The 57,290-nt window shown below is 68.7% G+C and carries 50 protein-coding genes, 1 tRNA gene and 7 pseudogenes (1 of these 58 cut by a window edge); 21 read left to right on the forward strand and 37 right to left on the reverse strand.

All coding sequences use genetic code 11. The annotated features are described in order from the left end of the window. Positions 1-22: 22 nt before the first annotated feature. From AB8O64_RS36170 to AB8O64_RS36190, 5 genes and pseudogenes are all read right to left on the reverse strand, one after another. Positions 23-778, reverse strand: a complete 756-nt coding sequence (locus tag AB8O64_RS36170; protein ID WP_370424205.1) for a reverse transcriptase domain-containing protein — start codon at positions 776-778, stop codon at positions 23-25. Between the two features lie 146 nt (positions 779-924). Then, complete coding sequence (locus tag AB8O64_RS36175; protein WP_370424206.1) at positions 925-1,170, reverse strand: integrase core domain-containing protein; 246 nt, start codon at positions 1,168-1,170, stop codon at positions 925-927. A 4-nt stretch (positions 1,171-1,174) separates the two neighbouring features. Continuing rightward, a pseudogene (locus AB8O64_RS36180) lies at positions 1,175-1,360 on the reverse strand (transposase); the annotation flags it as partial. A 52-nt stretch (positions 1,361-1,412) separates the two neighbouring features. Next, the gene (locus AB8O64_RS36185) at positions 1,413-2,999 is read right to left on the reverse strand and encodes an ISL3 family transposase (RefSeq protein WP_370423762.1); all 1,587 of its coding nucleotides are present in this window, start codon (positions 2,997-2,999) and stop codon (positions 1,413-1,415) included. Positions 3,000-3,118: 119 nt separating this feature from the next. Next, a pseudogene (locus tag AB8O64_RS36190) lies at positions 3,119-4,282 on the reverse strand (IS30 family transposase); the annotation flags it as partial. A 173-nt stretch (positions 4,283-4,455) separates the two neighbouring features. Between AB8O64_RS36190 and AB8O64_RS36195 the strand changes: the two are divergent. Together AB8O64_RS36195 and AB8O64_RS36200 are read left to right on the forward strand one after the other, a co-directional pair. Further along, a pseudogene (locus tag AB8O64_RS36195) lies at positions 4,456-5,805 on the forward strand (IS30 family transposase); the annotation flags it as partial. Positions 5,806-5,871: 66 nt separating this feature from the next. After that, the gene (locus tag AB8O64_RS36200; protein WP_370424383.1) at positions 5,872-6,114 is read left to right on the forward strand and encodes an integrase core domain-containing protein; all 243 of its coding nucleotides are present in this window, start codon (positions 5,872-5,874) and stop codon (positions 6,112-6,114) included. Positions 6,115-6,288: 174 nt separating this feature from the next. Here AB8O64_RS36200 and AB8O64_RS36205 read toward each other — a convergent pair. From AB8O64_RS36205 to AB8O64_RS36240, 8 genes and pseudogenes are all read right to left on the reverse strand, one after another. Continuing rightward, positions 6,289-6,534: pseudogene (locus AB8O64_RS36205) on the reverse strand (transposase); the annotation flags it as partial. Positions 6,535-7,408: 874 nt separating this feature from the next. Beyond that, on the reverse strand, positions 7,409-8,086 hold the full coding sequence (locus AB8O64_RS36210; protein ID WP_370424385.1) for a DciA family protein: 678 nt from the start codon (positions 8,084-8,086) through the stop codon (positions 7,409-7,411). Between the two features lie 5 nt (positions 8,087-8,091). Then, on the reverse strand, positions 8,092-9,159 hold the full coding sequence (locus AB8O64_RS36215) for a winged helix-turn-helix domain-containing protein (RefSeq protein ID WP_370424207.1): 1,068 nt from the start codon (positions 9,157-9,159) through the stop codon (positions 8,092-8,094). A gap of 644 nt (positions 9,160-9,803) precedes the next feature. After that, the gene (locus AB8O64_RS36220; protein ID WP_370424209.1) at positions 9,804-10,268 is read right to left on the reverse strand and encodes a hypothetical protein; all 465 of its coding nucleotides are present in this window, start codon (positions 10,266-10,268) and stop codon (positions 9,804-9,806) included. A gap of 311 nt (positions 10,269-10,579) precedes the next feature. Next, positions 10,580-11,353, reverse strand: coding sequence for a hypothetical protein (locus AB8O64_RS36225; protein ID WP_370424210.1), 774 nt, complete (start codon positions 11,351-11,353; stop codon positions 10,580-10,582). Beyond that, the gene (locus AB8O64_RS36230; RefSeq protein WP_370424212.1) at positions 11,346-12,236 is read right to left on the reverse strand and encodes a ParA family protein; all 891 of its coding nucleotides are present in this window, start codon (positions 12,234-12,236) and stop codon (positions 11,346-11,348) included. The genes AB8O64_RS36225 and AB8O64_RS36230 overlap by 8 nt, the downstream gene beginning before the upstream one ends. Before the next feature lie 1,352 nt (positions 12,237-13,588). Beyond that, positions 13,589-14,332, reverse strand: a complete 744-nt coding sequence (locus tag AB8O64_RS36235; protein ID WP_370424213.1) for a hypothetical protein — start codon at positions 14,330-14,332, stop codon at positions 13,589-13,591. Between the two features lie 210 nt (positions 14,333-14,542). Next, on the reverse strand, positions 14,543-15,481 hold the full coding sequence (locus AB8O64_RS36240) for a hypothetical protein (protein WP_370424215.1): 939 nt from the start codon (positions 15,479-15,481) through the stop codon (positions 14,543-14,545). Positions 15,482-16,552: 1,071 nt separating this feature from the next. Here AB8O64_RS36240 and AB8O64_RS36245 point away from each other — a divergent pair. Next, positions 16,553-17,167: a hypothetical protein gene (locus AB8O64_RS36245; RefSeq protein WP_370424217.1), complete on the forward strand. Its 615-nt coding sequence runs from the start codon at positions 16,553-16,555 to the stop codon at positions 17,165-17,167. Positions 17,168-17,287: 120 nt separating this feature from the next. Here the strand turns inward: AB8O64_RS36245 and AB8O64_RS36250 are convergent. From AB8O64_RS36250 to AB8O64_RS36260, 3 genes and pseudogenes are all read right to left on the reverse strand, one after another. After that, a pseudogene (locus tag AB8O64_RS36250) lies at positions 17,288-18,161 on the reverse strand (transposase); the annotation flags it as partial. Between the two features lie 299 nt (positions 18,162-18,460). After that, positions 18,461-19,174, reverse strand: coding sequence for a TNT domain-containing protein (locus AB8O64_RS36255; RefSeq protein ID WP_370424219.1), 714 nt, complete (start codon positions 19,172-19,174; stop codon positions 18,461-18,463). 107 nt (positions 19,175-19,281) lie between these two features. After that, on the reverse strand, positions 19,282-19,785 hold the full coding sequence (locus AB8O64_RS36260; protein WP_370424221.1) for a transposase: 504 nt from the start codon (positions 19,783-19,785) through the stop codon (positions 19,282-19,284). 23 nt (positions 19,786-19,808) lie between these two features. Here AB8O64_RS36260 and AB8O64_RS36265 point away from each other — a divergent pair, with 23 nt between their 5' ends. From AB8O64_RS36265 to AB8O64_RS36285, 5 genes are all read left to right on the forward strand, one after another. Then, a complete protein-coding gene (locus tag AB8O64_RS36265) occupies positions 19,809-20,297 on the forward strand; it encodes a glycosyltransferase (RefSeq protein ID WP_370424222.1) in 489 nt (162 codons plus the stop codon). Positions 20,298-20,445: 148 nt separating this feature from the next. After that, entirely contained in the window at positions 20,446-21,423 is a 978-nt protein-coding gene (gene rfbB, locus AB8O64_RS36270; RefSeq protein WP_370424223.1) for a dTDP-glucose 4,6-dehydratase, read from the forward strand. Continuing rightward, entirely contained in the window at positions 21,420-22,424 is a 1,005-nt protein-coding gene (locus AB8O64_RS36275) for an NAD-dependent epimerase/dehydratase family protein (protein ID WP_370424224.1), read from the forward strand. The genes rfbB and AB8O64_RS36275 overlap by 4 nt, the downstream gene beginning before the upstream one ends. Beyond that, positions 22,421-23,731: a lipopolysaccharide biosynthesis protein RfbH gene (rfbH, locus tag AB8O64_RS36280; RefSeq protein ID WP_370424226.1), complete on the forward strand. Its 1,311-nt coding sequence runs from the start codon at positions 22,421-22,423 to the stop codon at positions 23,729-23,731. The genes AB8O64_RS36275 and rfbH overlap by 4 nt, the downstream gene beginning before the upstream one ends. 49 nt (positions 23,732-23,780) lie before the next feature. Beyond that, positions 23,781-24,770, forward strand: coding sequence for a Gfo/Idh/MocA family protein (locus AB8O64_RS36285; RefSeq protein WP_370424227.1), 990 nt, complete (start codon positions 23,781-23,783; stop codon positions 24,768-24,770). Between the two features lie 117 nt (positions 24,771-24,887). On the opposite strand, the gene AB8O64_RS36290 is transcribed toward AB8O64_RS36285, so the two are convergent. The 3 genes and pseudogenes from AB8O64_RS36290 to AB8O64_RS36300 form a co-directional block, all read right to left on the reverse strand. After that, the gene (locus AB8O64_RS36290; RefSeq protein ID WP_190094808.1) at positions 24,888-25,292 is read right to left on the reverse strand and encodes a transglycosylase SLT domain-containing protein; all 405 of its coding nucleotides are present in this window, start codon (positions 25,290-25,292) and stop codon (positions 24,888-24,890) included. 632 nt (positions 25,293-25,924) lie between these two features. Continuing rightward, positions 25,925-26,146, reverse strand: a complete 222-nt coding sequence (locus tag AB8O64_RS36295; protein WP_370424228.1) for a helix-turn-helix domain-containing protein — start codon at positions 26,144-26,146, stop codon at positions 25,925-25,927. Further along, a pseudogene (locus AB8O64_RS36300) lies at positions 26,146-26,537 on the reverse strand (DUF2975 domain-containing protein); the annotation flags it as partial. The gene AB8O64_RS36295 and the pseudogene AB8O64_RS36300, both read right to left, overlap by 1 nt. A 37-nt stretch (positions 26,538-26,574) precedes the next feature. On the opposite strand from AB8O64_RS36300, the gene AB8O64_RS36305 reads away from it, so the two are divergent. After that, a protein-coding gene (locus tag AB8O64_RS36305; RefSeq protein ID WP_370424058.1) for an IS5 family transposase occupies positions 26,575-27,371 on the forward strand; the annotation gives its coding sequence in 2 pieces (ribosomal slippage) (positions 26,575-26,920 and positions 26,920-27,371; 798 coding nt in all). Positions 27,372-27,502: 131 nt separating this feature from the next. Here AB8O64_RS36305 and AB8O64_RS36310 read toward each other — a convergent pair. Beyond that, positions 27,503-28,189, reverse strand: a complete 687-nt coding sequence (locus tag AB8O64_RS36310; protein ID WP_370424229.1) for a DUF6882 domain-containing protein — start codon at positions 28,187-28,189, stop codon at positions 27,503-27,505. Between the two features lie 317 nt (positions 28,190-28,506). On the opposite strand from AB8O64_RS36310, the gene AB8O64_RS36315 reads away from it, so the two are divergent. Then, entirely contained in the window at positions 28,507-28,737 is a 231-nt protein-coding gene (locus AB8O64_RS36315; RefSeq protein WP_370424230.1) for an e9imm peptide, read from the forward strand. Positions 28,738-28,842: 105 nt separating this feature from the next. Here the strand turns inward: AB8O64_RS36315 and AB8O64_RS36320 are convergent, their stop codons facing one another. From AB8O64_RS36320 to AB8O64_RS36360, 9 genes are all read right to left on the reverse strand, one after another. Further along, positions 28,843-30,243, reverse strand: coding sequence for a hypothetical protein (locus tag AB8O64_RS36320; RefSeq protein ID WP_370424231.1), 1,401 nt, complete (start codon positions 30,241-30,243; stop codon positions 28,843-28,845). Positions 30,244-30,598: 355 nt separating this feature from the next. After that, on the reverse strand, positions 30,599-32,914 hold the full coding sequence (locus tag AB8O64_RS36325) for a hypothetical protein (RefSeq protein ID WP_370424232.1): 2,316 nt from the start codon (positions 32,912-32,914) through the stop codon (positions 30,599-30,601). Between the two features lie 2 nt (positions 32,915-32,916). Continuing rightward, a tRNA-Gln gene (locus AB8O64_RS36330) sits at positions 32,917-32,988 on the reverse strand. A gap of 284 nt (positions 32,989-33,272) precedes the next feature. Beyond that, positions 33,273-33,566, reverse strand: a complete 294-nt coding sequence (locus AB8O64_RS36335; RefSeq protein ID WP_370424233.1) for a hypothetical protein — start codon at positions 33,564-33,566, stop codon at positions 33,273-33,275. A gap of 101 nt (positions 33,567-33,667) precedes the next feature. Further along, complete coding sequence (locus AB8O64_RS36340) at positions 33,668-34,828, reverse strand: hypothetical protein (RefSeq protein ID WP_370424234.1); 1,161 nt, start codon at positions 34,826-34,828, stop codon at positions 33,668-33,670. Between the two features lie 1,777 nt (positions 34,829-36,605). Further along, a complete protein-coding gene (locus AB8O64_RS36345) occupies positions 36,606-37,055 on the reverse strand; it encodes a hypothetical protein (protein WP_370424235.1) in 450 nt (149 codons plus the stop codon). A 393-nt stretch (positions 37,056-37,448) separates the two neighbouring features. Further along, complete coding sequence (locus tag AB8O64_RS36350; RefSeq protein ID WP_370424236.1) at positions 37,449-37,922, reverse strand: hypothetical protein; 474 nt, start codon at positions 37,920-37,922, stop codon at positions 37,449-37,451. A gap of 524 nt (positions 37,923-38,446) precedes the next feature. Beyond that, positions 38,447-39,307 carry a ParA family protein gene (locus AB8O64_RS36355; RefSeq protein ID WP_370424237.1) on the reverse strand — a complete coding sequence of 287 codons (861 nt, stop codon included), beginning with the start codon at positions 39,305-39,307 and terminating at the stop codon, positions 38,447-38,449. A gap of 1,838 nt (positions 39,308-41,145) precedes the next feature. Beyond that, on the reverse strand, positions 41,146-41,373 hold the full coding sequence (locus AB8O64_RS36360; protein ID WP_370424238.1) for a hypothetical protein: 228 nt from the start codon (positions 41,371-41,373) through the stop codon (positions 41,146-41,148). A 668-nt stretch (positions 41,374-42,041) separates the two neighbouring features. Between AB8O64_RS36360 and AB8O64_RS36365 the strand changes: the two genes are divergently transcribed. The 5 genes from AB8O64_RS36365 (at position 42,042) to AB8O64_RS36385 (ending at position 44,730) form a co-directional block, all read left to right on the forward strand. Further along, entirely contained in the window at positions 42,042-42,590 is a 549-nt protein-coding gene (locus AB8O64_RS36365; RefSeq protein ID WP_370424239.1) for a replication/maintenance protein RepL, read from the forward strand. Then, positions 42,584-42,979 carry a hypothetical protein gene (locus AB8O64_RS36370; protein WP_370424240.1) on the forward strand — a complete coding sequence of 132 codons (396 nt, stop codon included), beginning with the start codon at positions 42,584-42,586 and terminating at the stop codon, positions 42,977-42,979. Before AB8O64_RS36365 ends, AB8O64_RS36370 begins: the two co-directional genes overlap by 7 nt. A gap of 246 nt (positions 42,980-43,225) precedes the next feature. Beyond that, positions 43,226-43,708 (forward strand): hypothetical protein, encoded by a 483-nt coding sequence (locus tag AB8O64_RS36375; protein WP_370424241.1) that lies wholly within the window; start codon positions 43,226-43,228, stop codon positions 43,706-43,708. A gap of 30 nt (positions 43,709-43,738) precedes the next feature. After that, positions 43,739-44,086 carry a hypothetical protein gene (locus AB8O64_RS36380; RefSeq protein ID WP_370424242.1) on the forward strand — a complete coding sequence of 116 codons (348 nt, stop codon included), beginning with the start codon at positions 43,739-43,741 and terminating at the stop codon, positions 44,084-44,086. 257 nt (positions 44,087-44,343) lie between these two features. After that, on the forward strand, positions 44,344-44,730 hold the full coding sequence (locus tag AB8O64_RS36385; RefSeq protein WP_370424243.1) for a hypothetical protein: 387 nt from the start codon (positions 44,344-44,346) through the stop codon (positions 44,728-44,730). Between the two features lie 222 nt (positions 44,731-44,952). Here the strand turns inward: AB8O64_RS36385 and AB8O64_RS36390 are convergent, their stop codons facing one another. The 4 genes from AB8O64_RS36390 to AB8O64_RS36405 all read right to left on the reverse strand — a co-directional run bounded on the left by AB8O64_RS36390 (position 44,953) and on the right by AB8O64_RS36405 (position 46,625). After that, positions 44,953-45,210, reverse strand: coding sequence for a hypothetical protein (locus AB8O64_RS36390; protein ID WP_370424244.1), 258 nt, complete (start codon positions 45,208-45,210; stop codon positions 44,953-44,955). Next, positions 45,200-45,430, reverse strand: a complete 231-nt coding sequence (locus tag AB8O64_RS36395) for a hypothetical protein (protein ID WP_182854134.1) — start codon at positions 45,428-45,430, stop codon at positions 45,200-45,202. Before AB8O64_RS36395 ends, AB8O64_RS36390 begins: the two co-directional genes overlap by 11 nt. A gap of 91 nt (positions 45,431-45,521) precedes the next feature. Beyond that, a complete protein-coding gene (locus AB8O64_RS36400) occupies positions 45,522-45,863 on the reverse strand; it encodes a hypothetical protein (protein WP_370424246.1) in 342 nt (113 codons plus the stop codon). A 171-nt stretch (positions 45,864-46,034) separates the two neighbouring features. Next, on the reverse strand, positions 46,035-46,625 hold the full coding sequence (locus AB8O64_RS36405) for an HTH domain-containing protein (RefSeq protein WP_370424247.1): 591 nt from the start codon (positions 46,623-46,625) through the stop codon (positions 46,035-46,037). Between the two features lie 139 nt (positions 46,626-46,764). On the opposite strand from AB8O64_RS36405, the pseudogene AB8O64_RS36410 reads away from it, so the two are divergent. Both AB8O64_RS36410 and AB8O64_RS36415 read left to right on the forward strand, forming a co-directional pair. After that, a pseudogene (locus tag AB8O64_RS36410) lies at positions 46,765-46,914 on the forward strand (DUF6300 family protein); the annotation flags it as partial. A 39-nt stretch (positions 46,915-46,953) separates the two neighbouring features. After that, positions 46,954-47,298, forward strand: coding sequence for a DUF6233 domain-containing protein (locus tag AB8O64_RS36415; RefSeq protein WP_370424393.1), 345 nt, complete (start codon positions 46,954-46,956; stop codon positions 47,296-47,298). A gap of 231 nt (positions 47,299-47,529) precedes the next feature. Here the strand turns inward: AB8O64_RS36415 and AB8O64_RS36420 are convergent, their stop codons facing one another. Beyond that, entirely contained in the window at positions 47,530-48,438 is a 909-nt protein-coding gene (locus tag AB8O64_RS36420; protein WP_370424248.1) for a hypothetical protein, read from the reverse strand. 183 nt (positions 48,439-48,621) lie between these two features. On the opposite strand from AB8O64_RS36420, the gene AB8O64_RS36425 reads away from it, so the two are divergent. Next, positions 48,622-49,131 (forward strand): hypothetical protein, encoded by a 510-nt coding sequence (locus AB8O64_RS36425; RefSeq protein ID WP_370424249.1) that lies wholly within the window; start codon positions 48,622-48,624, stop codon positions 49,129-49,131. A gap of 100 nt (positions 49,132-49,231) precedes the next feature. Here AB8O64_RS36425 and AB8O64_RS36430 read toward each other — a convergent pair whose 3' ends face one another. Both AB8O64_RS36430 and AB8O64_RS36435 read right to left on the reverse strand, forming a co-directional pair. Beyond that, positions 49,232-49,789: an XRE family transcriptional regulator gene (locus AB8O64_RS36430; RefSeq protein ID WP_370424250.1), complete on the reverse strand. Its 558-nt coding sequence runs from the start codon at positions 49,787-49,789 to the stop codon at positions 49,232-49,234. Between the two features lie 3 nt (positions 49,790-49,792). Continuing rightward, complete coding sequence (locus AB8O64_RS36435; protein ID WP_370424251.1) at positions 49,793-52,009, reverse strand: helix-turn-helix transcriptional regulator; 2,217 nt, start codon at positions 52,007-52,009, stop codon at positions 49,793-49,795. A 198-nt stretch (positions 52,010-52,207) separates the two neighbouring features. On the opposite strand from AB8O64_RS36435, the gene AB8O64_RS36440 reads away from it, so the two are divergent. Together AB8O64_RS36440 and AB8O64_RS36445 are read left to right on the forward strand one after the other, a co-directional pair. Further along, on the forward strand, positions 52,208-52,609 hold the full coding sequence (locus AB8O64_RS36440) for a DUF4357 domain-containing protein (protein ID WP_370424252.1): 402 nt from the start codon (positions 52,208-52,210) through the stop codon (positions 52,607-52,609). Positions 52,610-52,713: 104 nt separating this feature from the next. Continuing rightward, positions 52,714-54,537, forward strand: a complete 1,824-nt coding sequence (locus tag AB8O64_RS36445) for a zeta toxin family protein (RefSeq protein ID WP_370424253.1) — start codon at positions 52,714-52,716, stop codon at positions 54,535-54,537. Here the strand turns inward: AB8O64_RS36445 and AB8O64_RS36450 are convergent. Next, on the reverse strand, positions 54,495-54,785 hold the full coding sequence (locus AB8O64_RS36450; RefSeq protein ID WP_370424254.1) for a hypothetical protein: 291 nt from the start codon (positions 54,783-54,785) through the stop codon (positions 54,495-54,497). The two genes, AB8O64_RS36445 and AB8O64_RS36450, sit on opposite strands and share 43 nt — an antisense overlap. A 162-nt stretch (positions 54,786-54,947) precedes the next feature. Here AB8O64_RS36450 and AB8O64_RS36455 point away from each other — a divergent pair, with 162 nt between their 5' ends. After that, positions 54,948-57,290, forward strand: the 5' portion of a protein-coding gene (locus AB8O64_RS36455; RefSeq protein ID WP_370424256.1) for an ATP/GTP-binding protein. It continues 339 nt past the right edge of the window; 2,343 of the gene's 2,682 nt are visible here — the first part of the coding sequence; its start codon is at positions 54,948-54,950; its stop codon lies off the right edge, out of view.

The following is a 57,290-nucleotide window of genomic DNA, read 5'->3' on the forward strand; positions in this document are numbered from 1 at the left end:
ACGGCTCTTGTCGTTCTGATCATCAGATCTCTGCGGCCGCCGTGGTGAGGCGCCAGCGCACGAACATGCGGGGGTATCGCTGGGCGATCTCCTGCATCTTCGAGTACGCCTTCTTCTGGGCCGCGAGCCGCTTGTACTTGTTGCGGATCCATCGCACCAAGTAGGTGTTGACTCGCGCCAAGAAGCGGTCCAACTCCCAAGGCCGGAATCGGCCGTAGTAGTTGATCCAGCCCCCGATCACAGGATTCATCCTGCGGGCGAGCTCGCTGAAGGTCAGCTCGGCCCGTCGGTGCAGTCGCCAGGACCGCACCTCCCGGCCGATCCTTGTCAGGGCCTCCCTGCTGATCCCCGGCTCGAACGACAGGAACAGCTTCCCGTGCCGATCCCGGTTCTTCCGGGCGCGAAACGTGTACCCAAGAAAGGTGAAGGCCGTGCACTCGAAGGAGCGCCGGCGGTTGCCGTCCTTGCAGTAGACGATCCGGGTCTTGTCCGGGTGCAGCCGCAGCCCGACCTCGACCATCCTGTCCGTAAGCGCGGCCAGCACCTGGCGGGCCTCTCGCTCAGTGACGCAGTGCAGTACCGCGTCATCCGCGTAGCGCTCGAACGAGACGGACGGGAACTCCCGTTCCATCCACATGTCGAACGCGTAGTGCAGGAAGAGGTTCGCCAAAACGGGAGAGACCGGCGCCCCTTGGGGCGTTCCGCGCTCCCGCTCCATCTGGGAGCCGTCGGGCATGACGAGCGGGGCGGCAAGCCACCTCCGCACATACAAGTTCACCCAGACAGCGTCGGTGTGCGCGGCCACCGCCTTGACATGAACCGCTCCGGGTTCGTTAGAGATCTCAGATGGTGGTTGTGACCTGGGGTTTCATGGTCGTGATGTAGTAGTTGTTCTCGTACTCGACGGGCGGGACGTGGCCTATCTCACCGTGGAGGCGTCGGTGGCAGGTCCACCCACTCGGCCGTGGCCAGCTCGACCTGGGAAAGTGTCTTCCAGGGCCGCTGCGGCTTGATCAACTCGGTTTTGTAGAGCCCGACGGTCGATTCCATCAGTGCGTTGTCCAGAGCGTCCCTGACCGAGCCGATGCTCGCCGCGAGACCGGCGGCGTCCAGATGCTCAGCGAGCCGGAAGCTCGTATATTGACCAGGTTCAACCAGTGGATGCAACACCGGCTTATGTCATCGATAGTAGATGGTCGTTGAGGGCTTCGGCGGGTGTCTTCCAGCCGAGGCTCTTCCGGGGCCGACTGTTGAGCGTGACAGCGACCGCCTCGAGATCCTCAGCCGCCCATCGAGAAACGTCAGTTCCCTTCGGGAAGTACTGGCGCAGCAGGCCGTTCGTGTTCTCGTTTGTGCCTCGCGTGTCGGCGTACAAGTGGACGTGGCTCTGGCAAGATTTTCGTAGCCGGAGATCATGTCGGTGACCCGGTCGGCCGGTCTGCGTATTGTCGGCGGAGGTGGGCGATCAGGACGACGCGCTGGCGGAGGAGTGGAACGCCGGCGCGGCCAGCCATGAGACGTGTCTGCAGCTTGACATCGGTGATGCGGCCTTCGTTCACTCCGGAGTTGTAGGGGGTGGCGATGCCCTGAGCGACGGCATGCCGGTCTTCGCGCAGGGCTCCCGCGAGGCCGGCGAGAGGGGGCAGTCCGCTCTTCGCGAGGTCGTCGAGCCAGCCCGGCAGGAGTAGGGCGTCGCGGTTTTCGAGCATGCCGGCGAACCGCCGGACCAAGTCGTGGGCGGTTCTGAGCTCAGGGCAGTGATCGAGGAGCCGGGGCAGGCGGTCGTTGATGTGCGGGCTGCGGCGGGCCGGGTGGGTGGTGATCCAGCGGGCTGCTTCGCGTGGGGAAGGCGGTCGCTCGCGAGGCGCGTCCAGGGGCAGGCCCCGTCGTAGGGGTGCGACGGCCATTTTCACCCGCTGATAGTGGCCGAGGTAGCCCTTGGCCTGGAGTTCCTCGTGCAGGATCTTCGCGCTGTGCTGTCCCTCGTCCCAGCGTTGTTGCAGGTAGTCGAGGTAGGGGTCCAGGCTGGAGGGCTTGCGGGGCGGGCGGCGCATCACTTCCTGCCAGGTTCGGGCTCGCGCGTACTTGCGCACGGTGCGGCGGTCCAGGCCGAGCTCCCGGGCCACGGAACTGTGGCTGCGGCCGGTGCGCGTCAGAGCGTGCACGGCCTCGAACAACCTGCGGGCATGGCGCCCGGCCCGGGTGTCCGCCGCGGCGTCCTCGGCAGTCTCCTCGATCGGGGCTGAATCGATCTCGCTGACTGGGGGAAGTGCTGCGGGCAGGCAGCAGCGGTGCGTGGAGGCGATGTCCTGGACCCGGCGGGAGAGGCCCTGCCAGAGATGGAAACGGTCGCTGACCTGCACCGCGTCGGGGGCACCAGTGGTGATGCCCTGCCGGTAGGTGAGCGAGCCGTCGCGGCAAGCCACCTCGACACCGGGGTGCTCGCGGAGCCAGCGGCCGAGCCGTTCAGCGTCGCGTCCCTCCCAGAGCGTGAGCGGGAGCCGGGTGGTGGCGTCGACCAGGAGGGTGCCGTAGGTGTCGCCGTAGAGCGCGAAGTCGTCCACGCCCAGCACCCGGGGTGTCTCCAGTGGCGGAAGCGGCACCCGCATCAGCTGAGCAAGAACCGTGCACCGCGAGAGCGTGACGTTCAGGATGCGCAGCATCCGGGCGCCGCCCCGGCCGGCCAGGATCACACCGACGGCCTCCACAAGGCGCTGCAACTGCGGTGTGCGGCGCTGGTAACGCACGGTCAGCCCTGGGACCTGCTCGGCGAAGGTCACTTTCGGGCAAGTCGGGTTTTCGCAGTACAGGCGGCGTACGGACAAGTCGATGCGCAGAGGCCGGCCTCCGAGAGCGATGTCGGCGAGGCGCCGTACATAGCGGCTGTGGACCCACGTGCTTGGCTCGCCGCATCCGGTACATCCCGCTGATACACCGGATCTCGTGCGGGCGCGGACCACAACGACAGCATCGGAGACATCGACCGAGACCACCAGCACATTGGTCAACTGCGGTAACAGGCTCGCCAGTTCAACAGAGCACAGGCATAGGCTGCCCGGGATTCGGACCGGCCGACCGGGTCACCGACATGATCTCCGGCTACGAAAATCTTGCCAGAGCCACTCACAGAAGTACGTCGACATCGCGGCCAGGGGCTGTGCGGGGCGGCGAAGTAGACCGGGATGCCGACAGCTCCTTGCCGCGGTCCCAGGTCAGCGACCGCCATAGTTGCTCAGGCAGGGCGCCGACCGTCGCCGCCAGCGCGTTCTTCATCGTCACCGCCCCGTAGCCGGCCAGCGGCGGCCCATTCTTGGTCCGGGGAACCGTGCCGTAGCCGTCCTGGCGGGGCAGGTGGACGAGCACCGTGAACCGGGTGGTGCGCTCGACCAGCGTGCCGATCGCCGATCGCTCCAGTCCGATCAGAAGATCGCCCTCCCAGTGTCCCGGGACGGCCCGGCCGTCAGCTTCAGCCGGCCGTTGGCTGATCAGCACCTGGGGCGTGACGTGGTCCCACGACTTCTGCTTGGACCGGGCCCGGGGCACCCGCAGGGCCCTGCCGGTACGCAGGCAGGCGACGAGCTCGCGCTTGAGCGCTCCCCGGCCTTCGATGAACAGGGCCTGGTAGATCGCCTCGTGGCTGATCCGCATGGACTCATCATCGGGGAAGTCGACCTTCAGCCGGTTCGCGATCTGCTCCGGACTCCACGCCATGGCCCACCGGCGGTCATCGCGGTGCGGCTTGTTCCTTCCCCCTTCCACTGCGGCCCCTGCGGCCCCAGCATCGTCCCGTCGGGGCGGCTGACCTGGCCGGAAAGCCTTTCCTGCACGTAGTCCCGCAGTCGGTCGTTGGCCGCCAGTTTCGCGGTCTTCGCACGCCGGGCCACCAGATCGGCCTTCCACTGGGCGACCGAGGCCCGGTAGTCCAGTCGGGCGCCACGGGTCGAGGCATTGCGCCGCAGTTCCCGGGACACCGTCGATGGATTGCGGCCGAGACGTCGCGCGGTCTCCCGGACCCGATGCCCTGCGCTTTCAGGATCGCGATCTCTTCACGCTCGTGGAAGGACAGGTACCGGCCGGACTGCGGGGCAAGATCCATTGGTGGCATGCGGCCACCGTGACGGAACCACCTTCCCCCCGCCGCTTGGGATACGCCGACCGCAGCTGCCGCCTCCTGCGGGAGCAGTCCCTTCGCGATCTCCCGCCAGAACTGACGTTCTGCTTCCCGCCGTAGCGTCGGCGCACCTGGCGACTTCATCGGCGACCGCCCGGTCAACGCCGCCATCCACCCTGCTGGCCTGCCCATCAACACCTCCGAGGACGAGGTGTTGCAACGACCGGTTGAATCCGCCTTCTCTGGGCGGATTCAACTGATCGTCGCAACACCTCTGTGAGCTGGAGGTTTGCGGATGGGTGTGGGGGAATCGGCAGCGGGCGGCGCGGGAGTATCGCGGGCAGATGCCTTCGCCGGGCCGACCGGGCGTGGCTTGGCGTGAGGACCGGGTCGGGTTCTGGCAGGCGATCGCGCGAGGGCTGAGCTCCGTGGACGCGGCGGCCGTTATCGGGGTGTCTCCGGCCGTGGGGTCACGGTGGTTTCGTCATGCTGGCGGGGTGAATCCGTGCCTTGCCCCGACTGTCTCGGGCCGATACCTGTCCTTCGCCGAGCGGGAGGAGATCGCTCTGCTGCGGGCCCGGGACCTCGGCGTGCGTGCGATCGCGCGGCATCTGGGGCGTTCGCCCTCGACGATCTCGCGGGAGCTGCGGCGCAACGCCTCGACCCGGACCTACAGCCTGGAATACCGGGCCTCGCTGGCGCAGTGGCACGCTGAGCGGCGTGCGCGGCGGCCGAAGACCGCGAAGCTGGTGGCCAACCAGCGTCTGCGCAACTACGTGCAGGACCGGCTGGCCGGAACCCTCATCCGCGGTGCGGACGGCAGCGCCATCGAGGGTCCGCAGGTGCCGCCGTGGAAGGGCCGGAACAAGCCGAGGCGGCAGGACCGCCTGTGGGCCACTGCATGGAGCCCGGAACAGATATCGCAGCGGCTCAAGGTGGACTTCCCCGATGATGATTCCATGCGCATCTCCCCGGAGGCGATCTATCAGGCCCTCTACGTCCAGGGACGCGGGGCGCTCAAACGCGAGCTGGTCGCCTGCCTGCGCACCGGACGGTCACTGCGCGTCCCGCGGGAACGTTCCAGGCAGAGCGTCCGTGGGCATGTGACCGCCGATGTGCTGATCAGCGAGCGGCCTGCCGAGGCCGAGGACCGGGCCGTCCCGGGCCACTGGGAAGGCGATCTCATCATCGGCACCGGCCGGTCCGCGATCGGCACGCTCGTGGAGCGAAGCACCCGGTTCACGATGCTGCTGCACCTGCCCCGGATGGAAGGCTTCGACACCGAACCACGTACCAAGAACGGGCCCGCATTGGCCGGCCGGGGCGCCGAGGCGGTGAAGGACGCGATCACCGCCACGATCACCACGCTGCCCGAGCAGCTGCGCAGGTCGCTGACCTGGGATCGTGGCACGGAACTGGCTCAGCACGCCCAACTCCGCATCGACAGCGGGCTGCAGGTCTACTTCGCCGACCCCCAAAGCCCCTGGCAGCGCGGCACCAACGAGAACACCAACGGTCTGTTGCGCCAGTACTTCCCCAAGGGCACCGACCTTTCCCGCTGGGACACCGACGAGCTCCAGGCCGTCGCCTTCACCCTCAACAACAGGCCCCGCAAAACCCTCGGATGGAAGACACCCGCCGAAGCTCTCAATCAGCACCTACTATCTCTCCAGGTAGCCGGTGTTGCGACCACCGAGTCCAAGCAATACACGAGCAGGGCCTTCACTGAAGTCTGCAGGTCAGCAGGGGTCCGACAGAGCATGGGCGCGATCGGATCCAGCGCCGACAACGCAGCCGCGGAAAGCTTCAACGCCGCCTTCAAGAGGGAGACGCACAAGGGCCGGAAGGCCTGGCCGAGTGAGCGCGAGGCCAGGCTCGACGCCTTCCGCTGGCTGACCCGGTACAACACCCGCCGCCGGCACTCCCGCCTCGGCCAGCGCTCCCCGATCGACTACGAGAACGACCTCCAGCCAGCAGCAACTACCCTGACCCAAGCCGCATAGACGCATAGACGCATAGACGCATTCAACGTCCGGGGTCAAAGCCCCCCACCCTCGCGAGGCCAACTCCCGCGAGGCCCTTGAGATATGGCTGAACAGCCAAACTTCCCCGTCTTGGGTCTTGCCCTCGCCGCAGTAGCCGTCGGATGCCCGGTTCACCAGGCGGCCGGGGGTGTACAGGGCCTCCTGGCCGCGGGCGACGAGCAGGCTCAGCAGCAGGGCCGGTTCTCCGCCGGTCATGTCGATCACCCAGGTCACCTGGTCGCCGTCCGCGAGGGCGAGGACGTCGCTGATCAGTTGCAGCAGCTCGGGCTCGTCGTTGGCTACCCGCCGCGACAATAGTTTCCCGCCGTCCGCGTCGAGGGCCACGCCGTGGTGGTGGCCCTCGACGCTGTCGATCCCCGCCCATCTCCGGCTCATCATGCTCCTGACGTGCGTGTTCGTGCTGTTCGTACCACGGACGACCTCGCCGGCATTGCTCTACTCAGCGACTTGCTCGCACTTCCAAATCGGCGGCCGAGTCGTCGTGGGGCGCCGGGCAGCGAAGCGTCGGGAGCCACGAGACGGCAGCCGCCTGATAGCCACGCCCAGCACCCATGGGCGACCCAGCCTTACGAGTGGCTCGATCAACCCGGTTCAAAAGGTAGAGCCCGCCTGAGCGGCTGGGGACCCCACAGCCGGGTGCGACTGGTCGTGGCCACCACCGACCCGGCCACCCCGCCACCCAAGGCCACCTGGTATCTCGCCACCAACCTGCCCCACCCCAACGCACCCCACGCCACCACCAGCCCGCACCCGCCCACCGGCCTCGCACAGATCGTCCGCCTCTACGGACTACGACCCTGGATCGAGCAGACACGCGGGTCGGGCACGCAAGCCAGGACGGTGAGCAGTCCTTCGGCCCGATCCGCCGCGGGTGGGGCAGCGTCTGCCAGTTGGTCGAGGCCGGGCGGGATGGGCGAGGACGAAGGGGCAGGCACCGTCTTCTGTTGTAGTGATCAGGGACTCGACACCTAATGATCACCGGAGGCCATGACTCCCCCCATACCCGGACCTGGACCCAGACAGGCCATCACCAAACTCCGTAAGGCGACTGATGGCTCGCCAATCGGGCACAACCGCAGAACGGCGCTGCCCTGGGCCCGGCTCTGGGACGTGGAAACGTCCAGTGCTATCCCGTGCGCGAAGACCGCGTCGACTTCGACATGGGAGTCGCGTCGGCCTCGCTGGTCCCGCGGAGTCCGCGTCCGCCTGGGGGGTCATGTCTGGAAGCAGGAGTTGGTCATGCGGGTGAACTTCACCAACTACACCACCAATGATTCGAGTTCGGTAATCTGCAGCTGCCGTGATCATCCACCGCTGGTTCAGGAGTCGTAGGGCGCGAGGCCCGGTCAGGGGGGCGCCGGGTGGGGTCGTCCCGTGCGCGTCTGCCGGCCTGGAGCGCGGCGAGCGCCCGACGGTAGCCAGCCGACGGCTCCGCCCGTCCGGATGTGCCTCTCGCACCAGCCGCTCCACCGGACGCCACGGGGGCCCCGGAGACTGGTGTCAGGACCCGTATCGATTCGACGACCGTCCTGTCCAGTTCGTCGTTGACCCGGCGGATCAACGGGTCGAGGGTCAGCCGGAGCTGCACCGCGTAGGCCTGCGAGTCCGGCAGCAGGTCGAGCCGGCCCTCGTCCGCGGCGAAGCGTACGGCCCTGACATGCCGGGCTAGTTCACCAGCGACGCGCGGCCACCGGTCGAGCACATCCCGCTCGGACGCCGCCACGCTCAGCGCCTGCTCGCCGATCACGGCGCGCACGACCGCGCCCAGCGAGCGTGGATCACGGCCGCCTTCGCTTCCTGGCCCGCGTGACCGGCGCAGCGAACGGCCGCCTTCCTCCCTGCCACGGGCTGCCTCACGCGCCGCCTCCAGCGCGATCCGTGCCAGGTCCCGGCCGCCCCGCCGGGCAGGGTCGTCCCTCTGCTCGCCCATGCCGATCACCGCGCCGCAGCACCCTGCAGGCCGAGCGCCATGCGCGAGGTACCAGCCGCGAGCCGCAGCGCCCGACGCACCAGAGCGCTGCCGTAGAGCTCTTCCGCTGCCTCGCGCCCCAGGGTATCGACGGCGGAGCGGACCAGTGTGGTCTCGCCGCGCATGAACTCGCCCCGGGCGGTCTCACGCAGTACCTCGCGGTCGGCGGCCGACAACGATATCCCCGCCGATTCGACCACCGGCTGTGACATCGGGCGGGACGGTGACCAGGTGAGGGCGGCAGCGACCTGCCGCCGCACGGCGAAGCTGCGCGGGCCGCTTGAAGCAGCGCCCCACTGGCGGTGGCGGTGGCGGGCGGCGGTCCGCGAGTCACGCCACTGCTCCACCGCCGCAGTGCGTTTGGCCCGGGTGTCCAGGACCCGCTCCGCGCCGTCGAGCAGGACCGCCAGCAGCCCCGACGGCCGACGGACGTCGTTCACGCCGCCGCGCAAGTGCAGCCAAGCTCGTACCTCCGCGGCTGTCCACCCCGCGTCGGCCACGTGTCGCACCATCCAGGCGATCCGGGGTGCCTGGCACCGCCCGAGCCAGTCGACTTCGCGGATCAGTTCCCCGGCCAGCTGGTGGCGGCGGCCGATCTTGTTGAGCCGTGCTGCGCCTCGGCTGGTTTGGCGGAGGGAGGTGGTGGCTTCATGCCCGTCGGCGAGCTTGCTCTCAGGGGGCGGGAGAGTTTCATCCGCACACGAAAGACTGCGGGTGGTAACCCCCTTTGGGGTGCAACGGGAGGTTCGTACGGCAGTGGTTCGGCGGGGTGCTCGCGCCCTGCCCGCAGCGGCCAGGCGGGCCAGCGCGGCCATGAGGGCGCGTCCGTGCTCGGCGATGCCGACGGCCCGCCGACTGGCGCCCTCGCCCGTGGTGCGGATGCCGAGGGCACGGTCGAAGCCGTTGGGGATCATCCGGGCGAACTCGCTGGCCAGCGCCCCTTCTGCCCGCACCCTGGTGCCACGCCGCACGTACGCGAGAAGCCCGGCCTCCCGAAGCATCTGGAGGTGGTACTGGACGGTTCGCTCGCTCACCCCCAGGCGCCGTACGAGATGGGTGACGCCGGGGCGACACGGCGACAAGCACATGAGCTCGCGCGCGACCCGGACGGTGGTGGCCCCGAACGAGGGGCCGTGGGAGCGCCGCGGCTGATAGTGCCCGCACCGCGCGACCCAATGGACGGCCTGCATCCAGGAGTAACCGTCCGATACGACGCGGCTCGTCGTCGTCGAAAGCCACTGCTCCTCTTCGGGCACCCAGAGGGTCGTGGCTTCACACGGTGCCGTCCGCGCGTTCACCGGTCTGTTCCGCAGGTGGGGAGACTCCCGGCGTCGGGAAGATCAGACTGGAAAAAAGCATGCCTGTGGTGCAAGATGACGAAAGCCTTCTGCGATAATGAGGGGATGGCAAAGCTCTCGTGGATACTCCACGAGTGCTCGGCCAGGAATAGGGAAACTGAACCGTCCGCATCGGCTGCGAACCGACTGGACGATCCCTTCGGAGGGTCTGCGAAACCCTCCGGAGTCAATGGGCCGCCACTGAGGTGAGTGCGAATCACCTCAGCCAGGTCCTCGGCGGTCAAGCCGCCTCGTGGCCTATGTCATCTCGCTCCTCTTTACGAAGAGACGGAGGGCTGACATAGGCCATGTGTTCGTGCTGGCACGCGAGTCCGGCATTGTCACCCCTTTAACCTGGACTGCGTGCCCCGGCGTCGCCGCGGTGCCATGGCTTCAGGCAGTTCCGAGATCCACAGGCCTACGGGAATGCGGAACGCGGGCCGCCGACTGAGGTATTTGAGGTCGAATGCCGCCCGTTCGTCTGGTGCCGTGACCAGGTGTACGGAATCCTCCAGGACCCACAGCGCGGTTTCCGGAGTGGTGGCCGGGTCGGAGACCGCATGGCGCGCGGCTTCGACGGCCGACTGCTGCCACAGTTCGAGGTCCTGGCGCGCGCTGCGGGGGCGCCGCACCCCGGGCCACACGATCTGCGACGCGAAGGCATATACGCGCAGCGCGACAATGTCCTCCTCGAAGTGTGGCTCGCTTAGCACACCCTGGTCCCTGGCCTTCCAGGCCCAGGACTCGCTGAGTCCGGCTGCGGCAGCGACAGCGCTGGCGCTGAGCTTCTCACTGGACGAGGACACGGGTGATCTCCGGCACATTGGTTCATTTCTACGGTTCGTCGCGCTCAACACATTACCCCAGCAGCGCATTTAATTCTCGCGTCACTAGAGCCCGACAGGCAGATCCTCCCGTTCCCTTCCGGGCAACTCCTGGAATTTACAAGAAAAGCCTCGCCTTCGAGGGAACCGCACCTCTAGTGTCACAACCATAAAACGGCCGCTGCATCCATTGTGTGCTGGATTGATGGATCCATCGTTGGTTGCAGCGACATACCGGTTGAGATATTCATCGTTGCAGCCGATGGGATAGCGGGTGGATATGTGACTCGGCGTCACCGATGCCGGCACACCGGCCGGGTGAGGGGGCCCTGCGCATCCAGCACGTCAAGGAACACCTGGATCCCGGCGGATATCACCTGGGTCCCGCGGCGGCCGTAGTCGGCCTCCTGTAGAACGACCTTCAAGCTGGAGGCGAGTTCATACGCCTTCTCTCCGACGCGGTAGGTCGAAGGCTGGGTCTTCTCGGAGTCCCACAGCTGCCGTGCCCCGAATTCCTCGGCCATGGCGATGAGTTCGGACACCTGCTGCGGCATGTGTCGTAGCGCCGCGTCGACGTAGTGGCCGATCGCCAGATTGGCGTTGCCCGTGTGCCGCCGGTCCGCGTTGACCCTGCTCTTGAGCCGGGCCAGGACATCGGGCGCGATACGGAACCCGTGCGCCTTCCAGCGTGAGGAGGAGAGCTTGGCGTCGGCGAAGCTCTCCTGCACTGCGGTGTGCGACCAGGCCACGGTGCCCGGATCTGCCACCGCCACTCCCGGGTCTGCCCCATCCGCTGCATCCACGCTCTCAGCCGCATCGGGAGGGCTGACCGGGCTCGACACGCATTCACCGGGCGGCCATTCAGAACGCTGGGGGCCGCTGCCCGGCAACGCACGGGACACGGCGTACGGGCCAGTCGACTGGCCGCCGGAGCCCAGGAACGACCGGCTGGCCACCTGGTCCGCGCCGGCCAGCAGATCCTGGACCAACGCGGTATCGGCCAGCCTGAAGTGGGCCGGCGTACGGCGTTTGACCGTGCGGTCCTGAGAGTGGGGTTCGTCAGGCACCCAGCATCTCCATCTCGATCCGTTGCGGCATCTCCCACTCATCCTTGGACTGTCGCATCCGGGTCAGTACCTGGTTCATGAGCTCGCCGTACATCCGGCCGGGAGCGTGGCTGGCGAAGCGGATCACGGCCGGGACGCCGAAGGCGAAGGAGTCACTGATGCGGTTGTCCAGACGGATGTCCGTCCGGAACGGGGCGAGGTCCGCGTCGAGCATCCCGTTGCGGATGTTCACCTCCTGCACCCGCCACTTGGAAGGCGGATTGGAGCGGTTGACGATCGCGCCGAGGTACTGGGGATCACACTCTCCCCCGGTGCGGTCCTTCACGTACCGCACGGTGCCGCGCGTCGCCGCCGCGCCCTTGAGTGACGGGTACTCGGGCATGCACACAGTCAGTACGTAGTCGGCGGCTGCCAGTGCGGTTGCGGACATGGAGGACACGGCAGGCGGCGTATCAATGATCACGAAGTCGAATTCGGCGGCGGCCTCCAAGAGCATGCGGCGCAACACCGGAGTGGCCTGGTACCCCTTCTTGTGGATCAGGTCCTGTGCCGCGGTCATCGTGGATTCCTCGCACGCCAGCAAGTGGAGAGCGCCTGCTTCCTCGAAACCGGCGACCAGTTCGGTGCGGTCGAACCAGATGGACGCCAGATCCATCCGCATCCCCTGCAACCTGCCCTGGATCGCCCAGCCCAAGGAGCGCGCCAGCTGATCCTCGCTGGAGAGGTTGAGCCCGAGAGCGGTCCCCGCCTGTGCTTGCGGGTCGAGATCCACGACCAGCACACGCTGTCCTGCCAAGGACAGAGCCGTACCAAGATTGATGGTGGAGCTGGTCTTGCCGACGCCTCCCTTCTGCGTAGCAACAGTAATGATCTTCACAAGCACCCTCAAGTGTGTGACGCCCACCCCACGCTCTCGTGTCACGAGAGCACATCGGGAGTAACGCATGCGGGCCGCACCCTCAAATCCCGGTGTTCGGCGACAGCAGCGGCACTGAACACCCCCGTTGTCTTCGAGTGATGCGGGAATGTCAGGCAGGACAATAACAACAGGGCACCCAGCGCAACACGACTGCCCGCCGCCCAACCAATCACACAAAGTCGCTGGTCAAGTGGGTAGGAAGGGGGAAGAAGGGGAGCCGCACGGCGACACTCGGCAGACCAATCACACACGAATATCAGCCATAGGTCGGACGGGGATGGTGCCAGAGGAGGACCTTCGCCCCTTGCGGGTGTGCCCCAGGGGTGCGCGGCATGCACCGTGACGGGCGGTGTGAATCGCCCCGGGTTTGATGGAGATCATCAGCAAGACCCGGAAGGATGCCGATCATGGCTGCTCTCCGTAAGTACCCCGACGAACTGAGTGAACGCGCGACGCGTCTGGCGGTCGCGGCCCGTAAGGACCGGCTGGCAGGGCCGGTGCGATCAAGCGCATCGCCGACCAGCTGGACGTGCATCCCGAGGCATTGCGGGGGTGGAACAAGCGGGCCGAGACCGACGAAGGCATCGTGCCCGGCACCACCAGCCGGTGTGCTGGGCGTCGACGGTCACCAGGGTGCCGGTCCGGTCGAACGGGGCCGGCAGGGCGGCGAACGCGGAGGGGGCTTCCCCCTTGGTCTTGTCCGGTATCCGTAGCTGGCTGACGATGTGGCCTGCGGCCGTGACGGCGGACAGCAGGTGGGCGGCGGGTGCGCTATCGGTGCGCGATCCGCGGGCGCTCTTGCCGTCCACCGCGACCGCCTGCATGCCGGTGAGGCCGTGGCCGAGCGGGTCGGAGAGGGCACCGGGCATACTCCACCAGCGCCCGGCGCAGGGCGGAAAACGAGGCCGGGCGGCGCACGCCGAGTGGCCCGCAGGCACGAAACCCCGGGCGGGCGAGGGTGTCCTGGGGCGCGTGGCGGGCCCCCTGCCCGATGGCCAGATAGGAACGGACTCCGGCCAGGACCGCGCAGGCGGCGGTCAGCAGGACCGAACCAAGGGGATCCCGCCGTCCGCGCCGATAACGCACATCGGGCAGGGTGCTCAACCGTGCGGCCCAGCCCGGACGTTCACGATACTGACGCGAGGCGACTTCACCAGACAGACGGGGGCAGACCGACGGCACATCGAGGATCCGGTGATCGGGCGACTTGGTACGTCCCCTTGATCATCGGAGCCTCGTTGCTCGTGGAACTGGCACGGTGAAGATCCGTCACATACCTGTGAACTGCTGGTTCTTGGAGTCGTCAGGACTATGTATCATGCCCTGGGCATCAGTGGGTTCTCTCTCCAGGGGGACGGATCACCAGGACCCGGATACGGGTCGAGCGGAATGCAGCTCTGGGCCACCTTCACTTCCATGCCCTCCCCGAAAAAATCTTTGGCAGCTTTAACGATTGCCTCATCATCCGCCTCAGGGGAGACATCCCTGTCGACCAGGATACGTGCCACCATACGCAGGAGGTTTCTTCCGTTAGATCTGATCATCGGAACAATGACCTTCGGATCTTTATGATTTTTTTCGGCCTTCTCTAGGGTCTCCCGCGCGTCGTCCGCTGTCTCGAGCACGTAGCACTGCCCGCCCTCGAGGTCGTCGTCCACTTCCTCAAAGTACGGCCAAAGATCTTGGGAGAACCATGCATCTGTGATGCTATCTGGATTGATCTCCGCATACCACGGCCGCTCCTTCTGGAAGCGATCGTAGATATGGAATTTCCCCACCGCGATGGTGCAGAATACGAATGCCTCATTTCCGAGCATGATCCAGTCTGCTGCGAAAGTATCTCCACTTCCTGCCAGGCTCGACTCGGAGAGCCTCTGTGACGACAAGAGCTGCATCCAGGGCGGGCGTTCGCCGTATCGACCCACCCCGTCACTGTAGTGGCGGAACGAGAATTTTTTCGAGCGCAACAGTTCGTTGATTTTTTCGGTATCTTTCGGCGTCTCCTCTCCCTTATACTCGATCGGGGACTTGATCGCGGACTCGAAGAAGAACGGCTCCATCTCAGGCTCCGTGATATAGCAGGCGTGGTTGGAAGCTCGCATGAGGTTCCACGGTTCTTTGGCCTCATGGACCTGACGCCTGACCAACGCCTTGACGTCACGAAGTGCGTCCCCCGTGCCATTGGGGGCCAACAGCTTGATCTTGGAAAATTTGCCACTCCAGTCCTCAGTGAGCGGGGGCAGGGGAAGCGGGGGGCGAGCGTTTGACATTTAAATTTCTCCAATCTTTAGGCTAAATTTGCTCGATCCTCTGGGGTAGGTCAGCGACGGTGAAGGGTGCTCTAACCTACGGGTTTCCCTTACCAGCGGGTTCTTTGCCCAGGCCGACCGTCCCTCAGAATCCGTATGCAGGTCGAGCGGAATACAGGTCTGGGCGACCTTCGCTTCCATATCTCGATTCATAAAAATTTCCCTGATCTTTTTAACGATGGCATCGTCGGAGTTTTCAGCATTAACGGGCTTGCCATCAATTTCCTCACGGATCAGCAGTCGTGCCAAGGCGCGCAAGAGCTCGCGTCCGTTACCTCTTACCATCGGGACGGAGCGACCCGTACTCTCTTTGGCCTGCTTCATTCGGACCCGCGCGTGCTCCGCAGTCTGAGCCCAGTAGTACGAAGAATCCGACGCCTCCTCATCGGGGTGGATTGCAGTCTCGAAGTACCCCCAGAGGTATAGGGAAGACCACGCATCTGTGATTTTATCTGGATTGAGCTCCGTGTACCATGGGCGGTTGTTTGCTTCGTCGTAGACAGGGACGTCTCCCACCGCAATGGTGCAGAATACGAATGCCTCATTTCCGAGCATGATCCAGTCTGCTGCGATAGTGCCTCTACTTCCTGTCAGGCTCGACTCAGAGAGCCTCTGTGACGACAAGAGCTGGTCATAGCGCGGGCGGTCTTTTCTATCTGGCCCCACTCCGTAACTGTAGTGGCGGAACGAGAACCTGTCTCCGCTCAGTAGCGCATCAATCTTTGCGGCATCTTCCGGTGTCTCCGGGTTTTTATTCGCGGATTCGATCTCGGCCTCAAAGAAGAAGAGATCCATCTTAGGGCGTGCGGCTGGATAGCAGGCCCAGTTGGAGGCTCGCATGAGATTCCATGGCTCTTTGGTTAGCGATGCCTGCTTCTTGACCAAATTCTTCACCTTCATGAGGATTTTCATTTGAGGTCCGGGCTTATCGGAAGTGGGAGCCTTCTTTTTGATTGCGGAAAATCTATTATTCCAGTTAGGGGTGAGTGGAGGAAGGAGAAGGGGACGCTTGGAGAGTGGCAGAGGGGGGCGATCGTTTGGCACCTTGACCTGTCCTTAGGTGAGAAGAGTCTTCCGTGATCTTGTTTTGGTGGCTTATGCACCGGCCGCATTGCCTCCCGCACCAAGTCGAGGCCTTGGGTCTTTTCCAGCCTGATGGTGTGGTCCGTCAGTTGGTCGGCTCCGGAACGTGACGAAGCTTCTGGTGGACGGGTCATCGACCGAGATCACCGTGTTCGTCGGGAGCTTCGTGTGCTGCTCTCCGTCGTTGGTCGATCTGTCCAGCCGTACCCTGTGGTTCCTGGTCGGTGGTCCTGGTCGGTCGGCTGGCGTACCTGGTGGTGCGGGATCGGGACCCGGCGGCGGCTGCCTGTGGACCGGCCCTGGCCCTGGCGCGCCTGCGGTGCGGTGGCCTCTATGCCCGATCTTCACCGGTTCCTTTGCACGCCCGTGGAACATCCGCCGCCTCCTCGGCTCGCCCCACGCCCCGGACACCGAGACCGAGGTTGAAAGGGCGGGGCTACGCAGGCTCCGGCGCGAGCCCGGTCTCGGTCTCGGTGACGAAGCCGTCGAGGCCCCTGCGCGGAGATGGATGCCATGAGGAAGTTTGAGGGCAGAGATACGCAAGAAGTACGACGCCGGGTTCCGGGCGGGAGCGGTCCCGAACTCCCGGGAGACCGGGAAGTCGGTTGCCCAGGTGGGGCCTTGAGGCCGCTTTTACAGCTTCGCTCATGAAGGGGCTGGCGGTGAGCGGTTGCGGTAAGCGAGTCGAACCCACATGCCCCGAAGGAGGCGGCGGGTTTTAAGCCCGCTGCGTCTTCCGTTTCGCCACTCGCTCAAACTTCCCACCCTTGGTGTAGGCGATGACCGTCACAAACATAGTGGTATCGCTTGTCCCGGGGAGTGTGCGCCGTCAGCGGGGCATCCGGGTGAGCCCTCGTAGTGTGGAGACATCCGCTATGAGGGAGTTTGATGGCAGAGATATGCAAGAGGTGCGACGCGGAGTTCCGGGCCGGGGTGGTCCGGTACTCCCAGGAGACCGGGAAGCCGATCGCGCAGGTCGCCCGGGATCTGGGGGTCACGAGGACCCGCCGCCACATGGTCTCCCCCGAGAAGGAGGTGTCCCGCGCGGGCCTGGACCCAGACGAGCGGGCCGAGCTGGCGCGGCTGTGCAAGGAGAATCTCGAGCTGCGGATGGAGCGTGACGTGCCAGCGATCGGTGGTCCCGTGGGTCAAGGAGGCGACGACGTGAGGGGTGCGGACTTCATCGCCGACCACAGGGCCAGCCACCAAGTGCCGCACGCCGTCTCCTGCCGGGCCCTTGAGGTCTCGCGGTCCTGGTTCTACAAGTGGCTGCGCCGCCCGCCCCCTGGGCGCGGCAGCGAGTACACCTCGAAGCTCTTCGGCGGCGCCTGCGACCGGCTGGGCTTGGCGCAGTCGATGGGGCGCGTGGGCTCCGCCGTGGACAACGCGGTCGCCGAGGCCGTGAACTCGACGATCAAGGTGGAGTACGTCCACCGCCACCGCCACCGCTTCCGGGCACGGGCCGAGGTCAGCGCCAAGATCGCGACCTGGATCACCGACTGATACAACCCCCACCACCAGCACTCCGCCTGCGGCTGGATGTCACCCATCGACTACGAGAACCGACACATGACAGAACAGCAGCCCCGAGCTTGCCAATCTGGAAGTCAAGTTGCGTGGGCGGTCGGACCGGACGCTCAGCAGTGCGGACGTGCAGAAGACGCGCTGCAGACCCCGGGGGTACCGCTGAGAGCGGTGATGGTTGCCGCTGATCTGGCCGGAGTCCCGCGGCGCGGGAGCAACCCCGCTGAAGGAGGAGAGCCGGTCCGGGATTGGAAGGGCGTCCAGGTCGCCACCGCTGGCGGCGAGGAACTCCGCCCCAGCGTGGGGCCGATGCCCGGGATCGAGGTCATCACCTCGGCGAGCTCGTGTTCACGAAACCGGCCCTCGATGAGCTTGTCGATCTCGGCGATCTTCCCGTTGAGCGCCATCACCTCCAGCGCGCGTGTGTGCACCGTCTTCGCGATGGCCCTCTCACCGATGACCGCGGTGTGCTGCCGCTCGGCGGCCTCCACTGCGCGGGTGGCGAGGGCTTCTGCCCCGTAAACTTTGCGGTTGCGCAGCACGTGGTCAGGCGCCGCTTGCTGGCCCTCCGGGCCGCCGCCGGAGCCTGGTATCCCGTCAGCTTCACCAGCGGAACAGCGGTGCTCAGGTCCAGGGTGCGTTCCAAAGCCGGAAACATGCTGTTGAGCAGGGCCCTCAGCCGGCTGATCGTCCGGGTCCGGTCGTGAACCAGATTGTTACGGCGCTCGGTCAGCAGCCGCAGTTCGACGGTGTCCTCGTTTCCTGGGCGGATAGGCTGCAGGTCGCGGCGCATACGGGCTTGATCGGCAATGATCCGTGCGTTACGCGCGTCCGTCTTGCCGGAGCCGCGGTAGCTGTCGGTGGCCCGGCTGACAGCGATCCCGGGGATGTAGACCATCTCCTGGCCGTGGTTGAACAGCAAGGTGATCAGCAGGCCGGGCTCGCCACCGGTCATGTTCAAAGCCCAGGTCACTCGCAGGCAAGGCTCTACACAGCGACACATTCGCACTTCCCAGTCGGCAGCCGAGTCGGCCTGGGACGCCCTGCGGCCAAGCTTGTTAAGCCACGAACGACAGCCGCTTAAAAGCCGCACCGGGCTTCCCTGGGCGCCCTCACCTTACGAATGGGAAGACTAACCTGGGCAAGAAGGTAGAGTCCCTTAACGAAAACCCTCCACGCAACGAGGGGATGGACATGCCGAAACTCCCCCTGCCCTGCGGCGATACCGACACCGCCGAACTTTGCATAGCCCTGGATGTTTAGAAGGGAAATCTAAGCTTGCTCAATATATCCTTCGTCAATTAGGCGCCGCACGTTCATATAGCGCTTCTTACTGGAGTCAGCAGAGGGGTCTAGTCGATTAGCGAGCGCCTCTATTTTTTCTCGAATGGAGAACGATCCGTCGAGCTGGATCTGCGCACCACCGCCGGGCTGCTCAAACCACGGGGCAATCTCTCCCTGCCAGGCAAGAAACGGCTTCTTCACCCGATAGCGATGATAGTTGTAAGGAAAGTTAGGATCGTAAGTATTCAGGTTCTCCGGAGGGATTGACCTCTTCGAGTAAAGATCACCCGCAGGCGCCAGGTACGCTCCACTCTCAGATCCAAATCGGTCTATGTAGTCACCGACACGCAGGTGCGTAACATTCCTGTCGACCCTTCCGTACTTCTCGGCAAACCCGCCCTGGGGCGGGTACCTCCAACCCCCACTATCCTCATCCCAGTATTTTTCCAGAAATTTCGATGGGGCGAGGGATCCAGTGCTGCGATACTCCTTGAGCAGGGGGCCAACAGGAGACTTGTCCGGCAATACGGCAGGCCCCAACCTGGGGTCTTGGGCCCAGGAAGCCAACTGCTGCCGGGTCAGACTGGGCACGCTCACCGAAACATCCGGGGGGGTTTTCCCGGTAATTCCATTGGAAGAGGTCGCGCGAGGTGGGGCAGGAGTTTGCGCGCGGCCGGGATTACCCTTATTCGTCTGAAGCATGTACGGCATAATTATAGTTTATGCATATCGCATCATCGAGCCAATTAGCTTTCGGGTACATCCGCGTAGTAAAAAGTTGACCTATTGAGCCGAAACTGTCTGGTTGTCTATTCGAGGGTGTAGCGGACATGGTGGGCGTGGAAGTAGCCGCGGACATGGCGGGGTTGGCGTTGGCGGCGGTGGAGGAAGCGGTGGGTCTCGCAGGCGAGGTCGTTGGCGGCGTGGGCGCGGGCGGCGTGGGCGTTGGGCTCGATGTCCGCGTTCAGGATCTCGTGGGGGTTGAGTTCGGGGCTGCGGCCGGGCATCAGGTGTAGCTCGATCCGCTCGGGGTTCTTCTCCAGCCAGGCATGGACGGCCTTGGAGCGGTGGACGGGGTGCCGGTCAGAGATGACGTGGACCGTGCCCGGTCTGGCGGGCGAGCCGGTCGAGGAAGGCGGTGAACACCTTCGCGGAACTTGCCGGTGGACACGGTGAACCAGGGCGCGCCGCGGGAGGCGGTCGCGGGCATGGTGTTCACGCGGAGCCGGCGGCCGCTGGCCTTCAAGGCCGGGGTCTGCCCGGCCGGTGCCCACGAGGGTCCCGGCGGGGCGGTGCCCGAGCGCAGGCCGCACGGGTCCGCCCGGCCTACCACCGCGTGCTCCGGGCCCTCGCCTTCCAGTCCGCCGAGCAGATGCGGCGCCTGGTGGAGGAGCTGGGCCGGACCGGGGCCGAGGTGCTGATCGCGGCGCCCGAGCAGGTCACCGAGAAGTTCGCTCCGGAGCTGGGCGACATCCGTATCGGCTGGCTCCCGCTGGACGTCGTGGTGCCGACCTGCGACCTGCTGGTCCACCACGGCGGCGGGGTGACCGCCATGACCGCCATGAACGCGGGGGTGCCGCAGCTCATCACCCCCGAGGCCTCCTACATGGAGATCGTCGCGAAGGCCCTGACGGACTTCGGCGCGGGCCTGACCGTGGCGACGCCGGAAGGGGACGACTCCACCGAGGCGATCGCCGCGGGCTGCCGCGAGCTCCTGTCCGACGGGCGCTACCGGCAGCGCGCGGACGTCCTCGCACGCGAGATGGCCGTGCTTCCGCACCCGGCCGAGGTGGCGGCCGTCCTGGCGGAGCTCGCCGCCGGCTGACCCCGGTGGCGGGGTGCGGGGCGCGTCTCACCGGCGCGCCCCGCACCCCGCCGACGGCTCCCGTACCCGCAGCCCGAACCCGACGAGGAGATACAGCGATGACCGCAGCCCGGCACCGGACAGGTGCCCCCGTGAAGCAGGAGGCCCGGTGAGAGTGCTCGTCACCGGTGGGGCCGGCTTCATCGGTTCCCACTTCGTCCGCACCCTGCTCGACGACGGCCTGCCCGGCCTCGAAGGCGCCTCGGTCACCGTCCTCGACTCTCTCAGCTACGCCGGCAACCGCGCCAATCTGCCCGCCGCGCACCCGCGTCTGGAGTTCGTGCGGGGCGACATCCTCGATCTGCCGCTGCTGCTCGACCTGTTCCCCGGGCACGACGCGGTGGTGCACTTCGCCGCCGAATCGCACGTGGACCGCTCCATCGACGACGCGAACGTGTTCGTCCGCACCAACGCGGAGGGCAGCCAGAACGTCTTCGAGGCGTGCCGGCGCACCGGCGTGGAGCGGGTCGTGCACGTCTCCACCGACGAGGTGTACGGCTCCATCGACTCCGGCTCCTGGACCGAGCGCGAACCGCTGCTGCCCAACTCCCCCTACGCCGCCTCCAAGGCGGCCTCCGACCTGATCGCCCGGGCCTACTGGCGCACCCACGGGCTCGATCTGTCGATCACCCGCTGCTCCAACAACTACGGCCCGTACCAGCACACCGAGAAGCTCATCCCGCTGTTCGTCACCAACCTCATCGAGGGCGTCCCGCTGCCGCTGTACGGCGACGGGGCCAACGTACGGGAGTGGCTGCACGTCGACGACCACTGCCGGGCCATCGCCCTGGTGCTCCGCGAGGGGGCCGCCGGCGAGGTCTACAACGTGGGCGGCGGCAACGAGCGGACCAACCGCGAGATCGCGGAGCTCCTGGTGGAACTCGGCGGCGCCGACACCTCCGCGATCCGCCGCGTCGCCGACCGCCTGGGACACGATCTGCGCTACGCCCTGGACGACACGAAGATCAGGGAAGAGCTCGGCTACGCCCCGCGCGTCCCCTTCGAGCAGGGCCTCGCCGACACCTTCGCCTGGTACCGCGACAATCCCGCCTGGTGGAAGCCGCTGAAGGGAAGCGGCCGCGCATGAAACCCACGGCCCTGGTGCTGGGCGGCACCGGATTCATGGGCGAGCACCTGTGCGCCGCGTTCCGCGCCGCGGGCCACCGGGTGGTCTGCGTCTCGCGCGGCGGCGCGTCCGGGCAGCTACCCGGCGACCCCGCCACCGTGCATCTGCGCCACGACCTCGCGGCGCCGGAGCAGGACGTGGCGGCGCTGCTGGCCGAGGCGGCACCCACCGTGGTCGTGAACGCGGCCGGGGTGGTGTGGCAGGCGGACGAGGACCGGATGTGGTCCCTCAACGCCCGCTTCGCCGAGCGGCTGGCCCGCGCGGCGGCGGCGTCGGCGCACCCGGTCCGCCTCGTCCAGCTGGGCAGCTCCCACGAGTACGGGCCGGGCGAGCCGGGCACGAGCACGGGCGAGGACGCCGGGTGCGCGCCCGTCTCGGTGTACGGGCGCACCAAGCTGGCCGCCACCGAGTCGGTGCTGGAGACGGCACGGAACACGGGCCTGAACGCCGTGGTGCTCCGGGTCGCCAACGCCACGGGCCCGGGCGTACCCGGCGGCAGCCTCCTGGGAACGGTCGCCCAGCGCCTGGCCGCGACGCCGCCCGGCGGCGAGCGGGCGGAGCTGCGGCTGGCACCGCTGCGCGCCCGACGCGACTTCGTGGACGCCCGCGACGTGGCGGCCGCCGCGGTGCTCGCGGCCACCGCACCGGCCGACCAGGTCCGCGGCCGGATCATCAACATCGCCCGGGGCGAGGCGGTGTCCGTGCGCCGGCTGGTCGAACGGCTCGTCGCCCTCGCGGACCGGCCCGTGCGGCTGACCGAACTCGAACCGGTCCCGGCTCCCGTACCGACCGGGTCCGGTCAGGACTCCCGCACGCTGCGCACGGACCTGGAGTGGCAGCAGCTGGACATCTCGCGCGCGCGGCGCCTGCTGGGCTGGCGGCCCGCCGTGGACCTGGACACATCACTGGCAGATCTCCTCGCGGCCGTCCGGCTGCCGGAACACGAAAGGACGCGCACGTGAGCGCTCACAAGAACCTCGTGCTCGACGAGGTCCGCAAATTCCACCAGGACAGCCAGCCCCAGGGCGGCTTCGTGCCGGGCGTGACCGAGATCTGGCCCTCCGGCGCGGTCCTGGAGGAGGAGGACCGGGTCGCACTGGTCGAGGCGGCGCTGGAGATGCGCATCGCGGCGGGGGTGAGCTCCCGCAAGTTCGAGTCGGCCTTCGCCCGCAAGCTCAAGCGCCGCAAGGCGCATCTGACGAACTCGGGCTCCTCGGCGAACCTGCTGGCGGTGTCCGCCCTGACCTCGCACGTGCTGGAGGACCAGCGGCTGCGGCCCGGCGACGAGGTCATCACGGTCGCCGCCGGCTTCCCCACCACCGTCAACCCCATCCTGCAGAACGGCCTGGTGCCGGTCTTCGTCGACGTCGAGCTCGGTACGTACAACACCACGGCGGCGCGGGTGGAGCAGGCGATCGGCCCGCGCACCCGGGCCATCATCATCGCGCACGCCCTCGGCAACCCCTTCGAGGTCGCCGAGATAGCCCAACTGGCCGCCGACCACGACCTCTTCCTCTTCCTGATCGAGGACAACTGCGACGCGGTCGGCTCCACCTACGACGGCCAGCTGACCGGCACCTTCGGCGACCTGACCACCGTCAGCTTCTACCCCGCCCACCACCTCACGATGGGCGAGGGCGGCTGCGTCCTCACCTCGAACCTGGCCCTGGCCCGGATCGTGGAGTCGCTGCGCGACTGGGGCCGGGACTGCTGGTGCGAGCCGGGCGAGAACGACAAGTGCCTCAAGCGCTTCAAGTACCAGATGGGCAGCCTGCCGGAGGGCTACGACCACAAGTACATCTTCTCCCACGTCGGCTACAACCTGAAGGCGACCGACATCCAGGCGGCGCTGGGCCTGACCCAGCTGGCCAAGCTGGACGACTTCTGCGCCGCGCGGCGCCGCAACTGGCGCCGGCTGCGGGAGGGCCTCGACGGCGTCCCGCACCTGCTGCTGCCCGAGGCCACCGACCGCAGCGACCCGAGCTGGTTCGGCTTCGCGATCACCGTGGACGCCGAAGCGCCGTTCAGCCGCGCCGAGTTCGTCGACCACCTGGAGGAGCGCAAGATCGGCACCCGGCGGCTGTTCGCCGGCAACCTGACCCGCCACCCGGCCTACCAGGACCAGAACCACCGTGTCATCGGCGACCTCACCAACAGCGACATCATCACCGACCAGACGTTCTGGATCGGCGTCTACCCCGCCCTCACCGACGAGATGATCGACTACGTCGTGTCCACGGTGAAGGAGTTCATCGCGAACCGCGGCTGACGACCGTCCCCTGTCTCCACCTTCTCCACGAAGAAAGGCACACACCCCCGTGACCTCCCCCGTACGGGTCGCCGTCCTCGGCTGCGCGGACATCGCGGTGCGCAGGATGCTCCCCGCCATGGTGGCCTCGGCCGACGTGGACCTGGTCGCCGTCGCCAGCCGGGACCCCGCCAAGGCGGACGACGTCGCGCGGCGCTTCGGCTGCGCGGCCGTGCACGGATACGAGGCGCTGCTGGCGCGCGACGACGTGGACGCGGTGTACGTGCCGCTGCCGGCCGCGCTCCACGACGTATGGGTGGAGGCGGCCCTGGGCGCCGGCAAGCACGTACTGGCCGAGAAGCCGCTGACCACCCGTCACGAGCGGACGGCGCAGCTGCTGCGGCTGGCGCGGGCGCGCGGGCTGGCGCTCGTGGAGAACGTCCTGTTCGTCCACCACGGGCAGCACGCGGCGGTACGGGCGCTGCTGCGGGAGGGCCGCATCGGCGAGCCGCGTTCACTGCATGCCGCGTTCGCCGTCCCGGCCCGGCCCGACGACGACATCCGCTACCGGGCGGCGCTGGGCGGCGGCGCCCTGTGGGACGTCGGGGTCTACCCGGTGCGGGCGGCCCTGCACCTGCTGGGCCCCGGCCTCGACGTCGTCGGGGCCGTCCTGACGTGCGACGCCGGCCGCGAGGTCGACACCTCGGGTGCCGCGCTCCTGCGCGACCGGGCGGGCACCGTGGCCCAGTTGACGTTCGGGATCGGGCACGCCTACCGCTCGGCGTACGAACTGAGGGGCACCGAGGGCCGGATCACCGTGGACCGCGCCTTCACTCCCCCGGCCGACCACCGCCCCGTACTGCGGGTGGAGAACGGGTCCCACGTGGAGGAGATCACCCTCGCACCCGAGGACCAGGTGGCGGCCGCGGTCACCGCGTTCGCGGCCGCGGTACGCCAGGGCGGCGCGCCTTCCACCGAAACGGTGCTCGACACCGAAACGGTGCTCGAACAGGCCTCGCTGCTCGACGCGATCCGCCGGAGCGCGGTGCGGGAGCGCTGACGTCCGCCTTTTTCACGGCACAACGGTGCGTCTCCACGCAGCCGCAGATACGCAAGGACGCTCGACCGGATGATCCCGGTCGAGCGTCCTTGGTGTGTGTCTGCTGCCGCTGGTGGCTCAGTACCAGTGGTGGGTCTGCCAGAAGTTCCAGGCGCCCACGGGGCTGCCGTAGCGGTCGTTCATGTAGTCCAGGCCCCACTTGATCTGAGTGGCCGGGTTGGTCTTCCAGTCCGCACCGGCCGAGGCCATCTTCGAGGCCGGCAGGGCCTGGACCAGGCCGTAGGCGCCCGAGGAGGAGTTCGTGGCGGTGTGGTCCCAGCCGCTCTCACGGGAAACGATGTTGTTGAACGCCGCGAACTGCGCCGGGTCCTTGATCATCTGCTGGGCGATCGCCTTCGCGCTCACCGGGGCCGCCTGGGCGGGAACGGTGGCGAGCATCGAACCGGCGGCACCCAGGGCGACGACGGCACCCGCGAGGGTCTTCTTCGAAGCGGCGATACGGCGGATGACGGACTGGGACACAGAGAAGCCTTCCAACGGGTACAGGGACCATCGCGGCACGCCACAGGCATGCGTGAGCCACTCACGTAAAGGGAGAGGGATTCACCAGCGGCGGGGAGAACCACCCGAACCGCCCGGCGACTCATCCAGTTCTACCGGCGCCCGGCCCGCCTGGCAACGACCCCACCTACTAGCGGGCCTCGCAGCCACACACCAAGGCCCCCGGCGGCACGGGAGGGTGATCCGTGCAGGTGGGAGCACGTACAGCGCGGGGGTGCGACGCCCCGTGGAGCTACGAAGCCCGCTCGTACGTGACATAGGTCCTATGGGACGGCTCACCCTCGGGACGCCCGATTCTCACCGAGAGTGACCGGATATACCCTTCCGAGGCACTGGTGAAATGGTGCGATCACCTCGAAAACGTAGGAAATCGACACCCTGGATGCCGCACTTCACCGGCCGGGCGCTCAGGCCTGTCGGGCTCGCCAGAGCGCAGGCCAAGCAGTGCGGGCATCGCCAGGTTGGCCAGGAGGGCCGGGGTGCCACCCGCCGGGCCGCCGCTGGACAGGTTCCAGGCGCCGATGACGAGGCCTACACGAGAGGTCTCCGGTGGCAGCAAGCGGGACCGGCGATGACGCGTCGCCAGGCACGGTTCATGCGCCCGCGGCGTCCTCGGCCTCCCAACGCAGCAGGTCGCCCGGCTGGCACTCCAGCACCTCGCAGAGCGCGGCGAGCGTCGCGAAGCGCACCGCCTTGGCGCGGCCGTTCTTGAGTACCGCCAGGTTGGCGGGCGTGATCCCCACCCGGTCCGCGAGCTCGCCCACCGACATCTTGCGTTTGGCCAGCATGACGTCGATGTCGACGGCGATCGCCATCAGATCACCTCGTCCAGCTCGGCCTGCATCTGCGCCGCCTCGACGTCACGGGCGACGGCCTGGGCGAGCAGCATCCGCAGTACGAGCACGATGAGCGCGACTCCCAGGATGGCCACGCCGATCCCGCCCATGATGACGGTGACGCCCGGGTCGTCCCGCTGGCCCGGCGCGTTGACGGCCGTGACCGCGAACCACACGAGGGCGGCCGCGCCGATCACGCCGTCCACGTACCGGAAGGCGGCATGGGAGAACACGGTGCCGCGTCGCACCATCGCCACCAGCCGCCACACACAGACCAGGGCGACCTGGGCCGACACCATGCCCAGGATCGTGATCACGCGCAGCGCGGTCAGGGGGGCGACCCGTCCTCCGGGTCGCTCTTAGAGATCATCTCATTTGGATTTGCCCGGTAGTCTGTCTGGGTGTTGATGGTGGAGCGGTTGGTGCCGGACGGGTTGTGGGAGTTGTTCCAGCGGGTGGTGCCGGAGGCGCCGACTCGGCCGCAGGGCGGCGGCCGTCGTCGGTACGGGGACCGGGAGGTGCTCGCGGCGATCATCTTCGTGGCGACCACGGGGTGTACGTGGTCGCAGGTCCCGCCGGTGTTCGGGCCGTCCGGGGCGACAGCCCACCGTCGGTTCATGGAGTGGAGCCGGCTGCGGGTGTGGGCCAAGCTGCACCGCCTGGTGCTCGATGAGCTCGGGGCCCGGGGCGAGCTGGACTGGTCGCGGTGCGCGATCGACTCGGTGAACATGCGAGCCCTGAAAAAGGGGACCTGACAGGTCCGAATCCTGTGGATCGGGGCAAGTACGGCTCGAAGATCCACTTGATCACTGAGCGGACCGGCCTGCCTCTTTCGATCGGCATCTCCGGCGCGAACCTCCACGACAGCCAGGCGCTTGAGCCGCTCGTCCGCGGCATACCCCCGATCCGGTCCCGCCGCGGCCCCCGCCGACGTCGCCCCGCCAAACTGCATGCCGACAAGGCTTACGACAACCGCCACCTGCGGCAATGGCTCCGTTCCCGGCACATCACGCCCCGGATCGCCCGCAAGGGCATCGAGTCCTCCGAGCGGCTCGGGCGCCACCGCTGGACCATCGAACGCACGATGGCCTGGCTCGCCGGATGCCGCCGACTCCACCGCCGCTACGAACGCAAAGCCCTCCACTTCCTCGCCTTCACCAGCATCGCCTGCACCCTCATCTGCTACCGCAGACTCACCAAATGAGATGATCTCTTAGGACTGGTCTTCCATGCATCAATGGTCAGGACCTGATCCGCAGGGCACGCGGCAATGCGCTCGGAATCCGTCCACATGTCGCGGACTCTGTCCTGGGGCCTGGCCCGGGAGCGGTCAGCTCAGCGCACGTTTGGCAGGCGGACGCCGGAGATGCGGCCGAGCGGGTCGAAGTCGATCTTCGCGGTGGTGCCGCCGGGGAGGTCGGCGAGGATCTGGTGGCCGTCTTCACGCCACGGGACGGAGTGGTGCTCGAAGTAGCCGGTCACCACCCGGCGGGCCGAGTACCCGATGAGGGAAGCGCCCGTCGCCAGCGTTCTCGGGAGCGCGACCGGGTCGAGGCCGGCCCGGGGGACCTGGACGTCGTCGGGCAGGAAGTACACCTGTGTGGTGCCTCCGGCGGGCTGCCCGATGTAGCCCGCGGCACTGGTAACACCCATTCCTGTGAAGGCCAGGGTCTCGGCAGCACGCCGCGGGTCGGCGAAGCCGGACAAGTCGAGCACTCCAGTGGTGAGTTCGGCGATGCCGTGCGCCTTGCCGAAGCGTTCGACCTCCTCAGCGAGGGCCACGGCCGAGGTGTCCCGCAGGCCCGGGTTGGCCCATCCCCACATCCACGAGGCGTCCTGAGCGTCGAATGTCCCGAGCACAGCGACACGCAGCTCGAGGCCGCCCTGCTGGTAAAGGCACGCGGACAGGTCTGCGGTCCACGGGCCCTGGGGCAGGAAGTCGGTCAGGGCCTCAAGCTGCGCGGCGCCCCACGCCGCGTGCCGCTCCGCCTCGTTCAAGAACGCGTCACTGAAGTTGATCACGGTCCGGGACCATAGCGGGCGGCGGGTTCACCGCGGTGCCCGGGTTCCCCACGGGCATCTTTGTGCTCGGTGAAGGGGCTACGGGAGCGTCTGCGTCACTGTGCCGATCAGGTCGCGATGGATCTCCCCGGCAAGGCCCAGCCCGCAGGCCGTGCACGAGAGGTAGCCGCCGCGGGTGACGCACAGTGCCCAGGCCATGCCGGTGTGAGCCGTGTCCCCGTGGCCGTCGGGAGGCTGCCGAGAACTCCTCCAGGTTCAAGGTGATGGCCCACAGCAGAGCAGCGTCCTGATCCGCAGAAGACAGCAGAGACTCGAACATGAATTCGGCGGAGATTTGCCGGGCGGAGGCTGTCGCCTTGGTTCAGCGGATCATGAATGCGGACTACGGCGCGGAGGAAGAAGCGGACCGCTGGCTGGCCATGCTCGACCAGGCTCTGGCCTGTCCGGCGGGTTTCGTCAGCGAGCTCATCTTCTGGCCTCCGGAGAGGGAGCTCTCGGCCGGTGAAGTGGTCGACCAGGCCCTCGCCTACCGGCCGATCGCCCTGTAGGTCTGCGCTCGCTTGCGGATGCCAGTGCCGTGGACACGCGGTGCTGGGGTCCGGCCGGGCCCGCCCGCGGGGCGGGCCCGGGGCTGAGCGGCCCGGCGGATGAGGTTACCTGGCGCGGGCGGCCAGGAGCTGGGCTCGGGTGAAGGTCGAGGCCCGGTCTTGGGGAGCGGTGCTAATGAGATGGAAGAGCCCATCGGGGGGCTGGGGGCGGCCGTGGTCGACGGCCGGGGTCGTGATGTCGTCGAGCAGTTGGTCCAGCAGCTGGGCGAGGGTGTGGGGGCCGCCGCCGCTGTAGCCGTAGCCCAGTCCCGCGCCGGGGCGCTGCGGTGCGAGCCAAAGGCCGGCCGGGAGTCCGGATTCCGGGTCGGCCGCGGTGCGGATCCACACGTTGTCGTCGCTGAGGTGCACCTTTTCGAGCTGGCCGGTGGTGGGCAGGCGCTGGGGCACCAGGGTGTGGAGGGCGTCGGGGTCGTCTTCGTCGCCGTCGGTGCCGGCGTCGAGTGCGGCGGGCAGCAGGGTGCCGGGGTCGTGGAAGAGGGTGGTGGTGTTGACGTTGGCCAGCAGGTCGTGTTCGAGCACGGTGGGTGGCTGCCCCGTCGGCGCGGGCTTCAGGCGGGCGGCCCACTCGGCGGCGATCTGGCACACGGTGGGGCGGACGTGCACGAGCTCGCCGGCGTGCCAGTCGTCCCCGCCGTCGTAGCGCCACACCGCTTGGGCAGCCCGGTAAGCGAGGGTGTCACGGCGTGCGGTGATGGACAGCCAGCCTGCCCGCCGCACAGTCTCCTCCGGCTCCGGCTCCTCGTGCTCGTCGCGCAGATACGGTGCCGGGACCGCACCGAGCACCAGATGGGCGCTGTCGCCGCCCTCGGCGGCCGCTTCGCTGATGTCGGCGATGGCCCGGGTGGCCTGGGCGTAGTCGCGGCGGCGGATCTCCCGGGCGAGCCACCAGCACACGGCCGCAGCCGGTGAGCCGTCCGGCTCCGCCGCGGCCAGCTCGGTCAGCGCGGCAGTGGGGTTGACGACGTGGCAGGCGGGCACCTGCGCCGGCGCGGCCCCGGGCTGCCATGCGGTGATCGCGTCCACGTCGCGCAGCGTCGCCGGCCAGTACGGGGCCTTCACGCCGAGCAGGCGCTCCAGGTCCTCCCATGTGGGGTGATAGGTCGTGCTGGTCCGGCCGTCGGGGCTGATGTCGCACGCGGCCAGCTCGGGCCCGGTCAGGTTCCACGCAGCCCGGCCGATCGCTACCGCGCAGTACACCTTTCCCAGATGCTCGCCGTGCCGGGCGGCCAGCGCCCGGGCCACCGACTTCGGCTGCCCGTTGGAATCGCGCAGCCAGTACGCCAGCCCGATGCCGCCGAGGGCGGTGTCCCACCGCAGGACTACCCAGTCCCCCTCCCCCACGACCTCCGTCTTGGCGAACTGCGCCGGCGCCGGCGGCACCGCCCGGCCGATCACCGGTCCCGGCTCACCGGCGGACTGCCCACTGCCCCTGCCGAAGATTCCCACAAGTTCCTCCCCAGAGCCGATAGTTGAGTGGCCCAGCCAGTCCACCACACCCCACTGACATCCCAGCCACCGCAGCAGAACAGGCCGCTGCGAACGGCCACGCGGGCACAGCCTCTCCCACCGTCAGCCCTGCTGCAGAGCTCAGCGGCCAAGACCAGAACGAGGTCGCCATCGTGCTGAGTGCCCGCACCGATGTCCTGGAGCAACTGGGGCCCAGGGGTGCCGCGCCGTACCGGCCCAGGCCCGGTCGAGATGAGCGCCGCGATCCTCGCGTTCCGGGGATCGACCGTGCGGCCGCGGTTGCGTCGCAGCGCACTGACGCGAGCCGCAAAGTGCCAGCACCTCGTCAGCCGTGTCACGCTTCCTTGGCAGCGTGCCGCATCCAGTGGCCGTCGATGCTCCACCCCAGGAAGCGGCGGGCCCGGCCACTCTCCGTCAGCGCCGTGCCGTCGGACTCGAACCGTCCGCCCTTGGCCACCAGTTGCAGTCCCGCCAGGGCGGGTGCGAGCCGCGTGGCGACGTGTCCGGGGTGGCGGGCCACTTCACCGTCGAGTCCCGCCAGCACGGCCGCCCGCTCCTGCGCCGGGCACAGCGACAGGTAGAACACCAGCTGCCGCCACGCGTAGGCCGCGTCTTTGATCGTGGTCAGGGGACGCGGGTTGCTGTGCACCCGCTCCACCAGCCGGCACACGGTGGCGAAGCAGCGGCGTGCCAGGTCTGCCCAGCCGGGGGCCGGGGCGATACCCAAGGGACCGGCGAGCGTGGCCAGATTGTGGGTGGTGAGGATCTGCGCCTGCTCGATCACCATGCCGTTGGCCGCCACCGACCACGACCGGCCCGTGCCCGCAGCGCAGCGGCACAGCTCCGCGAAGTCCTGCTCAGGGGATTGCCCCGTCCCCAGGAGTCCTGAGCTGCGTCCTTTCTCACTGAGCGACACGACCAGCTCGTAGTCGATGTTGTAGTACCGCTCGTAGAGCGTCCCGCCGAGCAGTTCGCCCGCAACCCTCGCGGCTGTCAGGAACTTGCCAGAGAACGAGCCCATGAAGATGTCAGCCGCCAGCTCCTCAACGAACGGCACCCCGGCGGCAGCCGTGCCCGCGAGCGTGGTCAACTCGCGGACGAGCGGGTTGGGCAGGACCGTCGCCGGGAACGCCTGCAACGCCAGCTCACCAAGGTGGACCAGCATCGTGCGAGCGGCCTCGCCGGCCGCCCCCTCGCGCCGGTACCCGGCCACGGCCTGCACCCAGGGCAGCTCCTCGGCCCGTACCTGCTGCTCGAAGTTCAGCAGAAGCAGCGAGCGGCGGTTACGAAATGCCTGGTAGTTGGCTGCCATGAGGGCGCGCAGGGCTGCGTTGTCGTATGCCAGCGCGGTGGCCGGCGCGACGAGCTGCGGCACGAGTTCGGCCAGCACTTCGGCCGACGGGACCACGCCACGCTCGATGAGGGTACGGACCGGGGCACTGAGCGCCCCCTTGATGGTCCGGCGGATCGATTCGGGTATCTCGGCGCCGGCGGGCAGCCCGGCCGCGCCCGCCTCCTCCTCGGTGACCGGCCCGATGAACGGTTCGACCTCGGGCGTGCCCGTGTGCTGCGGCAGGTCGGCCAGCCGGCGCACCACGAGCTGCCCCAGGTCGTGCTTCGAAGGGAGCACCCCGTCGGCGGCCTGCCGCTCGCGGAGCCTGGTGTGCTGCGCGCAGCCGGGCACACCGCGCCGTCGCACCATCGAGTCGACGGCGAGCTGGAGCAGCCCGCGCAGGCGGGCGTCCAGCCGCTGGCCGGTCAGCGTCCGGGCCAGGGCGGTGCGCATCACAGCCTGGTTCGACTTGGGATTGCGGTGTTTGCCGCAGCGGGTGTGGGCTGCTGCCAGCTGGGCGTACCGCTCCAGCAGTGCCCTGCCCTGTGCGTGCCAGCGGTCGTCCGGCGTGCGGACCAGCACCCGGCCCGACTCGGCGGTTTCCAGCCAGTGGGTAAGCAGGTCATCGGCGAACGGATTCCAGACCGTGAGCGCCTCCCGCATCGCCTCGACGGAGGAATTGGGGCGACGCTTGGCGATCGCCCTGGAAGCCTCGCCGACGGTAGTGCGGTGCACAACGGGCACCTCGGCACCGGCGGTGTTGCTCCCCGGCCCGGGCCGGGGAGCAAACCGCAACTTCCCGGCGAAGGGCTCCAGGATCTCCAGCAGCCTCAGCGCGCCGAGCCGGTCACCCGCGCCCACCAGCCACGCCACGGTGAGCAGCGCCGCCTCCTCGGGAACCGACACCTCATAGGCACCGCTGTCCAGCACCGCCTGCAGCTCCGCGAGGCCGGCGTCGGTCAGTGCGTACGCGAACAGTGCACTGCGCTCAGCAGGCACACCCGCGCGCCGGGCAGCCTCGTGCTCGTACGGCAGCAAGGGCGTGCCGGCGCTCGCCTCGCCGGTGGCGAATCCGCCACGGACAACCTCGGGAGTCACCCAGGCGGGGAGCCCGGCCACCGGCGTGCGCGAACCGGCCGTCAGGGTGCCGCCAGCCAGGCCCGACACCACACTGCTCCAGCGCTGGACCCGTTCATCGGCGCGCCGGCGGGTGTCGTCATCCTCGTGGGTCTGCGCGGTGATCAGCGCCCGCGCCAACTGGTGTGCGGCGTATCCGGAGTGGGTGCTCACGGGTCGCTGCTGCTCGTCGTCATTCATAGCCGACGTGGCGGGATTCGCACCCGCGCCCTCCGGGTCCAGAGCCCGTGCTCTTCTGGCTGAGCTACACGCCGTCGTGACGAATCACCATAGGCGCAGCGCCCACATGCGGGCAAACAAGCATTCGACATGGGCCGGGGGGCCGTCGGGTGCATGTGCCCGATCCGACGGCCCGGCAGGACGCGGTACCCAGGCTGACACGCTCCTGCGCATCCCGGGCAACGTCCTGTCGGGACTCGTCACACAGGGAGCGCTCGGTGCGCGAGCGCTCCGCTGGCCTCCGTCAGCGGCACCAGCGGCGCCGCCGCCGCACTGCCCGCACACCACGTCACCACCCCGGCCGGTCCTGTCCGGCGGATCACGCTTCGGGGGCGAGGGGCCTGAGGTCGTAGAGGTAGGAGCGGTCGTTCTTGAAGCTGCGCCAGACGGTGGCAGGGGGTTCGGGTTCGTCTGCGCCACTGTTGAGGGGGTGGGCGGTGACGAGGCCGTCTGCGATCTCGCAGTGCCAGCCGTCGGTCGGAGACCAGACGCACCGCACGTTCCCTTCCGTTCGGCGGTAGGCGGGGCGGCCGTTGTGCTCGCCGTCGCGTTCGAAGTGGTAGCGGAGCCCGTCGATGTGGCGCACGAAGGTGAAGGATGCAAGTGCCGTCATGCCTTCGGCACTGTATGGGACGACGCTGCTGATGGCTAAGGAGCCGCACGCTCGGGTAGCTGGTCTGTATCTCCTCGGCCAGGCGGTGACCGTCTTGCACGTCACACCGGCACCCCCGCCCGGGGGCGGCTGATCGCGGCCCGCACCCGTGCCGCACCCACCCTGTACGGGTCCGGCTCCCCAAGCCCCGGCGGGACCGTCCGCTGCGCTCGCACGGCGGCCACGCGCTGCTCGAGCAGGTGCTCCGCCACCCGCAGCCGCGCCTTGCGCGCGACGCGTTCGGCGTCCTCACGCACGAACGCCCGGCAGTCGTGCACCCCATCGCACGTGTGCAGATGCCACCGGCGCATCCGGGCCGCGAACGCAGCCTCGGCCTCCGCGCACGCCTCCGGCCCCGCAACGAACAGCCGCAATGCCTCCTGCCGGACCTGCGACAACTGCTCTTCGGCAGCCAGGCGGCGCATCACTGACGCCGTCAGCTCCGTCGCACCGTGCACCACGGCCTGCTCAACCGCGACCTCGATCCGGGCACGGACTTCGGCCTCCAACCAGCCGCCGAGCTCCGCCTCCCCTTCGCCAAGAGCAGCATCCAGGCGCTCACGGGCCGCCAGGCCGATCTCCACCACCGCGGCGACCACGGCCTCCGCGGCACGGACGTTGCCGCAGACCTCGCACAGCCTGCCCGACCAGACCCGCCCACACCCCGCGCACGGCCGCGCCCGCTCACGCTCATTGAGCACCTCCTGCTCCGCGCGCCGCCGAGCCCACGCAGCCTCCTGCTGCGCACGCTCAAGCGCGGCCTGCCCCCGCTGCTCGGCCCGACGCTGCTCAGCCTCCCGGGTCACCTCCTGGAGCCGGGTCTCGTACAGCCGCCGGTACTCACCCACCCAGGCCTTCCCCGGCAACCCGGAGGAAAGCTCGATGGCGACCTCCCGGCGACGCGCCACGAGGTCGTCACGGTGCTCAGCGCACCGCTCGCACGCCGCACCGGTGTCCATCCGCAGCCCGTCGTCACAGCGCACATCCGGGCACACCGCACGTCGCGGGAGCGCCCAGCCGATCAGCCAGCCCACCGGGTCCTTCACTGGCCGCCGGCCCTGCTCATCGGCACGCCGCCGCAGCCGAGCCCCCAGGAGCACTGCGCCTGCGCCGGGGCCGAACAGGCCTTCGAGGGCGTGTAGTTCGCGGCACACCGCGTGCTGCACGGTCGCCCGGGCTGACAGGCGGTCCAGGCGACCCCAGACCATCGCGACCGGTGCCAAAAGGGTCTCCCAGCCTCGGGGAACAGCGGCCCACACCCGGGGCGGCCCGCCCGTCGTCTCCGCCCAGGCTGCCAGGCCCTCGCGGCAGGCGTCCCTCACATCGTCCGGGGTCGGAAGGAACGTGTCGGGGCAGGAGGAATCACGCTTTTCCCCGCGCAGCGGGCCACCGTCATCGCCGACGGGCACAACAGGCCCCGCAACCTGCTCAGAGGCCGGCGGGACTTCCTCGTGCGTACGTGTGCGCTTCGGCAGACCAGAGCAACCCCCAGCGGCTTCGCCGGAAAACCCATCACTTCCTGTGCCATCAACATCTGCCGTAGTAGAGCGAGGGTGGTCTGCGTGAAGGGGGCTGCCACCGGGGCGCTCTGCAATTGCCGCGTCAGTGCCTTGCCAGGAGGTCGGCTCCTCAGCAGCCACAAGGCCGCCAGGCCCCGCAACCGCCTCGCTCTCTACCCCCGCACCATCGGGGCGCTCGGCGACCCGAAACTGCACCGCCTCGCCGAATCCCTCGCGAACACCTGGCGCAGCATCAACTTCGCAGGTGCGTACCGCCTCGGAAGCCCCGTCAGCGGCACCGGCGGACCCACCGCCACACCGCCCGGACCCCGCATCGCCGACCGGGCTAACTGCGCGGCGCGGGCGGCGATGCGGCGACCGGCCGAGGGCCTCCACGGCGGCAGCTGCCTCGGTAGCCTCATGAGCGGCCACGACGGGAGGCAGCACCAACAACGCCTTCCCCTTCAGCCCCGAGGCCGTCCCCCGCCGCTCCGTAGCAGCCACCCCGTAGAAACGCAGCCGACCAAGAACCTTTGCCCCACCCGACGCCGAACACCCCAGCAGCCGAGCCACCGTCGCGGCAGCACGGCCACGCCCCTTCGGTAGCCGGCCACCGACCAACGGCACAGTTCCGTCCTCCCGCGCCTCTAGCACCAGGAGCAACGCCGCGAGCCGATCCGTCGCAGCACCCTTTTCCTTCCGCCAGGCAAGCTTCCCCGCACCCCTCGCCCCCGGTCCCCAGCCCGGGGCGAACAACGCCTCCAGAACCCGCAACAGAACGGCCAATTCACGCTGGCTCAACGCCAACGGATGGAAGAGGTCACCGCCACGCCGAGCCCGCCACACTGGCATGACCACGCAATCCAGGCCCGTGGTCTGGCCCCACTCCCCCGCCGTCACCCGGTACTGCACCCCACCCTGCTCGATCAGCGGCGGCAAAACGTCCTGACGAACCGTGGACTCCGACAACCCCAGCCAACGGCCCAGCTCACGAGTCGTAATGGCCGTATGACACGAGCGGAAGCTCGACTTGGCAAAGAGCACCACGGCGGCTAGCTGCGATGCGTCCGACAACCCTGCCAACAGCGCATCCGCCAGCAACGCCCGCACCGCAGCACGAAGACGCGCACGCATCCCGCGGCTGAGGGCTAGTGGATGGCTCATAGCAAGGCAGGAATCGGGAGAGTGTTGTGGGCCGGATTCAGGCAACAGTGAACCGACCTTCAGACCGATAGGCATGTTCTACTCCGGTCGAAGGGTGTACGAGAGAAACCCTTATCGCCGCCCGGACAGTGGGTCGTTGGAGGACCGGGCGTTGAAGGCTGGGGTCAGCTAGTTACGAGCTGGGGTGGTCGTCACCTCGCTCTCGGAACAGGAAAGCCCGGGGGGGGGGGCGATGCCCCCCCGGGTGGAGTAGCCGACAAGGAGAGCCCCTGCACGCGGATACGGGGACCGACGGAGGGCTGGCGGATCTGCTGTCCGCCGCCGCATGCATCGGGCGTCATACCGCTTCGGGCTCAAGAGCGAGCCCACGTGCCTGGCGGCGGGACGGGAGCTCCTCGAACCACTTACCGATAGGCGCGAAATAGAAAGGCTGGTCGGCAAGTTTAAACAGAGCCTGGCAGTAGGGGCCGGGACCGCTGGCCAGGGTGCAGCCGGTCTGGTGGATGAACAGCGCACTGTCCGGCGTGATGTCGTCCGGGATCGCCGCACGGGCTGTTTCCACCGTTATGGCCTCCCAGACGCGCAGCCCCTGGTCCTGGTTGGCCGGGCGGCGCTCCTCAGGCCAGACGAGACGCTTGAGGGCCCCGTAGAGGCGGACGAGGACGACGTCGGTCTCTACGAGGTAGGCGGCGTCGATGACGCCCTCGGCTGCAGCGTCGCGCGCGACCTTCGGAAGGACACCCGCCTCGGAGGCAATCTTGCGTAGGGACCAGTTGTCGGAGCGCATTCTTTTCCCTTCGTGCGTGCCATCACTGTAGCTGATTGGGGCTCACCTTATGGAACTGACAGAACCATCCTGGCGTGTCGCGGACGTTCGCTCGACATGGCTATCGGGGATCGAAGCCCGCCTGGTTGCTGGAAATTTCGCCTTTCTGTGCGCCCAACCGAGAAGGGATCGGTGGGTGCGACAGAGCATATGTGGGGCTGTCAGATTCATTGTGTGTGCGGCAAGGTGCATGTCGGAGCGGGAGGCTGGACCACCGGCAGAGACATCGCACGCATGACTGCATGGGAGAGTGCATGCATGAGCGCAAGAAAGAATGTGAAAACGTGAAGGCCGTGTGTTGGAAGAGGCGGACACCATCTGGTGTCCGCCTCTTCCAACACACGGCCTACGAAATCAGGGCTCTAGGGGCCCTTCAGCCTCCAGGACGTCCAGGAACGTATCCACAGCGGTGCAGATGACGTCGATGACGATGCCGTGCCGGTAGCCGCGCAGCGAGAGCCGCAGTCCGTTCAACATTTCGGCCGACTCTGGACTGACGCTGAATTGTGCGCTCCGCCCGGCGGGGTGCTCCCCATCCCATCGCTCGATCAACCATTCGTTGGCCAGGCCCACTTGTTCCTCGGCGCTCTTCGGAAACGAACGCAGAGCGGCGTCAAGGTAGTGCCCCCCCGACAACCGGCCGCGGCCCGACGAAGCGGCGTCGTCCTCGGCCCGGTCCTTGAGTCGGGCAATGGTTTCAGGGATCAGACGCCCCGACCACATTCCCCAGTTCCGGTTGGTCCGCTGAGCGTTGTATGACTGCACCACCGCGGTCTGGGCCGGTTTTCCCTTCCTGCTCGAGCGCTTGGGCTTCGCAGTACGCAGCACCGGAGGCTCTGCGGACACAGCAGAGAACGCCGGACCGTCATTGACGCGACCCGACGAGCGCGGCACGCGCTGCGGCGCCTCAGATGTCTGGGACTCGGGGGCTACCTCCGCGGCCGGAGCATCCGTGGACACCGGAGTGATCGGAGGCGCTGCCCTTTCGGGTGCTGGCTCGGGCACCTGCGGTGGAGCAATCGGGGCCGCGGGGGCCGCGGGGGTGGCCTCGGGCTGAGGGACCGCCAGTTCCACGATGGGCGCCGGCGCGGCCGATCCGAGCCGATCCTCCGGCACCTGCTCCCTTTCCGCGGCTGGGACGGGTGAGGGGGACGTCTCGGGGCTTGTGGAGACAGAGGCTGGCGGAGTGGGCTCGGCAGCGGGCGAGGGAAGGTGCGGCTCGTGGTCCGGCCTAGTGGATTGGCGTTCGTTCTCGGCCTCCTCGTTCCCGAGGAATCCGCCTTCGTCAGCGTCGTTGCCTACGTGCTCGATAGCGGCGAAGTTGAACTGGCGTTTCTTACCCCGACGTGCGGTCATGCGCCACCGCCCTGGGCGGCGGTGGCCAGGCGGTCGATGATCTCCTGCGTGAGATCCTCGTACCAGCGACTGGCTGCGTAGGAAGGCTCGTCGATCACGATCGGGCGGCTGACGCCGTAGGACGCGGAGATTTGATCACTCGTGCGGATCTCCTTTTGGAAGGCCTTGAGGTCCCACCTCGTCAGATAGGTGGCCACCGCATCGGCCTCGTCGGTCCGCTTTGACGGCGGTCGGGCCTCATTGAGGATCGTGCCAAGGAACACCGGGTGGCACACACCGCCGGTCCGCTCGGGCACCTTCGCGGTGTTGTTGCGAACCACGCGGGCGCCATCGGCGGTGGCGATCCGCGGATTGCAGACTGCGATGACATAGTCGGCGGCTGCCAGGGCTACGGAGGCCAGGGCATCCGCCGACGGTGGGGTATCGATGAGAACGAAGTCGAAGTCGTCCTCGATCATCAGCAGCAGCTGGCGAAGGATTGATGTCGCCTCCCACCCCCGCTTGGCCACCTCCGTCTTCGCCCGCTCGGTCACTCCCATGACCGACCCGATCACATGCATCGATCCCGCGCTGTCGAAGCCCTTCAGCAACACGCTGCGGTCGATCAGCCGGTCTCGCAGTGACGGCATCGATGCCAGATCGCCACTGTCTTGCGCGTCGACATAGTCGAGGAGCGCACTGCCGATGTCCGCCGGCTTCTTGGCGAACGCACCGAGCGACACACCGAGCTGCCCCTGGAGCTCAAGGTCGATAAGGAGAACCCGGGCTCCTGCACTGGCAAGGGATGCCCCGATGTTCACGGTGGTCGTGGTCTTGCCCACCCCACCCTTCTGGCTGGCGAAAACAAGAACCTTCATGAGGGCCTTCCATCTGCATCACTCGCAGGCCTAACGCCTGGACCGGTCTCGCGCGGACACCGTCTGACCATGGTTGAGACTGACAGCATCACCGAACTCCGGACAGATTAGCAGTCAGCTTCCCTGTATCCACACGATAGAGGGCACCGTCAGCGTGTCCAGCAGGCACTGCGACGGCAGCAGCGGTACTGACAGCACCGACAAACAGGTTGATTTGGATTAGCCCTCCCAAAGCAGCCGCAACGTCGGCCAGATCTGGGGGAAGCGTGCGTGACCGGGCGTCCGAAGGCCCCTCATACATACCGACCGGGTGGAGGGACATCCGCAGGGCTCCCAGCTGGCATGCACAGCTGGTTGGTCGACAGGTCGCCAGGAGGCTCGCCATGCCGAGGCCCCGCTGGAGTGAAGGTCCTAGCAGGTGTACCTACATCCGATCGCTCCGTTGGAAGGCCGGCGGCACGCACGGCTGCCGTGACGATGGCAGGTGTGGACGCTCCATCGTGGGTGCGTGGGGTCGACCGCAAGCATTTCAGTGCGAGGGACCGCCAGACCGGTTGGTCGACAGGTCGCCAGGAGGCTCGCCATGCCGAGGCCCCGCTGGAGTGAAGGTCCTAGCAGGTGTACCTACATCCGATCGCTCCGTTGGAAGGCCGGCGGCACGCACGGCTGCCGTGACGATGGCAGGTGTGGACGCTCCATCGTGGGTGCGTGGGGTCGACCGCAAGCATTTCAGTGCGAGGGACCGCCAGACCGGCTGCATCAGCATGAGCTCGTTCGCGTCATCGCGGCGAGGATCGTCCAGCCTACCGTCAGAGGAACAGCAAGACAGATGGCCCGTGTGTGCGGTCGACTGACCCCCCGTCCAACAGCAGGAAACGAGGACAGAGGGACGGCTAGAGGGCATGCTTTGCCATCTGCTTGAGCGTCTAGGTGTCAGAGCGTTAGACCGAGGGCACGAACGCCTGCCCGCAGGGACGCGCGGACATCCGCCACAGTGAGAGACCGAGTGGAACACCGATCGATACAGCGCAAGCACCTATGTAGGGATGCATGCCTGGCCGCATGACAAGACGGCATACCGGATGAATGGTCGCACTGAGGAAGCAACCACTGACTGTTCCAATGCATGCCTCTACGAGTGTCTGAAGGCGAGAGGGAACGTCAGATTGCTCCGCCGAAAGCAAGCATGGGTGGACGGGCAGGTGCCTGCTCGCACGACCGAGTGACACGGCGAGAGATAGGTCAGTTGAACGGGAGAGGGAGCTATCGCCAGCATGACGTGAAGAGCGAGTGGTAGTGCGTGAGATTGAGCCGATGTCTGAGCAGGCAAGTAAGTGCAATAAGGACAGAACGAATGAGAGCTAGAGCGAGAGGGCGATGGAGCGCATCAATGAGGAAGAGAGTGAGAGAGGAACCGAAGTGAAGATAGGTAGTAGGAGAGACTGAATGAACGCAGGAGTGACAGAGAAAGCGAGCTGCAGCACGCGTTGATGAATGCATTGGCATAAGTGTTAACGACCGCTGGCTAGAAAGATGGTGCGACCGAGATGAAGGACGCCTAAGCGAACAACCCGCAGACCATCTCACTGCATGCTCGACTGCATGCATTAGCGCACCAGTGATCGCAAGATAGATTGAGAGTTTGTGAAATTGATGATTTGCCAGGTCAGCGCCTTCATCGATGTCGATCATGGGAGGATGCCGAACGTGCTCGCTGCGCGGCATGACCCTCGCGCCCAGGGTCAGGGCTGAGACTCGATCGGTGGTGGCCTCGCTCCGGGGCCGCCTGTGACGCCCGGCCCTGGGCGTCACAGGCATGCCCCGGCAGGCGGTGGGTCCTAGTGGTCCGATGCGTTCTTCGCGGAGGGCGGCAGAGTTATGTCGAGCAGGGTGTTGATGGTCTTGCCGTCCAGTGCGCTGTCGAGGTGAAGGGACCGCCGGATGAGGCGACCGACCTTGTCGGGGGCGAGCTCAAGGCGGGTGCGGGCGGTCAGGCAGATCTCGCCGAGGAGCCCCGCGGTGTGGCCGGGTTGCCGTTGGATGTGCCAGTCGAGGAGCTTCACCACGTCCGTCCTGATGTCCCCGAGGGAAGCCTCCTCCTTGCCCCACGTCTTGGCCCGCTCGACGTCGTAGGCGAGGCCGCTGATGACGGCTTCGATCAGCGTCGTGCGCAGGGCCGATATGGGGAAGAGGCTGTTGGGGCCTTGGGTGAGGGCGACCGCTGGCCACCAGGCGAGGGTTGCAGCGGTGTTGTCCTGCGTGGAGCTGGTCCCAGGCGGCGGGATCTGCGTAGCGGTCCTGGGCCGGGCCGAGCATCGCCATGGCGGCGGTCAGGTAGTTGGTCATGGCAATCCTCGTTGGTGTGCGTGCCTCTGCGGCAGCCGCGCCCTCTGTTGGGGCATCCGGTTGCGGCAATGGATCATCCCAGTTCCGAAGGTTCTCCGGTGTCCGGCTGGAGCACGGGGCTTCCGCCCTCGTGCTGTCAGGTGCTGGGGACACGGACGGAGCGAGCCCGGGCACCGGCTACCCGGCGACGCCTGGAGGCGGGGTTGCCTGACATGCGACTGCAGATCGGTCGCTGCACAGTGCCGACTGCGCCATCAGCCCCGTTCGAAAACCTCCAAGCACGGCACCCCATGGTCGGGCGCCTCCTCTCGCTGAAGCGCGGGCAACGGGGCTGGCGGACAGCTTCGCCCAGGCGCTGGACCGGACGCCGCCGAAGCCCGGCCGGCCTGTGAGGTCCGCGAAGGTCGACTACACGTACCGGGCTCCCCACAACGCGTGGGGGCGCAGCGGCTACAGCATGGTCAGCAACGCCTTCCTCTCCGACGTCCTGGCCGTGCTGATCGCCCGGTACGGGATGTCGCCCGTGCAGTCGGCGGTCCTGCTGTTCTGCATGGGCCGCCAGGTCGAGGGCCGCCTGAAGATCACCCACATCAAGGTCGCCCGGCACCTCGGAGTCGAGCGAGCGAACGTCACCCGGGCGCTCGGCAGCCTGGAGAACTGGCACATGCTCCAGCGCCGCGCCAACTCGCTGATCGTGGTCAACCCGCTGATCTGCTTCAAGGGCAACGGCGACCTCCAGCAGGAGGCCCTGGAGCAGCTGCGGCAGGACGCCAGGGCCGCGCTCAGGAAGCACTTCCCGGAGATGCGGGAAGATGTAGTCGCGCTGGAGAAGGCGGCGAGCGAGAGCTTCCCGGAGTTCACGGCCCCGGCCGCGCCGGCCCCGCGCACGCGGCAGCTGGCGTTCGGCGACAACGACGTGGAGGAAGAGGCATGCTGATCCAAGCTCACCTCGGGTACGCCCAGCTGCACCACCTGGAGCTCTCCAAGGCCGACTACGACCTGCTCAGCGCGATGACGGAGGTCCAGCGTCCCGGTGGTGAGGTAAACGCCTCACAGGCCGAACTGCGGGCGCGCGTGGGGCTCAGCAAGAACCGCACGTCCATCGCGATGAACCACCTGGTCGAGCGGAACATCGTCCTGCGGCCCGAGGGCCGCTACCGCAGCTACTTCATCCACCCGTACTTCGCCGGGTACTCCTCCCAGGAGGAGATGGAGGATGCGCTGCGCGAGGCGACCGAGGCCATCAAGGCCGGCGCCCTGGCCGCCCCGGCTCCCCCCGCCCCGCAGCGGCACCTGTCCGCCGTGCCCACACGTCGCAGCGCTTGACCGGCCGCCCGGCCGCTCGGTCGGCCGGGTGACGCGACATCAGCGGCGCCGTACCCCTCCGGGAGGGGCGCGGCGCCGCTTTCGTGTGCGGGGCCGCGTGTGTCAGATCCGGACGTACGGTTCCCGCTGGCGGGAAACGCGCAGGTCACGGGTGCGCGAAAAGAATCATGGGCGGCCCCCTACCCTAGGTGTATGAAGTTCCATACAGTCTGTATTGAAGTTCATACACCAGGGGAGGAACCCACCGTGTTAGTCACCCTCGTCGCCGCCGCCCTCGCCATCGTCGGCACCCTACTCGGCTCGATCGTCAGCGGCCGCTTCCAGGAGCGCGCCGCCGAACGGTCCGTCCGCGTGAGCCACGGCGAGGCGATCCGCCGCGACCGGCTGGAGGCCGTCACCGCGCTGGCCTGCGCCGCCAGCGACCACCGCCGGGCGATGTGGATGCGTGGCGACGCCGTCCTCAAGGGCGCCGACACCGAGCGGATCGAGGCCCTGCGCGGTGAGAGCCACATGACCCGGTCCGCCGTCACCCGCCCGCTGGTCGCCCTGCGCGTCCTCATCGAGGACCAGGGCGTGCGCGCCGCCGCCGATCACATGATCACGCTGACCTACGCGCTGCGGGATGCGTACGGCACCACCGAGGAGCTGAGCGCCGCCCGCGAGGCCGCGAAGGTGGCCCACGACCAGTTCGTGGACGCCGCCGCTGGCTACCTCGCCCGTACCGCCTGAGACCCCCGCCAGCCGAGAGGAGAGCCCGTCATGGAGCGCACGTCCACGGAGATCGTGAAGGCCGCCAACATCACGGCCATCGAGACCAGCGCCGACCGGGGCGCCGTCGACAGCGAGCTTGCGTACTTGGCACCGGCGGCGGCCGCCGCGCTGGGGCTGCTCGCCGACGCCATCAAGCGGGGCACCGCCGACCGCGAGAGCGTCGTCCAGGCCCTGAAGGAGGCGGCCGTCCACGAGCGGTTCGCCGACGTCCTGGAGGCCGCGTCCGAGGACGTCATGGACGAGGTGGAGGACCCGTACGACTTCGACGCGCGCCTGGACGCCGACAACTTCTCGGGCGCGGCCTCCGAGGTCCGCAGCCTCTTTCGCTGGCTGTAGACCCGCCCGCCGGCCCCACCCGACCCCCACGAGGGAGACACCGTGTTCACCGGAACCGCCGAAGAACTTCGCGCCCGCCAGGCGCAGGCCCGCGAGCTCGCGGAGCAGGCCGCCGCGTGCTGGACCAGATCGACGCGCTGGGCCTGGGCGCGGGCGGCGGGCAGCTGCACACCCCCGGCGGCGTCATCCGTATCCGGCCCGGCGAGGGCTGGACCGTCGCCGACCGCTGACCGATCCACCCGAGGAAGGAGACCGCGGTGAGCACCGATCCCGTGCACCCCGACGACCACCCGGAGCAGCTCCTGGTCCCGCTCGCCGCCGAGGACGTCGCCGTGCTCGGCAGCGACGGCGAGCAGCTGGCCGCGCTGTTCGCCGCCGCGCTGCACGGCCTGGCGCTGCTGCGTACGGGCCGGGCGAGCGCCGCGGAGCTCGCGGCCGCCATCGAGGGCACCACCGGGCTGCTGGAGCGCCTGGAGGCCATACGGGACGCCTCTCTGCGTCAGCCCGCCGCCAAGGACGTCTCGCACGCCGACCTGGCGAAGGCGATGCACCTGGAGAGCCGCGCGACCGCGCAGTCCCGCCGTCGCACCCTGCTGAAGAAGCCGGTGGGCGACCTGGAGCGGTGGGCCACCGGCACCGACTGACCGGATGCAGCGGGGTCGTGCAGCAGCCGAACGACCGTTTGCTGCACGGCCCCGCTGCCCTGTGCAGCACGGCCTGCTACCCGAGCAGCAGCCGTGCGGCGCCTGGGACCGGCCTTCGGAATGTCATCGCTCTCCGGCACCCCGAACCACCACCAGCAGCCACCGAGCAGCAGACACAGCAGCGCCCCGGACCCAAGCGGATCCGGGGCGCTGCTGCACTGTTCAGGCTTCGACGTACGCGACGATCGTGATCTGTCGAAGGGCCGTGACGTAGTAGATGACGCGGACCCCGTCGACGTCGTCGACGTAGTCACGCAGCAGGGTGTCGGGCACCGGGATGCCCAGCTCGGGGTTGACGCTGATCGCGACGATCACGCGGTCCAGGCGGTGCGTCTCGCTCGCCGTGAGCTTCGCCAGCTGGCTCAGCGCGGGCTCCACCAGGACGACCTGAGACCGGCGCGGGGCGTGGTCAGGCGACACGGGGCTGCTCACCGGCCAGGCGGTCCAGGTGGGCGTCGCGGGCTTCCTCCCACAGCACGCCCGTCTCCGGGGACGGGTAGCCATTGGCGGCGATGTCCTCCAGCACCGAGGCGAGGACGTCGACTCGCGCGCGCTGGTCGGCCGCGTAGGCGCGGGCGGAAGCGGCGGCGTGCTCATCGAGGGGCTGGCGGTCGGGCACGAGGGCCGGCTGCTCGCTCATCCGGGGGCTCCTGGCTGTCATCTGGCGTGTGTCACCACGGTAGCGCCGGGGCGGGGGGCGGGAGCCGGGTACGGACGAACCGGCCCATTGGTCAGTGCCCGTGCTCCCCGTTGCCAGTGCCCAGTCCGGGGTCGTCAGACATGGCACGCAGCATCGCGGCGGTCTGGGCATCGGTTAGCACGGCACTGGTGGCCCGGCGGCGCGCGTCATCGGCGAGGCCGAGTTCGGCTTCGAACGCGAGCATCGCAGCGGGTGTATCGGTGGCGGGCGTGCCGTCGGATTTGTGGCCGTCGTCGGCCGCGGCTTCGTCGCGGCGGTCCAGGTGCGCCTGCAGTTCCGCCTCTTCGAGCGCCGCCACCGCCTCGCTGTGCGTCATGCCCCGCGCCCGTCGCCGTACCGAGGACCGGCCGACCTTCGCGTAGTCGATCGGCATGCGTGGGGCGCCGGCGCGGCCCCGGGCCTCGGGGACACGGCGCGACCGCCACCCGTCGGACGTGTTCATCAGGACTCGCTTTCAGCTCGGAATCAGAAACGAGAGTCCGTCCGGTAATGCAGTTCGGCGGGCCGGTCACACAGGTCTACAGCACGCTCGAATTCCGCGCTGCTAAAACCGGATGTCGAGCCACTCCATGTCTACGAATTTCACCTCCAGGCCCGCGCGTCCACCGCCGCCTCGCCGGAAATAGGCGTCCGCGATGGCCTCCGCGACCGCGTCATGTAGATCGCTCTCCGTCGCACCATCCTCCCGCGCGGCCAGGATGGCGGCCGCGTGGGAGGGGCTGACGGCCACGCTGATGTCCCGTACCCGGCCCGCGTCCGAGGTGCCTTCCGGACCGAGGCCGAAGTACGCCCGGCAGGAGATGACCAGCCCGCCCGAGGATGCCGCGCGTTGCCTGGCCTGTGCTCTGACCTGCGGTTGCCACTCCGATTCGGTCTCCTGCACCAGCGCCTCCTGGAGGCGCTTGTTCGGCTTGGTGGAGTCGCCTGAGAGGTAGCGCTGCACCGTCTTGCGGGAGAGGCCCAGGCGCTCAGCCAGGGTCTTGGTGGAGCCCTCCTCCCGCGTGCGAAGGAATTTCATCTGGGCTCGTGCGGATTTCGGGGCGGCGCGGGTGGACAGGGTCCGCTCCGCGCGGGCGAAGCCGTCCAGGATCTTGGCGCGGGTCCGGGCCGCGCGCAGTACGACGTCAGCAGTCATGTGATCATTCCGCCCTGCCGGACCTGTGGACAGAGTCTGGCGTTCGGGCAGGTCACGCCAGCCGTGCCGCGCATAGAGGGTTGACGCCGTAGATCGCGGCGGCTTTGGCGAGCGAACGAGACGAGCGAGGAGGTGCGGTGTGCGCCTCGTCGAACTATCCGGCCAACTGCCGTCGTGCTCGCGGTGCGGTGGTGGTCTGATCTCCAGCGTCGTCATGCCGCAGAACGACGCTTCCGGGCGGCCGTTCCACCTTGAGTTGTGTCCCCTGTGCGACGCGGACAAGCCTGCCGCCGGCGCTTTGCGAGATGGAGCCCGTCGAGTACAGGGTGTGGCTTCCGTACCGCAGTACGTGCGGCCGGTCGACGGCGTGGCGTACGACGCCGTGCCGACAGAACACGTGCCCGCCCTCTCGATCGTCGAGCAGATGCTCGTGCCGCGCCGGCCTTCGGGCTGGGGCTGCAGAAGCAGGGCGGCCCTCGTGGTGCCGCCCAAGGCGTCGTACACGCTTGTCGACTGCGCCGAGGCTGCGGCGAGCGCGCCCCGGTTGTCGCTGGACCGGGCCCTCGCCGCCGCCGAGCGGCCGGGAGTTCGCCTGTGCAGCCTGTGCGGAGCGAGCGCCGAGCGGGAGCCCGTCCTGAGAGGCTTCGACACCGGATTCGACGGCGGCGATTAGCCGCGCAGGACGCTGATCAGGAGGGCGGCAGGCTGCCTCTTAAGGGTGATCTAGCTGTCTCTGGGCTTCTTCCCGCTGGCGGTCAGAGGAATTCTTCACACGGGTCGGAGTCGAACCGGCCTACGCCGACTTGAGACCCCAGTTGCCAGACGTCATCCGCCGACGCTCCGGCCGAACGTCTGGCGAGCCTTCCTGACGCTGCCTGCCCGCTCCGGCCTGGGGCGTGAGCCCTCACCTGCCGACGCCGTGCCACGCCTCGTTCTCATCGTTCTCGGTCGGCTCGTAGTCCTCCGGGTACGCGGCGTCTGCGCGCTCCCGGGCGGCCTGAGCAGTGGCGCGGACCTCGCGGTTCAGTCGGGTGAGCAGGGCGAGCGCCGGTTCGTGGGTGATCGGGTCGATGATGTCGCGGGTGCGGGCCGTGTCCCAGTCGGCGACCCGCAGCGCGGTGTCCACTAGCAGCTGAGCCTCGTCGACGGCGACGCCCACCGTGTCGTCGCCGGCGGCGGCGGAAGCGATCAGGCGGTTGCGGATCACCCGGGCGCTCTCCCAGCCGCGCCAGACGCCTTCCTGCTGGTCTGCGGTGCTGCCGCGGCTGACCTTCTGGGACAGCGGCGGGAAAGCCAGCACCAGCTCGGCAGCAGCGCGCCAGTCCATGGCGCGCGCCTGTACCCGGGCCTCAGCGACGATGCGGGACCGCAGGCCTTCGACCCGCCACTTCCTGGAGCGCGCGTCGCGTTCCAGGGACAGGCAGTCCGGGCACAGCGGCGGCCCGTACCGGGCCGGCGGCTTCCATGAGCGGCTGGTGCGCAGCAGTTCCGTGCCGCAGTCGGCGCAGAAGATCCCCGAAGGCGCCGGGCCGATCGCCGCGAGCATGTCGTTGAGGTGGAGGCCGGCGGCTTCCGCCAGCGGGCGTCCGTGGATCCCGGGCTGCTGCCAGTACAGGTGCCTGAGCACCCCGATCAGCTCCGGGGCGTGGACGGCATCCACCTTGGCATGCAGCCGCTCGACCTGCTCCAGAACGGCCTGCCGGGTATGGTCGCGCCGCTGCTCGGCTTCCGCGAGGACGGCTTCGGCTCGGGTGAAATCGTGGATTGACTGCTCGATGTCGCCCAGAATCTCGCCCAGGCTCTCCTCGCTCATGCCCGAGAGCTTATGCACCAGGTCAGCCGCCCCTTCCGGGAGGCCCGTGACGATGCGCGGGTCGTCGGAAATGCTGGCCGACCCGAAGGCCAACGCCAGCTGACCCGTCGGTACCGGAAGGTGCTTGGGCTGATCAGGTGATTCTGAGCGAGGTGTCACAAATGTGTGGTCCATCGTAGTCTCGTGGAGGAAGACATGATTGATCACGTTGGGCACTTCATTGCCCGACTGCCCCATCAGGGCGAGCCATATAAGCCCTCTCCAATCCCGCCGTCCACGGTGAAGGAGCATCGGTGCGATGAAGAGGCATGCTTGGAATGCGAGGCCAGGGATGCGATTGCGACGAGCCGGGACGTGTACGCAGACATCGAAGCCAGCCTCAAGCGGGTTCGAGATCTCCTCGAAGTCGTAGCTCTGATCGGCCCGGCCGACCATGACGTACGGATCTCTTATCTGGATAGCCCCATGCCCCCGGGAAGCGGGTGCAGCTCCGGCGCACTCGTCGATGCTGCGTACCGGAGCGTCAACGCGGCTCAGATGCTTCTCTGGGCGGCCCGCGGCCAGGACTTCCGCTATCTCGCACGGGCCAACAGCTTTCTCTCCGCTGCCGCATACGGTGCTGCCCGCGCCACCGACCGCAAAGTCGTCTTCGCTGGAATCACCGGAGACCACGGGGAAGCAGATTCTGGCTGAAGTGAGGCGGTCCGGGAGCCGCGCCGCGTCCCTGCATCTATGCACGAGGCCCCACACCGCGCTTCTGGCGCTGGCGCGGGGCCTCATGGGCGCCGGGCTGCTACAGCTGGATGTCGAGCCGCTCCACGTCGGTGAACTCCACCCCGAGGCCGTTTGCCCGGGTGTTGTTGGCGCGGAAGTACATCTCCGCGAGACCGTCCGCCGCGATCTGCTGGAGCTGCTGCTCGTTGGCGCCCTGCTCGCGGGCGGTGAACAGGCGGTCGGCCCACTGGGGCGGCAAGGCCTGGGTGATATCGCGGATCCGGCCGTCGTCGCTCGAGCCCGGCGCGGCGTGGAACCCGAAGCGGGCGCGGGTGGAGACGACCAGCCCGTCCGTGGACGCCGCCTTCTTCCGCGCCTTCGCGCGGATCTGAGGCTGCCATCGCTTCTTGACCTCGCGCTCCAGGCGGCCGCGCAGCTCCTGGCGGGGCCGCTTGAGCTTGCCCGCGACGTACCGCTCCACGGTGCGCTGGGAGATCCCGAGTGCCTGTGCGGCGGCCTTGGTGCCCTTGAGCTGCTTGACCAGGTACTTCATCTGCGCCTGGGCGCTCTGCGGGGTGCGGCGGGTGAACGCCCCCTCCAGCGCGCGGTCCAGGCTCTCCCCGAGCGAGGCGACCATGGGTTACTCCCCTTCTCCGGCGCTCTGGTCGGTCTTGATGAGGTTGGCGATGTTGAACACGCCGCCGCGCTCCTCGAACAGCGATTCCGCCCACAGGACCGTCTGGGTTCCCTGGTGCTTGACCATGCCGGGCGAGACCCCGAGCCGGAACGTGCCCGGCACCGGCTTGCCTTCGTCGGTGAGCGGCAGGATGTCCAGCGGGGATGGGCCGGGTGAGGGGTAGACGATCGCGTCGGTGCCGATGGAGGTCGGGTACAGGTCGGCGGCGGCCGCCGTCTTCAGCAGCTTGCGGTGCAGGCCTACGCGCTGGCTGGCGAGCACGGCGGCCCGGATGTCGGGGCGCCAGGTCTCTCGCTTCAGCGCCGGGTACTCCTCGTAGTAGGGCACCTGGCCCCGGCTGCGCTGGCGCAGCTTGCCGATGCCGCCCTTCGCCGTCGCTTTGATCGCGGTCTCCAGCAGCGCCATCGTCGGGTCGACCTGCTTGCGCCGCGCCATCGCGTCCAGGAACTCCTGGCCGGTGAGGTCGGTGGTGACGCCGAGGTCGGCCATCGTCTCCACGTACGCGTCGCGCAGTCGCTTGTACCAGGAGTCCAGGTAGCGCCCGGTCTGGGTGCGCACGTACGCCTCGATCGGCGCGACGTCGGAGCCGAGCTCCACCGCGTAGGCGACGGTGGGTGTGGCGTACCAGGCCGGGCCGGTCGGGCGGTCGCCCTTCGGCGTGAACGGGCTGGGAAGCCGGTCCCCGTCGACAGTGCGGCCGTTGATCTCCACGCGGGACAGGTCGACGTGCGAGAGGTCGACCAGCCACGAGCCGGGCAGCGACGCATCGAACTTCGGGCTGTCCTTGAGATGGGTCGGCCCGTTCAGCCCGACGGTGAGCCCGTTCGCGGCCGCGGCGAACGACATGTTGATGTCGACCGCGACCAGAAACTGGTTCATGCACTCCTCATCGGTCAGCGGCCGGCACCAGTCGTAGGGCTCCTCCATCAGCATTTCAGCCGGGGTGCGCAGGTGGTGCCGGGCGAACTTCCCCTTGAGGATCGGGTGCTCGTCGGGGACCTCGCACTCCACCACGGGATACAGCGCGGTGAGCGCGTCGTCGTTGAAGGCCCGCTTGAACTCGCCGGTGGCCTCGTCCTTCTCCGCACGGGTCGGCGGGCGCAGCGCGACCATCAGCTCCAGGCCGGTCGTCGCGGTGCTGCCGCGTGGCGTCATCACCCGCTCCGCGTACAGGCCGAGGTAGCGGGCGAGGTCGGCCGGGTGCATCGTCGGCAGCTGCGGGTTGTCCTTCTTGTCCCACTCCCTCGCGTCCAGCGCGTTCCAGGGCAGGATGCACAGCTGGACGCAGCGGCGCCGGGATCCCTCGGGCTCCTGGTAGATGCGGGCCCACGGCCCAAGGCCGCGCTGGGTGAGCTGGAGGCCGGCCTTGGTGATCTGCTTGACCACCTTGTGGCTGTCCGGGAGTCGGCTCGCGTGCCGCTCCTCCTCCGACAGGGTGACCGGCAGGCCGTAGCGCTCCAGCGCGGACGCGGTGAGGACGAGGATCGGGTCGGCGTCGCGGCCGTTGCGGTGTAGCCGGGCCTGCCCGAGCCGGGCCTCGGTCAGCGTCCAGTCGACCAGCGCCGGGATCGATTTGGCGGGCACGTCCAGGATCAGGCCGCCAACGCAGTACGCCGACACCTGCCCGTCCTCGCAGTCGATGACGGCGAGCGGGCCGTTCTCGAAGCGCGGGTCGACGGCGGCCGGCGCCGTGGCCTTCTTTGCCACCGCCTTCTTCGCACCCGGGCGCCGCGACGACGCGGCCGCCGGCTTGGCGGTGTTGCCCGCCGCCGCCTTCGGCCGGGACGGCGGGATGGCGGCGGCCGCCGGGGCCGGGGTGGGGGTGGGGGTTGGCTCCGGGGTCGGTCCGGTGAACGACTCCGGGACCACGGGCGCCGGGGCAGCGGCGGGCGCGTCGGCGGCCGGGGCAGGGAATCGCTGGGCGAGGCCCTCCAGCAGCCGGGCGTACGCGGCACGCTTCGGCGGCCGCGGCTCCGTCTTGCCGGTCTCCCAGTTCCCCACGGCCTCCCGGCGGGTGTCCAGCGCCGTGGCGATCTGCGCCTGACTCAGGCCGGCGGCCTCACGCAGACGCTTGCGCTCTGCGGGGACCGGCAGATCGTCCTGCGCGACTTGCTCCAGCAGCGCATCGACGGCGCTGAACAGCTCGTTCTCAGTGGACACAGAGGTCACCTCCAATGGACATCATAGCGGATCGCGCATTGATTCGCGCCTTCAATCGCGCATGAACCGCGCATGCGGTCCTCTCCGAGTTCTGCTGAACTGCTGAGACATAGAGTTGATTCGAGTTGCTTGCGCCGCTTAAGATCGAAGGGGAAGTCAGCGAGACAGGCCCTGGGGCCACCGATGGCAGGAGAACGCATGGCCACACTCAGCATCCACTTCGACCCCGCCGTCATTGCCCGGCTCACGAGCGCGAGCGGCGACGACACCATCCACGTCACTCTGTCCCTCGGCGGCGGATCCGACGGCGCCACGACCGCGCCCGTCATCCCGCACGGGCCGCTCGCCGCTCTGATGCAGGCCGGCCTGCTGAAGCCGGACACCGTCCTCACCTTCCACCAGCGCCGCGCCAACCGGTCGGGCCGCGCGATCGTGACCGCCGACGGCCAGCTCATCGTCGACGGCCACTCCTCGCCCTTCCCCTCCCCGTCGAAGGCAGCGGAAGCCGTCACGGGCAACGTCATCAACGGCTGGACCCTGTGGCAAACGCCCGACGGATCCACCCTGGACCAGCTGCGCCAGAAGCTGGACACCGAGTAGGCGGCACCGCCGGCCGTTCCGTCCCCGCGCGCCACGTCGTCTGCGGGGCCAGAACGGCCACACCGGATGGGACAGAAAAGCTCGAACGCGGCCGGGAGACGTTGGTGGAGAAGTACGGCGAGCTGCTCGCCAAGGTGATCGTGCCGAAGGCGACGGCGGGCGCGGCGACACAGGAACACCCGGTGGTGGTGTTCGTGGCTGGGCAGGCCGGCAGCGGCAAGACGCTGGCAATGGACCTGGTGCACGCCGCCCTTGAACAGCGGGGCGGTGCGGTGCGGGTGGACCGGGACACATACAAGACCCTCCACCCGCACTACGGTGCCTTCCTGGCGGAGGACGTGCGGACGGCCGGGGTGCGGGTGCGGCCGGAGACCTACCACTGGCAGGCCGAAGCCGAAGCACACGCCCGCAGCCGCCGGTTCGATGTGGTGGCGGAGGAGGCCCTCGCCGACCCGGCCGGGTGGCTGGCCACGCTCGCCGTCTACCGCGCGGCCGGGTACCGGATCGAGGTCGTGGCCCTGGCCGTGCCGGAGGCCGTGTCCCAGCTGGGTGTCCTGGACCGGTATCTGCGCCTCGCCGAGGAGGGCCGGGCCCGGTACGTGGGGTGGGACAATCACGACGCCTGCGCGGCCGCGCTGCCCACGGTCCTTGCCGACCTCGAGGCCGGGCGCCTGGCCGACCGGATCGTCGTCGTCCGGCGCGCCGGCGAAGTCTTGTACGCCAACGACCTCACGCCCGAAGGCCACTGGCGCCACCCGGTCGGTGCGCGCGAGGCGCTGCTGGCCGAGCGGTTACGCCCCTGGAGCGCGGCGGAGACCGGCGTCTTCCGCCGCCAGCTCGCCGATGCCGACCGGCGTGCGCACGATCCGCGGCTGCCCGAGGACTGGGCGCTAGCCGTACGGCGCGACGGCGAACGCGCCGCCGCGCTTGCCGAGCCGCTACGGCGCACCGCACAGGCCCGGCGGGAGGCGCCCGGCGTCGACTACCACCGGCTCTCCGCCGAGGAGCACCGCTGGGTCTTCGACGTGCTGATCGCCCCAACCCTCTTGGGGGACATCACCCCGCAGGAACGGCCGGTCGCGGTGTACGTGATGGGCCAGCCCGGCTCCGGCAAGACCAGCCAGGCCCGGGTGCTGCACCGGGCGCTGCGTGGGCGGCCCACCCGGATCAGCGGCGACGACTTCAAGTCGTACCACCCCGACTACTACACCCTGCTGCGCGAGGAGCCACGGACAGCCGGGGAACGTATCCGGGCGGACTACCGAGCCTGGCAGGCCATGGCCGAGGCGTGTGTGCGGGAGCGGCGCGGGGATGTGACGATCGAGATCGCCCCCAGCAGCGCGGCTGGCTTCGTGGAGGGAGCGATGGCCTACCGGCGGGCGGGCTACCGGGTGGAGTTGGTGGTGCTGGCTGTGCGGGCTGCGGACTCCCGGCAGGGCACCGCGGTGCGCTGCGCCGACGTGAACCGGCTGGGAGGCCGTGGCCGGTTCACCACCACCTCCGGGCACGACCACCACTTCGCGGTGCTCGCCGACGCGGTCGCCGCGGCCGAGCAGGTGCCGGTGGCCGACTCCGTCATGGTGTGGGGGCGCGACGGCACCGTCCTCTACCACAACGACCGCACCCCGCAGCGCGCCTGGTCACGGCCTACGGGCGCGGCGGCCGCCCTACTCGCCGAGCAGAACCGCCCCTACACGCCCCGGGAAGCGGACCGGTTCTGGGCCCTCCAGCGCCGCCTGCGGGCCGAGCTGCCGCACTACCGCCACGACGTGGAGCAGATCGCCCGGCTGGCACGGGCGCTGATGCCCGCCCACCTCCAGCCGCACAGGCTTCCCGGGGCCACCGCTGTGGCTGCCCTCCCCTTAGCCCGCGCAGACGCCGACCGCTATGGGCCGGTGGCCTCCAGCTCCTTCAACCGGGCCGCGTAGAGCGACGCGATGCGGGCGACCTCTGCGGGCGCGGCATCCTCCAGCCCCGCCCGGTCCCGCACGCATTGCGCGTGCTCGGCGATCAGCCGGTTGAGGCGCTCGGGGGCGGGGGCGGGTGAGCGCCGCTCGGCGAGCAGCTGCTGGCTGTACCAGGCGATCACCTGCGCCACGGCGTCGGAGGCGGCCTGATAGGCGGCGGCCGGGTCGGCCGGCTCGGGAGAGCTGGAGGGGACTGCCGGATCGGGCATGGGAACCAACCTCTTCACGGGGAGACGACAAAAGGATCATTGTCGGCCGTGGCCGATATTCCGTCCACCACCAGCGTCCTCCGGACGGGCCCGCCGGAGCGGCCGCGGCCGGCCCGGCGGGCGGCATAGGTTGGGGCCTAGACGATCACCTGTGGGGGGACCATGGCCGACAACCTGCGTGCGCTGTTCAGCTCCAACGACCCGTCGGCGTTCGAGGTCTCGGAGGCGTTCACCGACCGGCACGGCCAGTGGGTTGCGGTGGCCGCCGCGCTGGAGGAGCACCTGCGCCGCATCGCCAGCGGGTCCTTCGACGTCGAGGACCTCGAGGTCCCCCGCCGTAACGTGCTCGTCTTCCACGGTGTGGGCGGCGTCGGCAAGTCGACCCTGCTCCGCAAGGTCGAGGCCGCACTCACCACCGCCGAGCACCGCCCCGAGCAGTGGGGCGCTCCCACCTGGACGGAGCGGGTGCTGCCCATCCGGATCGACCTGTCCCGGGCCGCGTCAGCCGGCTCAGACTTCGAGCGGGTGATCCTGACGATCCGCCTCGCGCTCGCCGGGGCCCTGGGCCGCCCACTGCCCTCCTTCGACGTGGCGCTGCGCCACTACTGGGAACACGTGCACCCCGGGGAGCCTCTGGAGGAGTACGTCCGACGTTCCGGCCTGGCGGGCCGCTTCGCGAATATGCTGCCGCAGCAGCTGCGGGCCGGCGTCGGTGAGGTCGCAGCCGCCCTGGCCCTGCCCGGCCTGGTCGGCTCCGCCGCCGGACAACTCACCTCCGCACTCGTCCAAGCCCTGCGCGAACGCCAGGAACGCGCCCAGGCCCTGGCCGGCGCCACCCGGACCGCGGCCCTGCTGGAAGCCACCCCGGACCTGGAAGCGCTGTCCTACTACCCGCACCTGCTGGCCTGGGACCTCAACCGCCTGCCCGCGAAGAAGAGCGTCGTCCCGGTGGTCCTGCTGGACACCTTCGAGGAGACCGCGGACCGGCACCGGGACTTCGAGCGGCTACTGCAGCGCCTCGTCTGGCTCATGCCCAACGTGCTCTTCGTCATCGGCGGCCGCAGCCGCCTGCAGTGGGCCGACCCCGCGCTGCACGGCCAGCTCGACTGGACCGGCCCCGCCGCCTGGCCCGGCCTGGCCGCCGCCTCTGCGTCGTCCCTGACGGCCCCCCAGCCCCGGACCGCCGGCTCCGGCGCCCGCCAGCACCTGATCGGCGACCTCTCCCCCGAGGACTGCGAGGCCCACCTCGCCCGCCGCCTGGTCCAAGACGGCCAGCCCCTCATCAACGCCGACATCCGGGACGCGATCACCGCCCGCTCCCACGGCCTGCCCCTCCACCTCGACCTCGCCGTCAGCCGGTTCCTGGAGATCCGCCGCACCGGCCGCACCCCCACTCCGGACGACTTCGACTGCACCTTCCCCGCCCTTCTCGCCCGCACCCTCTCCGACCTCACCGCTGAGGAACGGCACCTGCTGCGCTCCGTCTCCCTGCTGGACGCCTTCGACCTCGACTTGGCGACCAAAACGGCCGGCCTTACCCACCAGGCACCGGCCCGGCGCCTGGCCGAACGGCCGCTGGTCACCGAGAACACCTACGCCCTGTGGCCCTACCACCTGCACCGCGCGATCCGCAGCGCCGTACGCGAGGACGAGCACAGCGACGACCGCTGGACGAACGCTGACTGGCACCAGGCCGCCACCCGCGCCCTGGCCGCCCTCGGCGACCAATGGACGAACGCTGCCGCCCTCGCCCCCAGCCGAATACTCCTCGTGGCCTGCCTGCGCCAGGGCCTGCGCCTGGCCCGTGACCACCGCCTGACCGGCCTGGGCTGGCTCATCGACGCCGCCTTCGTCTACACCGACGACTCCGTCTGGGAACCCCTCGCCCTGCCCACCCCAAACGGCCCGGCACCGGACACCCCCGCGGATGCCGTGGCCGAGCTCCTCACCGCGATCGCCCGACGCCAGCACGAGCACCGCCAGCACACCGCCGACCGTCTCACTGCCATCCTCGACACCGGCCTGCTGCCCAGCGAACTGACGGAGATGGCCCTGTACTACCGGGCCAAGGCCCACAAGGACCTCAGCCAGAACGACGCCGCCCGCACCGGCATGCAGCAGGTCGCCGACACCGGCGGCCGCCTCGCCCCCAAGGCCCGCCGCGGCTTGGCCAACCTCGCCCGCCTTGCCGGGGACTTCCCCACCGCCCTGGCCGCCGTCCCCACCCTGGGCTGGGAAGGCCGCCACCACCGCGTCCTCGGCGACATCCACTGGTCCCACGCCCACACCGCCCAGGCCATCGCCGCCTTCGAAGCCGGCCGCGTCGAAGCCGAGCAGCACGGTGCTGCTGGTGAGCGCGTCATGACGCAGGTCCGCCTCGCCCTCGCCGTCTCCTTCGCCGATCCCGACCGCGCCGACGACGAGCTCGCCCTCGCTCACCAGCTCCTCGACGGCCTCGACCAGCGTGCCAACACCCTCCTCGCCCACATCGTCGCCCTGATCAAG

The organism is Streptomyces sp. QH1-20, assembly GCF_041283565.1.
GTDB lineage: Bacteria > Actinomycetota > Actinomycetes > Streptomycetales > Streptomycetaceae > Streptomyces > Streptomyces syringius.

What these genes read in the sequence shown, in the direction of transcription:
- AB8O64_RS36200 (WP_370424383.1), top strand. Translation starts at nt 5,872, where the DNA reads ATGGGCGCGATCGGATCCAGCGCCGACAACGCAGCCGCGGAAAGCTTC.
- AB8O64_RS36210 (WP_370424385.1), bottom strand. Translation starts at nt 8,086, where the DNA reads ATGGGCGAGCAGAGGGACGACCCTGCCCGGCGGGGCGGCCGGGACCTG.
- AB8O64_RS36235 (WP_370424213.1), bottom strand. Translation starts at nt 14,332, where the DNA reads ATGGAGCCGTTCTTCTTCGAGTCCGCGATCAAGTCCCCGATCGAGTAT.
- AB8O64_RS36240 (WP_370424215.1), bottom strand. Translation starts at nt 15,481, where the DNA reads ATGAAGGTGAAGAATTTGGTCAAGAAGCAGGCATCGCTAACCAAAGAG.
- AB8O64_RS36245 (WP_370424217.1), top strand. Translation starts at nt 16,553, where the DNA reads ATGGCAGAGATATGCAAGAGGTGCGACGCGGAGTTCCGGGCCGGGGTG.
- AB8O64_RS36255 (WP_370424219.1), bottom strand. Translation starts at nt 19,174, where the DNA reads ATGCTTCAGACGAATAAGGGTAATCCCGGCCGCGCGCAAACTCCTGCC.
- AB8O64_RS36275 (WP_370424224.1), top strand. Translation starts at nt 21,420, where the DNA reads ATGAAACCCACGGCCCTGGTGCTGGGCGGCACCGGATTCATGGGCGAG.
- AB8O64_RS36295 (WP_370424228.1), bottom strand. Translation starts at nt 26,146, where the DNA reads ATGGCGATCGCCGTCGACATCGACGTCATGCTGGCCAAACGCAAGATG.
- AB8O64_RS36315 (WP_370424230.1), top strand. Translation starts at nt 28,507, where the DNA reads ATGAATTCGGCGGAGATTTGCCGGGCGGAGGCTGTCGCCTTGGTTCAG.
- AB8O64_RS36325 (WP_370424232.1), bottom strand. Translation starts at nt 32,914, where the DNA reads ATGAATGACGACGAGCAGCAGCGACCCGTGAGCACCCACTCCGGATAC.
- AB8O64_RS36335 (WP_370424233.1), bottom strand. Translation starts at nt 33,566, where the DNA reads ATGACGGCACTTGCATCCTTCACCTTCGTGCGCCACATCGACGGGCTC.
- AB8O64_RS36345 (WP_370424235.1), bottom strand. Translation starts at nt 37,055, where the DNA reads ATGCGCTCCGACAACTGGTCCCTACGCAAGATTGCCTCCGAGGCGGGT.
- AB8O64_RS36355 (WP_370424237.1), bottom strand. Translation starts at nt 39,307, where the DNA reads ATGAAGGTTCTTGTTTTCGCCAGCCAGAAGGGTGGGGTGGGCAAGACC.
- AB8O64_RS36370 (WP_370424240.1), top strand. Translation starts at nt 42,584, where the DNA reads ATGCTGATCCAAGCTCACCTCGGGTACGCCCAGCTGCACCACCTGGAG.
- AB8O64_RS36380 (WP_370424242.1), top strand. Translation starts at nt 43,739, where the DNA reads ATGGAGCGCACGTCCACGGAGATCGTGAAGGCCGCCAACATCACGGCC.
- AB8O64_RS36395 (WP_182854134.1), bottom strand. Translation starts at nt 45,430, where the DNA reads ATGAGCGAGCAGCCGGCCCTCGTGCCCGACCGCCAGCCCCTCGATGAG.
- AB8O64_RS36400 (WP_370424246.1), bottom strand. Translation starts at nt 45,863, where the DNA reads ATGCCGATCGACTACGCGAAGGTCGGCCGGTCCTCGGTACGGCGACGG.
- AB8O64_RS36405 (WP_370424247.1), bottom strand. Translation starts at nt 46,625, where the DNA reads ATGACTGCTGACGTCGTACTGCGCGCGGCCCGGACCCGCGCCAAGATC.
- AB8O64_RS36420 (WP_370424248.1), bottom strand. Translation starts at nt 48,438, where the DNA reads ATGAGCGAGGAGAGCCTGGGCGAGATTCTGGGCGACATCGAGCAGTCA.
- AB8O64_RS36430 (WP_370424250.1), bottom strand. Translation starts at nt 49,789, where the DNA reads ATGGTCGCCTCGCTCGGGGAGAGCCTGGACCGCGCGCTGGAGGGGGCG.
- AB8O64_RS36440 (WP_370424252.1), top strand. Translation starts at nt 52,208, where the DNA reads ATGGCCACACTCAGCATCCACTTCGACCCCGCCGTCATTGCCCGGCTC.
- AB8O64_RS36450 (WP_370424254.1), bottom strand. Translation starts at nt 54,785, where the DNA reads ATGCCCGATCCGGCAGTCCCCTCCAGCTCTCCCGAGCCGGCCGACCCG.